The sequence below is a fragment of the Acinetobacter tjernbergiae DSM 14971 = CIP 107465 genome (assembly GCF_000374425.1).
Classification (GTDB): Bacteria; Pseudomonadota; Gammaproteobacteria; order Pseudomonadales; family Moraxellaceae; genus Acinetobacter; species Acinetobacter tjernbergiae.
In genome coordinates this window covers 1-57,671 of sequence record NZ_KB894379.1, presented here as the reverse complement: position 1 = coordinate 57,671, position 57,671 = coordinate 1, and the positions used below count along the sequence as shown (strand labels likewise).

Sequence of the window (57,671 nt, the reverse complement as noted above, 5' to 3'; positions counted from 1 at the left end):
AATCATCACAATAATGTCAAAATTCTTTGATAATTTTTCCATTACCATTGAAGTCTTACCAATTCCTGTCCCTGCCTTAATGAGAGCGTATTTATTTTTCTCAATCGGCAGAGATACATCAGATAAATATTGATTTTGCTTTAGGGTAATCTTGTGTAATTCGGACATAAAATCTCCTTGGGTGTAACTATTAATTACACCCAGAAAATAAGTGAATATGTTTAAGTATTAAGCTGCGTCAGTATGATGTCTAATCACAGCAGCAACATCTTCAGAAGCCTGTTTCAGCGTACTTGCCTGTAGATGTGCATAACGTTGGGTGGTCTGCGGAGAAGCATGACCTAATAGATGCTGTACAACATAAAGGCTCTGACCACTGTTGACAGCCAAACTTGCGAAGTTGTGGCGTAAATCATGAATACGCACATTGCCAATGTTGGCAGATCGCATAATCTTCTCGAACGTTTTTCGTATATCGTTATACGGCTTCCCTGTTTCAGGATTGGCAAAGATATAATCGAATTGCTTTGGTAGTTTCTGAATAATCATCAGTGCATCATTATTCAAATTAATACGACGAGCTTTGCCTGATTTATTCTCACCAAGTAGCCATACGCCAGTATTAAGATCAATATGAGACCATTGAAGATCCATAGCCTCACGCTTGCGTACGCCTGTCAGCAGTAGAAATCTGACAATTGACACAATAACCAAGTTATCAATGCCAAATTGATGCGGTGCATATAGCACTGTCACCAAAGCTTTTAATTCTTCGTCATTGAAATAACGCTCTTTCTGATTATTTTCTTTATACTTTTTGACTCTACTGACAAGATTAGTGTCAATCAGTTCATAATCAATTGCCATTTTATAAACGGCTGAAAGTAATGCACGGATTCGATTGAGTGTCGCATGACTTAGTTTCTTCAGACTGATTTCGGTGAATAATTGATTTAATATCCCTGCATTTATCTCTGAAAATGTGAGTTTTGCCAATGCAGGCATTAAATAATGACGCAACCGTGATTCATCATCTTTATAGGACTTTTTACGAGTCTTAGCCGTTGGTAAATAAGTCGATAAAACAAAATCACCAAAGGTTATTTCTTTAGATAGAGTTTCTTGATCATCAAAAGGATGCTCTCCTTTTGCAATTCTTTGCTGATAAAGTTGTACCCGTTCAATAAGATTGGGAATTTCTCTATCAAATTCTAAATGGGAATATGTTCCCAAGCTTTTAGAAATTTTCTTACTTTCAAAAGTTAATCGAGCTAAAGCACGAACCTTATCTTCTGTCGGTACAAAGCGAATCCCCGACACAGGACAATCAGGCAGCAGTTTACGCAGATCAAATTCTTTACCACATTCAAAACCACGAATCGAATGTGTTATAGCAGTTTCTTGAAGTGATGTTGGTAGTTTAGCCATATTCTTTACCCTTCTTGATGAATAATCAAAAAAAGAATATGTCCGCAAAAAATGATCAAACACGCCAAACTACAAAGTAAAATGGATTGTTTAGAACATTTCTGATTAGGCAAAGAAGAATTGTAAAAAAAGAAACAACTCTTATTGAGAATGAACACAACATCTCTCCTATGAAAAAACTCAGCATCTGACTATCCCTATCCTCAATCGGGAGGATAATCATCCGAAAATAAATCAAAAATCCGAACCATTTCGGACATTGATTGTCATTTCTCGTTTCACATTTCATTAAAGAAATATGTCTGTTTGAGCAGAGCTGTATGTTTCCATAGAGTGAGGCTTTGGGTCTTGTGAACTTTAAAACACAGTGAGATTCTTATACAATCCCACCAACGCACAGAAGCCTATAGTGACTGAGCATCAACTATTCAAGAATAATATCTATAAGTCTCACCAATTTTCAAGTTTTTATTGTACCCTCAAATGTCTCTACCAACGGACTACTAGAACGTAAGCCACCCTATTTTGAAAATCCATCACGTCATGCCTGACTTCGCTATCAAAAAAGAAACCGTAAAGCCAAAAAAGCTTTACGGTCTATTTTGAGGTAAGACAGTGGTCTGATAGGATAATTCAGTAATCAATCGGCAATAAGATGGTTGTTAGACTTCGATCAGCTTCAGTAATGATCCAAATTTTATCCGTTTCATATTGATAGCTAGAAAAGATACGTCCGCCACTAATGAGAGCCTCTTCATTACTGTCTTTATCCTCAGAACATAGATTTCCCCAATCACCTATATGATGAAGTTGCAACAAGCCAAGTAGGTCGATTTGATGCTGATTGGCAAAGGTTAAGGCATTTACAGTCGCTACCACTTGACCAAGCTTAAATAAAGGTTTCTTTGACATTTTTCCGTCCTTGATGCTGTGTGCTAAAACTCTAGGCTGTAACTCACTCAGCGTTCAGTTCGAGATCATGGGTAAAGAATGTTGAGGCAATAATGTTCGTGGAATGAACACCAAAACGCCCTCATTGTCATTGAGTAAAATATAGATTTCATACCAATCCGATAATTCCTCTATATATTCAGCCTCGCCATTTTTGATCTTTTCATAAAGACTAAAAGACAGTTCTGGTAAAGGCTGAAATAACTCTTTGCCTTGCTCACATACAATAAACCACCCATGTTGGGTGGCTTGATAGGCTTCTTCATATTGCGTTTCCAGTCGAGATATCGTACTGGATATTGCCAAAGCAATTTCACGGTTGATTACATATTTGATGTCATCCTTATGCTTGATGTACTTCATTTTCGATCTCCTTTTCAGGGCGTTTTTTACTGGTTTTGGTTGGCGTGATCTCTTTGTCGGTTGATACAAGGTCTTCCAATTGGTTTACCCACAATTCAAAATGAACATCAACTTCCAATAATCTTTCGGTCATAGGATGTGGTTGGACAAGTTTCTGATCTACAAACACCGCAGCAAGGAAGCAATGGTTATTTGCCGATTTCCCTGAGAACAGAGATTTGAATGCCGTTGCATGAAATGGCTTTTCAGTGGCTTTGAGATTTGCCAAACATTGTAAAATGTCGGTGACTTGAATGAGTTCGGCGCTAAAGCCACCGCTTGATTCATTCTTGCAAAGTGAGATCCCAAAAGACTTATCTTCTTGATGCTGCCATATTTGATAATGCAGTTTCCCTTCGGCACGTTCAGAAAGCTTATTACAGATCAAAGTCTCGACAAGACAATAGCCCACTTTGTCATGGATACGAGGTTGTGGTTGCATGATGATGCTCCATAAATACAAAACCCCCAATGCACGTTACTGCATTGGGGGCTATTAATAAGGTCAATATTTAAATAAATTGTAAGGCTGCAATCAGTACAGCAGCAGCTTTTTCCTGATGACTGGCATCAATGCTATTACAGATACGGATACTATTTGCCAAGTTTTGACATTTAGGGTGAGGAATGTTGTCTATAACCTCACATACTTTTTCAAGTTCTGGATAATGTTTTTTCATGGTGTTTGCTCCTTGATTGAATCACCATGAAAATAATATCTATGCCAATCTAATAGTATTACACCTGCAAAGTTATTTAATTAAATACAACTATGATTATTTACCTAAATTTTCATGGTAGAGGTGTATGAAAAACATATTCACCTATTAACAAATTTGAAATTTTAGTATGTATAACCCCATTATCAAATGCAGTGTAAACTTTATATAGCCCATCACACTGACTAAATTCTGCATTATAAGTTTCTTTTCCAAATGATACAGGACTGAATTGGTTTGTATCTTTACAGTTCATTACGAATGTTAAAAGACTATTCGCCTTATAACCATAGTTATAAGTACCATCCTTATTACGAATTGCTGAAAGCCCTTCCCCTCTATCTCTCCATTCTTTAGGCTTTATGAAATGGCTTTGCTTATACGTAGGTTGCGAGTATGTAAGACGTTCTTGCTCTGATCGTTGTTTTTCAGCTTCGGCTTTTTGACGAGCCTCTTCTGCCTGTTGCTCCTCAAAGCGTTTAGCTTCTTCTGCGGCTGCAATCTGCTGTTTTTCATTATCCGTATAGCCAATAGTGGCAACACGTAAATTATTTAATGATTCTGCTGATTGCTGTATTTCAGGATCACTTGAATTAGCTGCAATTGAAAGCACACTTGCAGCTAGGTTGTTCATAAACCCCATGACATTTCTCCTACATAGCGGTTGGTTAGAATTGTTTAGGAATAGTACCCAATTTAGGTACTATATGTATCTATTTTGGGTACATTATTTAATGTATTCAAAATAGGTACATGACAAATAGTATTTATACTGACGAGATGCGAACTCTGATCCATTGGCTCAAGAGTGAACGCAAATTACACCATCTTTCTATGCGTAGCTTGGCTGAACGCATGGACAAGCCTCATTCGTACATACAAAAAGTCGAACAAGGTGAAAGACGTTTGGATATTGTGGAATATGTTTGGTATTGCAATACGCTTGGAATTAATCCTCAGACAGGCTTGGATTTAATTCAAGAAGAAATCAAGAAAGCAAAGGGCTAAGATTGTTTTTGCAATTCATCTTGAATAATCTCAATTGCGAGATTGTGATCAACATTCAAAGCACGGCAATATCGTAAAAATTCAGTGATCTCTAAAATATGTTGTCCCTGCTCAATGTCTTGTATATATGAAACAGGTTTATTCAAATTTTGTGCGAGCTGCTGAATCGTTAATTTTCTTTTTTCACGCTGCTCTATCAGCCATTGCTGTAAAACTTCCATATATTTACTACTCCTTACTTGATGACTAAAGAGCTTGAAAAATATGGAATATTTTCTACAAACCTGTCTACGATTTTATAAATGATCTTCGCACTGGATTTATAGAATGGATTTAATTGCACGCTAGAAAAACCCGAAACAATACGAAATACTAAGCAGAATTTTTTCATGGTCACTCCCTTGGTTATAGACCATGAAAATAATATGTGAGCAAAACTTCCTTAATTACACAAGTGATTGTCAGAATGAGAAGAAATCATATCTCGACCCATTCTGGCTATCTGATGCAATATTACTCATTATTATTCTGATGAGATTTATCACTTTTATCTGATGGTCCAAAAATACCACCTATTAGTCCCCCAACAACTCCACCTATTGCTGTGCCAACAACAGGAATCATTGAACCTACGGCCATACCTGCTATTGCACCTTTAATAGCTCCACCTTTACTTGGTTCTACTTCAGTTGTTGTCGTTGTACTTCCATCTGAATTCTTCTGTGTCGTTCTTGTGACTAATCCTGATGTCAGATCTGCTGATGCTTTTACAACTTTTTCCAAGTTACTCATAAAATTACCTTTTCCTAAATAATGTTTGACGGATTGGTTTTTAAACTATCGAATTACTTAAAATTTTTACCAGAATGTGCTTTGGCTTCATTCTCTTTTTGACTTTGATAATGGGCTTGAGCTTGAGCCATCAACTGGTTGTATTGGTCTTTATTACTTGCTTGCTTTGCTTGAGCATAAAAGCGATCTCCGTTCTTTTTGCAGCTTTCAGCTCTTTTCATAAACATGTCAGATTGGTTTTCATAATGTGCCATTGTTTTCTCCTTGTATAATGATGGATTGACTCTCCAACCAAACTAGGTAATTGTATTTTTAGTCATAAAAATCATAACAACTTGTACCTAATAAAGGTACAGTTATTTTCTACTTTATGAATGAAATTTGGTATTCATAAAGTCATCTTGTTACTGATATTTAAAGACTAACAGGAAGGATAGACAGGTGATGTCGTTGCAAATAGGACAATGGGAAAAAGAATCAATTAATAGCTTTCAGAGGGATATGGCATGATTTTTATGGATAGCGACATCACCTGTCTATCTATGTAGATACCATAGATATAGGAAAATTCATTTTTGGACAAATCAAATGACAGATAATGAAAATGAGCATGTAAAACTAGCAATACGTATTACTGATATGCTATGCCAACTAAATGAGGGTAAAGCGTTGGATACCAAACGGCTTGCAGATAAATATGAAGTCTGTAGACGTACCATCCAACGTGATATTAATGAACGCTTGATGATCGCATTACCGATGCTAGGACTGAATGAGAAAGGACTTTATGCCCTCCCAGATGATTATTTCGGGCAGTTAGATGATAATGATATTCGTCATTTTTCAATGCTTTCAGGTGTTTCTGACCTATTTCCCAACATGGATAGACAATTTTTGCGTCGAATACTCAATGAAAATGCAAAATCTGTATACGAAAGCAAAGGGCAATTCAATGAAGATGGCACAAAGTTCAAAGCTCTATTTGAGCAACTTGAACCTGCAATTCTAAATCGACACAAAGTCACACTGTATTATAAGGGTCGCTATCATCTACTTGAACCCTATAAGCTCATCAATCATCGTAGCTGTTGGTATTTGGCAGCAGTCAAAGATGAGAAGTTGAAAGCCTACCGTCTCAGCTTTGTCAAAGACGTTGTTGTTCACAGCGATCAACATATTTTCCAACATAGCAAAGAAATATTGACTCAATTAGAAGCAGAAGAAAGTATCTGGTTTGGACAGGACAAACAGGAAGCCATTTTAACCATCAGTGCCGAAGTTGCAGATCATTTTAGGCAGCGAAGCCTATTACCTCATCAACAAATTGTCAAAGAAATGGATAATGGGGCTTTGCTCATTAGTAGTCAGTATGTCAGTTCACTACAGCTTCTTTCACTAATTCGTTACTGGATGCCACATATTCATGTGGTCAGTCCTGATAGCTTGCAAAGTGAATTGATGGATGGACTAAAGGCATATATCAACTAATACAAGACTGAATGGCAAAGCTGACAGATATGTTCTCTACAAGCAAAACTCCCCCACGCCATTCAGTAATTTCCCCTAGAACTCCTGCCCCAACTGAGAAATCTAAGCAATCTCACAATTCCCCCATACACATCATGTTTTCCCATGCATTTTACGATGCGATGACATTAAGAGCATGGATTCATCGACATGCCTAAATCGCATGGCAAGACACAATGCTTGGAAAACGATCTGGGGGTAAATCATAGAATATATGTAGGCACTGTGTAGGCGGTCAACAAGATAGACCATCGGATTATCGAACCGATAGACCACAGTACGGTCTATCAAAGGTAGTGAGAAACACAATCAACAGGCACTAAAAAACCTCATAACTCAAGTAGTTACGAGGTTTGATAAATGGTGGGCCCAGACAGACTTGAACTGTCGACCAACGGATTATGAGTCCGCTGCTCTAACCAACTGAGCTATAGGCCCTATACTTTATAACTGCTTGTATTCTATACAATTCAGCTTGAATCCAATATTAGCGAAAATCATTTTTAATTACAAGTTTTTTCTTGAGTAGACCTATAGTAGACCGCAAAGAATATGTAATATGATGCTAAATGTTGTGAAACAAGCGGATTCTAGCTCATGTCTGCAAACAGAGTAAAGCTTACTAAGTCATTTATTGATCAACTCGAATTAATTCCTGCGATTTATCGTGATAGTGAGTTAATTGGCTTTGCTGTGCGTGTAAATACATCATATAAAACTTATATCGTTGAGAAAAAGGTTAATGGCAGGTCTACTCGGTCTACTCTGGGCATTCATGGTCAAATAACCTTGACTCAAGCAAGAGTACTTGCTCAAGAAGCTCTTTTAGATATGACGATGGGTATAAAACCTATAGATAAGAAAAAGAAGAAGATTGCAGACGCCAAATCAGTTTTTGATATTGAAAAGTCTCAACCAACTTTAAATGATGCATATCTGGTATATATCGGAGAACGTACATTAAAACCGCGTACATTGGAAGATTACCGTGATGTGGTTAATGGCTATTTAAAAGACTGGAAGGATACTAAGCTTAAAGACATTACTAGAACAATGGTTCAAGAAAAACACAAAGACCTATCAGTTAATAGTAAAGCTCAGGCCAATATGTGTATGCGTGTCTTTCGAGCTATTTATAATTTTTCGATCGAACACTATTTGGATAATGATGAACAACCCATCATTCCCCCACTTAACCCTGTTAAAACTTTAACAGCGAAAAAATCATGGAATAAGATCCGTAGACGCAGTTCATATATCAATGAAGATAAGCTGCCTGACTGGATCAATGCTGTATTAAATTTTGAGGATCGTGGACAGCTGCTTGAGACTAACAAAGACTTTCTCATCACTTTAATCCTAACCGGCTTTAGACGTGAAGAATGTGAGTCGCTTGCTTGGTCTGCTGTAGATTTGAAATATGGGTACATAACTTCAATAGATCCAAAGAATAATGAACCTCATACCCTTCCTATGGGTGCTTATCTTTGGGAGTTGATGAAGAAGCGTAGAAAGCAAATTGCTGATGACTGGGTTTTCCCTTCAGCAAAATCTGAATCTGGTCACATAACAAACATTTCAAAAGTTAGGGCTAAGATCAATAAAAGCTGCGGCATCCAGTTTACATTTCATGATCTACGCCATACTTATGGATCTATTGCCGAAAGTCTGGACTATGGGAAATATACGATTAAAAAACTACTAAATCACAAGAACGAAGATCAAAACGATGTCACCGCTGGTTATGTGCAGATCAGTGATAAAAAACTTCGTGCAGCTATGAATAAGATTGAGGAAATAGTTTTAGGTGAACATAAGCAGAACCATTCCGATAAATGATGGAATGGCGGTTTGATTTGAAAGGCAAATATTTAAATCTAAAAAGTAAAAAGCCGCTTGAACAAGCAGCTTTTGCGAACGCGGGTTCGACTCCCGCCATCCCAAGACTAAGAATGATTATTTAATAAATGATAACGATCCATTGGCGCTAAGGATGTGTATCAATGCTCTTTCTTAACTCCACCTGTTTTTCTTTTTCAATAAACGTCCATGCGACAAATCCGCCATCATTGAAATGATCATGGATTGCAGAGCCCATGTGTGGATTAATGCCTCTTACAGCCGCACCAAACTGCCTCCACCACCCAGTTAGCCACCAGATGCATCGGCCATTGCTCTGGCATTCATTGTGCTTGGTTGTTTGTCTGAGCTAAACAAAGCAATCAAATGATGGACGTATTCAACTGCTAAAGGAATTTGATCAACTGAGATCTCATCTATACCTTTTACGTTAAAACATTGGTGAACGAGTTTGTAGGCATCTGAAAAATTAAGATGTTGAGACTTTGCCACCAGCATATTCACAGCATCGTTTAAAACCACACGTTCTGTTTTATGATTCTTGGTCGTAGGTTGGACTTCCCTATCCAAAATATCTAAAACCCATTTTCGGAATTCTTTTGCGACAGGTGTACGGGCAAACATAGCAATCAAATGACATCCACGGAGTGAAAAAATCCGCATACCCAAATTGGGTAGCTGCGGGTTTTCTATCACTTGCGTCATTTTGCTAGTAAATTCATCTGCTTTACGGTTGAAAATTTTACTGACCGCATTTTCCTGTTTATAACCTAAAGTACGAGCCAATTCTGTAGATGTAATCCAAACTTGCTCATCATTTTGTTGTATAGGATGCAATGTGACTGTATTGAATGTTAGACTGTTCATATCAGTTTTCTCGCTGAAAATTGGTAACTCGCCCCGTGATCCGCCAAGATTGTTCGGGGCGTTTTTACACCCCAGTGGGGTGTATTATTATTAAAACATTTCCGAAAACTGATTATCGATATGAGCAAGCATCTAGGGGTCGAATATAAAGTTCGAATGCCACAAGAACTAAAAGATAAAATTGCAGAGTCAGCCAAAGAACTGAATCGCTCTATGAATGCGGATATTGTTACTAGGCTGGAAGAAAGTTTTTTAAGAAATGAAAGTTCAACTCCTCCACATTCAGAAGTTAAGATATTTCATTTAAAAAATGGTAAAAAACGTGTTGTTTATGGCAAGCTTTTAAATAACCTTAGCCTAGATTACACACAAGACCTTAGCCAACTTCGAGATGATATTCATCTTTCTCTTGAAGTATTAAGTGGTTCTTCTTTTTGGAATTCATTAAAGTTTTTTAATAAGGAAGTTCTTGTCTATAAAGGCGACAATCATATTGATGTTGTCGACAATGGTGAAGGTAGTCTTGGATGGTTAACTGTAGAAGATCATATCACTGATGAATATATGGAAAATTTGCATAAAAAAAGTGATCAATAGTAAATCATTACTTACTTTTTATGGATACTGTTTAACATTTTATTATTAGAAATTAAAATTTTAGGGATTAAAAATTCTTACTTTTGAAAATATTGATTTGAAGAAAAAAGTGTTAAGGAAATATCTCAGCTATTAAAGCGAAGTTCTGGTGCTATCAGAGCTCGCCTTAAAAAACTGAGATGACTTTTTATAAAATATTACTTTTATTCACACTGATATAAGATTAATGTAAATTAGATTATTTGGGGCTTATATGACTAATAAATTATATTATTGGGCAGAGAATTTAGAAAACTATAGTTCTGATATTGATCAAGAACATCCATTTTCAATTGAAATTAAAAAACTAAATTTTTTTATCGGAAAAAACAACTCAGGTAAAAGTCGATTTGTTAGAAATTTATTTTCAGCCTCAAAATACACAATACAGGACTTTTCTTTTCCAAATTTAACTGAACATTTTAATGAGTTAAAATCTTTAGTTTAAAATAATTCAGGGAGTAATTTTTGGATTGGAAACATGAATTCTAGAGACAATTATGATTCGGTATTAAGGCTTATAAATAGTGTTATTTTGTCTCCTCTTTTCCCTAAAAACAAATATAAAGAAAACTATATAAATGTAATAGGTCAACTCGCAACTGTAAAAATTGATTACTCAGAAGAACTCTCTAGTAAAGTTATTGAAATTCAAAATTTTGTTAATGATTATGAAACTAATATAGAATTTGAAAATATTAAATTTTATATACCAATACTCCGCGGTATGCGTCCAGTAACTGAGCAAGAAAACAAACAACCTTATATCGAACGTGCTCAAAAAGATTATTTCCCTGAAAAGAGCAAATTTGGTACACATAACATCATTACAGGTGAATGCCTCTACTATGAGTTAAAAACTCATTTATTAGGTGAACCAGAGCAACGTGATTTAATAAAAAGTTATGAAGAAAAACTTAGTCAATACTTCTTTGATAATGAACCAGTTTCACTCATCCCGAAGCATGATCAAGATGTTGTAAATATTAAAATTGGTTCTGAAAGGCAGTTTCCAATTTCTCAGTTAGGTGATGGTTTACAACAAGCTATTATTTTAACTTATGAAGCTTACATAAAAAATGTAGATAAAAATGGAAATAAGCAAACCCATGCTTTTTTTATCGAAGAGCCTGAATTAAATATGCATGCCGGTATGGTTCGGCAATTGATGAATTTCTATCTAAATGAAACCAATCATTACTATTTTTTTACGACGCACTCAAATTATCTCTTGGATATGGTCGATGAATCTGATGAGGTCATAATTCAAAAGTTCGTAAAGCAACCTAAAGATGGCAATCCTAAAGAATTTGATTTTAAAATTTATCGCTGCGATAAAGACCATGAATTATTAAGCTCATTAGGTGTTCGGCCATCATCGCTGTATTTAGCCAATTGTACAATTTGGGTTGAAGGTGTAACAGATCGAATGTATTTATCGAAACTAATGCAAAAATACATTCAATTCCTTGATAATAGTTCTGATCCAAACAATAAAGAAAATGCCAAGAAATATAAAAGCTTTATGCCCAATTTTCATTATGCATTTATTGAATATGCTGGTGGAAACATCACACACTGGAGTTTTCTTGATGACTATTCAACAAAAGAGGAAGCTTTAGAGTTTTTAGAGAATAGTAAAGGTTTGACAGCTAAAGCAATTACAAAGAATATTTTACTTTTAGCTGATGGCGATAATGAAGGTAAAGCGGAAAGACTTCAAGAGTGGCAAGATGAGTTAAAAGATGAGAATGTCCACGTCTTACCTTGTAAAGAAATAGAGAATACTTTATCAGCTTCAATAATTTACAAAGCATGTCTAATAAAATTTCTGGGAGTAAAAAGAGCTGCTGCTAAAATTACATTAAGTCCCGATACACAAAACAGATTAACACAGAAGGGTTTTACGAGAGATATAAGTAAATTTGATATTGAAAAACTAAGTTCTTCAATTAACTTTATTGGTCATGAGGGTATTGGAAAAATTATTGATGATACTATCCGTCTAGATAACTCTGTTACACCTCCACCTCGTTTATTTTCAGATGCTTCAGGAACAATTGATGATAAAGTTAGTTTTTGTGAAATATGTAAAGTATTAATGACATATGAAGATTGGGAGCTTACTGAACCAGCAAAATCTGTTTGTGAAAAAATATTTACTCACATAACGACATGTAATAATTAAAATTGCCATCAAAGATAATACTTACAAAACTAACATATTATTCGTAAAAAAAGTAAAAGCCCTCTATTGAGGGCTTTTATAAATGCAATTAAGCTGATTGTTTACGAGTGGAAACGGCAATAATTGCCCGAACAAGAAATAATAAATTTTGAATAAGGTTTCGCTCTGTCCTGACTTACAACTCCAAACGTTGAAGAACATCTTATTATTCACATTTTCTATACCAGTTGGATGTTATTTATAAGTAGTTAAACAGCACTATCAGTTGACTTAAGGGTATATTTGAAACCGAAAAATTGGGGAAATTTCCCATTAAGTTTTGAAGACAGGAATCATCATGATTACATTGCATCACTTAGACCAATCACGCTCTTTCCGCATTTTGTGGTTACTAGAAGAAATCAAACAACCGTATCAATTGCAACGCTATTACCGTGACAAAAAAACTCATTTGGCACCTGAGTCACTAAAAAACATTCACCCTCTAGGAAAATCTCCTGTGATTGAATGGCAAGGTAAAGTCATTGCAGAATCAGGAGCTATAGTAGAGTTGCTAATTCAAAGACTTGCACCACATCTAGCACCAGATACAAATGATGCTACTTATGCAGATTACCTACAATGGATTCACTTCGCAGAAAGCTCAGCGATGGTGCCATTTTTATTAAAAACGTTTAATCAAATAGAAACTAAACACGGCACAAAATTAGTATTTCTAGAAAACTACACTCAAATTGAGTTTGATAAAGTTTTTGGTTATTTAAATGATTATTTAAAAGATAAATTATTTCTGGTGGACGATCGTTTAACTGGCGCTGACTTTATGATGGGATTTGCACTTCACGGGTTAATTCATCATATGAAACAAGGTGAAAAATATCCCCATATCAAAAACTATGTCGAACATTTGAGCTCACTACCAAGTTGGAAAGCTGCAGAAAAAATTGAACAAGATGGTGTAATGATCTAAAAAAGATAAGAATAGTTAAAGTATGTTTCGAAAACTAACCTATGAACAAAGCCCTCTTATGAGGGCTTTTACAAATACAATTAAGATAATTGTTTACCGGGTGGAAATGGCAAGAATTGCCCGAACAAGAAATAATAAGGAAAGAACATGAAGTTTAATTTTTCGTTGGATACTGCAATTATCGTTTCTTTATTTACAGTATTTTTTTACGCCTGCGGAAAAAATTACTTGGCAGCTTATATGGCTGTATTCCTGATTGATCCTGTAGTACTTAATTTTTCTGCCGCAGATAAAATTAATTGGGGATTTTTGAATTGTGCTGAACCAATTGGCTTACTGCTAATTTTTTTGCTTATTATTTTTTATATCCAGTATTTGTTTTCTTACTTTGATATAAAAATTCCATTTAAATTATCCTTACTGAAAAAGAAAGCTGAACATATCCCTCCTATACATAACTCCTCTATTAAACAAGAATTGATTGAATCTAGAGTCCATACCAGCTTTTGCATGATGACAGTAACTCTTATAATTATTGTTAGCTTCCTTTCATTTGCAGCAATTGATATTAGGGCATCAAAAGCTGCTAATCTAGTATTAGAAAATCCAACGTCTCTACCCAAAGTAACACTGAAATCTGATAAAACTTTGCAAGATCTTCACGTCATTCGGTGTGGTATCAATCTTTGTGCAGTAATAGATGTAAAGAAAAATGTTTCTTTAGTTGAACCAAAAAATGTAGTGTATTTGAGTTCTAATTTTGATAAAAAACAAGTACATTAGTTTTTTAGTATTCATTTTTCTAATTATTAACAAGGAAATTAAATCTCATTTAATCCATCTGCGATAGAAATTGCAGCAATTGAGCTACTTGCTAAAAAACGAATGGTTTCACATACAAAAGAATATAATTGGGTAGAACCTATTTTCTATTCAATTAGTTATGAAAGAGTAAAACCTAGCTCTGATATTGCTGAAATTACGTATACTTACAATGGTCAAGATGGAAATATATATAGCAGTAAAGAAACATATGAGTTAGTTAATTCTACTTGGAAACCACATTCACTTTTTGGTGACTGAAATCTAAGTCTATGCTCACAATCCATATAGAGAAAGTGAGCATTTCATCTTCACTCTTATTGTAGTTTACAAGCACTAAAATGAGTTTTCCTTAAAATTTCCAAAGGCTCATTGTATTCAGCTTTATTAATACGAGCATCTAACTCAGCAGCCCACATTAAATCACGGAATAAAATATATCTAAAATGCCCTTGAATTGGGTTAGTTTTATATAATTCGACTTTATTGACAAACTGGTCTTTAGGTGCAGGAATCCAGTCGAAACCAAAAATATAATGCGCTGTTAAACTTCTTGTATATCTTACAGCCTCTGAATAATTTGCTACTAACCAAAATCGTGGATCTCTTTCTTTAGAATTCGCCATCGCACGCTTTTCAGCTTTTGTACGTAAGTCATGAATACGACCACTTGGATTAAATGTCCACACTTCAGATACATATTTAGAAGTATCTGGATGTAAGGCAACATGTGCAGCAAGTGCCCCACCTAAGGAAAAGCCAGTTACAACTATTTTATGAACATGCGGATATTGAGTTGAAAGAGTCTTAAGCAATTCACGGGCTTGATTATATTGAGACATATCACCTTTAAAATCTGCTAAATACCAATCATTCTTAAAATCATCCATTTGAGAACCAGTATAAGCAATAACTAAAGCTTCAATTTGATCAGGCTGTTTTTTATCGTGTAATAAAAATGCCCGTGCTTCAAAACCTTTCGGACCTTTAATTTTGTATGGCTGATTTTTATCTATTGATTGCAATTGAATAGGCTCTAATCTTTTCGGAATTTCGATCCAATGATTTTTATCTTCTTCATTATTTCCTTGTAGTGCCAAAGCCGCAGCTGTCACATACATATAACCTTTACGGGCTGCTACTAGTTCATCTGGCCCAAATTGTTTAGAGTTTTCTTTCAAATATGGTTCATTACACCAGTACTTATCTAATCTTTCAGGAGCAATGAGTGAGCAACCACTTACCGCAATAGAAATAGTGATTAAAATTATTTTTTTTAACATTATTTTCCCCTTATAAAATATTATTTATTTAGATAATACTTCAATTATTAAATAAACCAAGAAAATAGAGTGAATTTTAATCACATAAATAGTAGAAAATGCTTAAGCTTAATAATGAAATTAAGCTTTCATTTAAATTATTTCTTTAAAAATAATGCTCTCTCTGCTTCACGGCGGCGAACCAAACCATTCAACACACTACCGCCCGCTTTATTCCATACCAGAAATTGATCCGCTGCGGCTTTATAATCTAAAGCATTCAGATACTTCACTAAGATCGACGTTTTAAAAGCATTCGTCCCGATGTTATAAGCTAAAGAAACCAGTGCATCGAATTGATTTTGTGAGAGTGGAATATTCACAGCATCATTTACAGCTGTTTGAAAGCGCCTCAAATCATGTTGAAAAAAGGACTTTGCTTGTTCTAAGGTACAACTATTGCCTTTCTTTACAGCAACACCATTTGGGTAAATCGTTGTCCCATAACCAATCGTCCAAACGCCTACACCATCGTCATAAGCTTCCAATTTTAGATCTTCAAAACTGGTGATAAGTTGAATACCGACTGAACTTACACTCATGTCAGAATCAATTGCTATTCCAAGCATATCGGCAACATCATAGGCTGTAGCAACATTTATTAATTTATCAGTGGCATCGACTTGTTTTTGAGTCAGTTTTCCACCACTGATTTTACGTAAATAATCAATGATCGCCTTCATGATTCCTCACCTACTTTTTTACTAATCATTCGATCTACCAAAAGTGTGCCTTTAAAGCCCACAATACCACCCACAAAAATTGAAAGCTGTATAGGTAATGATCTTACCATCGCTAAAATAACGGATAGAATTACAGCGACCACTGTCAGATTATGTGCATCTAACCAATCTATTACATATTTAAAATAATTTTGCATTCACTTTCCTCTAGACGTAAAAAACGACCAATAGGTCGGTTCGTAGATATAAAAAAACCCGCACTTGGCGGGCTTCATAAGAATTGAATATTCTCAATCACAAGTGATATTTAGTTTTTCACTATAGTAGTCAGTTGTAATTTTAAGATCATTCATCAATTTATCTTTTGGTTCAGCATTTGAAAGTTTCAATAATGCTGGCAAATATTCATGCTCGTATAATTTCGGATAATCTGTACAAAGCACTTTGCGTTGAAGTCCTTTATTGGCGTTTGAATCGTCAAGAATATCTAAGAACTCGCCAATTTTCTTATCAGATTCTGCAACAGATTTCTCAACAGACTCACTTACTTTTTCGGGTTGCTTTTGACAGCCTACAAAGATTGTTATTACAAGACAAATTAGTAATATTTTTTTCATGTACTTAGCTTTTTATAGTGTTGAAAATAAGTTTCCTTATTCAGGCATTTTTATTGAACTTCTAATGTTGAAACATCAACTATTTGTTGTTGATACTTGGTGAATTTAAGCCCCTTTCCTTTTGTCTTACATGCAACTTTCCACAATTCTTCTGCAATAGTCTCAGGAAATATTACTCGAATATTTTCTTCTGGAACAGATGCCGAATATGTTACTTTGTTGTCCTCTGTATATTCACTATACGCAATATTTCTATATTCTTTATTGATACATGAATATCTATTAAGCAATTTTGATTTCGTATAAAACTTCATCTCATTAGATTTTTTTGATACTGATTTCACCCAAATATCTACTTTATTATTTTTAAAATCATATTTATAAAATTCCTTATCTATCCAGTAACTTGTGTCGTCAGTTGATACAACATATCCCCAGTCAGCTCCAAAAGATATTGATGGAATAATCAACCCACAAGCCAAAATGAATTTTTTCATATAAAAAAATTCTCTCAATATTAAATATATGTATTTCATTTATAAATCCCCCATTCATATGAAGGATTTATAGCATAAATAATCCAGTTTTAACCGAATCTATTAAAAATTGTCTTTGAAGTCTTTAAACTCTTTGGCCACATCTAAAATGGTTGAGCCCTCACGGGCATTAACATAGTTAAATGTCCATCTGATGATGGCCCAAAACGGCAAACCAGTTGCAAAGAAAATACCCCGATTGCACACATCCCCGCCCATGTTGTTGCGTAATCGTGCATAGAGAAATGCTGGATAATAAATCCTCCTGCCTCGATACTACCAATTACTGTTGAAACAAGACTAACTACCCATTCACTACGTGAGCACGATATTCTCGTCATAATTACGACCAAGTAACCCAATGCAACTACAACGGTAATTATTGCCCCCATAACCACTTTTGCCATGCTAGGTAAATCAAATCTGCTGATTTCTCACCATCAATACCTGCAATTTTCAACTGTTCAATAAAAGCCTTAATTTTTCCAGAACTATCACTAAAGCCCGTTGAAATCTTATTTGTAACTTGCTCAACATCGACACCTAGAGCTTGCCCAGTTTCGATTGCATTCTTAAAAGATTGCTCTTGCTTTTTAGTCTCAAGCGTAGCAGATGCTGCAGCCTGTTGAGCTTCAGTTACTCGACCAAACTCTTCAAAATTCTTGGCAGTTTGACCCGCATTAGTACCTGCATTTTGAATTGTGGTTGTAGCATTATTTAAGTTTTGAGTCAGGGCACTTGCCATTTTAGTTGTGCTTTCAGGCACAATTTCACCGATCTGCTTAGCGGTTTCCGCTGAAGCTTGACGTAGTTTTTCAGCTTCTTGTTTGATCGCTTTGAATATTGCTTTAGTGGTATCTTCTGACTGCTGAATATTAGATATATAGTCTTTTGTATCAGCTTCAGGAACAACTTTAAATACTAATTCTTTAGACATAAGAAGCCTCATCGCCGAATAAAAAAAGCCACGTAAACATGCGGTAATGGACATATTTACGTGGCTAAACTGTAAATTTAGATAATAAAAAACCCGATTCATTTTCGGGCTTAATTACAATTAGAACGTTTGGAGAGTATTCTACTTTTCTAGCATACTTCCGCAGTACTTACATTTGATAGCTGAAATTCGGATGGATTCAGCTCAAAAATGGCATGATTTTAATTCAACATTACTCTCGATATTAGATAAATGGTTAGAGTTATTTTGAAATGCATCACGCACAATTATTGGAGCATGCTGTTTTTGCATAGGCACTTTTTTGTATTGGTATAAAAAGTTTTACATTATTACTTCCACATACAATACATTCAATAACTTGACCAGCCATATTTTTACTCTCACTTATTCTTCACATCAATTTTGAATATTTTACCTCTAAACAAATATACTTTGTACTCTTGCATATCAATATCCTACTTATAATATGTAGTTTCACAAAAAAATTTCTATCTTTATAAACAAAATATCTTAGCTTTTTTTTCCCATTTTTCTGATTAATATTTCCTATGTATCACCAATGAAAATAGCTTCGGTTATAGTTCTCATTGAATTAGTATCACGTGCAAAAACACTCATAGATAATAAAAATGAAATAGCCCCTAATAATAAAAACTTTTTCATTATATAAACCAATAGTTATTAATGACACACAATTTAAAAAACGACTAAAATTATAGCAATAAAAATGCTAACATTATTGAATTTGGAAACTATTTTTCTTTAGATATCAATTTTATATTGCCTGATATTTCAGGAATGTGAATTAATCCCGCTTGATTAGATAAAATCAACAATCCACGCTCTAAATAACCCCATTCCTCTTTAGGATATGATTTTGAGTATTTAGAGTCTTCAACAATAATAACAATAATTCCTGTCATATCTCCACTTAGTTCAACATAATCATCAAGGTCAATCATTTCCCCTGTTTGGTAATTCATAGCTAAAATGCTCTCTATATAAATGGTTAAATTTTTCTAAGCCACCTGCTTACTATCAAGCTATGTTGTAAAAACCCCCATCAAATTATGGGGATATTCATTAATACAAGCTTTAATTACTAAACTATCCAGCTAATAGTTTTTCAGTTGCTGCCTTCAAAATCTGCTGCACAATTTCATCAATGGTTTCAAAGTCTTTGAGATTTTCATAAAAAAACACTCCATAACCCTCAACATCAATTTCTTGTCCATCTGGTGTGTAAATTTTGAAATTATCATTTTCCTCTATACACATATAACGTGGATTGTTATTCGAGTCATACCAGATATCTTTCCGTCTGATTGGATCATTCGGACTATAAATCTCGATTACACACCTATTAATTAGCTGAAATTCATCATCTACTAGTTTGTAATCTTCACTTCCTAAAGGTTTATTTTGTGAATTCCATAAATGCGTTCTATATGCCACTAATTTATAATCAGCACCTACCAATATAGAAGTTGATTGAATTCTCGATTTATCTAAATGAACTTCATCCCATCTCTCTAAAACAGGCACCCCATTTTTATCAAAATAAGCAATACGAAAACATCCTCCTAAAGAATCTGTAAAGCATATTGTCTTTAATAACGGTCTTGATGGCTCCATAATAGTAGCTTTAATCATTATTATGATCCTTATCCTGAGTGAACAACAGCTTTTGGGGAAGGTTCCTTGTCTTTTCATTACTTAGTTTCAGTAGTGGTAGAACAATTATTATCATTTTCATAATTTACTTATTTCTACGTGTGAATAATTTAGTGAAGGACTTGAATCAAATCATTATAAAAGCCCCTAGGAGCTTTTTCTGGATTTAGGTGTTTTCTTTAACGATTTGGTTTAAATAATCATTTCTAATTTCACCAAATTCGACAGGTTTATAAACTTTCAGGAACTCATGAAGATTATCATAATCAACTATTTCACCATTTGGCTTCACAAACCTAAGCTCGAACTTATCACTTGATTCAGTTGAATAAATAAATTCTCCATGAGCATTGTGCCATTTCTGTTGAATGTGATTCTCATCCTCATCGATTACTTCAAATAGAATAGAGTTCAGCTTTTGTAGCTGACCATTAACCATTTTATAATCTTCAGTGCCAATTATCTTTCCTGCAAAATCCTTGAGATAGTTTTTATAAGCAAGTACCTCATAATTTGAGTTAAATAAAGTTTCACTAACAAGTCGTTTCGTGCTTGAGAACTCTTTTAATTCATCTAGAATGAGTTTCTCTCCAAGAAAGTTTGTTACTCTAAAACACCAACCCTGTTCATCGGAGAAGTAAATTGTCTTAATTGGCTGTCCTTTTTATGGCTCAAAAACATCTAATTTAATCATTATTATGATCCTTATCCTGAGCGAACAACAGTTTTTGGGGACGGCGCCTTATCTTTCCAATAGTCAGCTTCAGTAGTGGTAGAACAATTATTGTCATTTTCATAATTTACATATTTCTAAGTGTGAATAATTTAGTGAAGGACTTGAATCAAATCATTCTAAAAGCCCCTTGAGACTTTTTTATTTAATTACTCGAATAATTCTAGTTTAATAGATTCAGCCAATCAGTAGGTAGGAACTGCTCTTCTTTTTCTTCAACCAGTCCAGATGTTATCAATTTAATATTTTCAGCCGTTATAACTAGGTCTATTGATGAATCATTGAAAGCGAAAGTGAACTTAAACTTTTCATTTCCTAAATTCTCCACTACATAGTCAATTATATAAAACTGCCCACTACCCAAGTCGTTAGTAATGCTAAATTTATCAATTGATGCATTTTCAAAAACAACCAATCCTTTCTCAAGACAATATTTATTAGATTTAAAATCAGAAAAAAGATGAATATAGAGAAGCACGTTTAAATTGAATGTCTTCGGATCAAGATCTAATAAAAATCCATAAAGCCTGGCATCATGTAGCTTGCCAGGTGAACTACCAAACCTATTGATCATAGCGCTACTCCACATCCACCAAATGCATGCTTTTCTAACATGCAACGATCACCAGACAATTGAACGAACAGTATATTGTTTTTATTAAGTTATTAATATAAATAAATTAAAAAATTAATAATTCAAATCAGTGATCTAACTGCTTTAAATATTTTTCCCAAGCTTGCTGCTTCGCATGATTGGCCACTCTGGTTGCAATGGCATAGGATTTGATTTGCTGTCTTTCGATCGCTTGGGCTTCTTTTATATATTGTAAAAATGTACCATAAGACATATTTAAAACTTCTTGTTCGCTATGGCCATGTTTGACTAGATAAGAAATCGCATTAAACCAACTAGAATCTTTACTATTTTCGTTCTTGGGCTCTTTCTTAACGAAATCCACATTCACCTGAATGATATTTAAAACTAGATCATCAATTGCAATTGTATTCTCTAATTGCTCTGCAAAATCATGAGCATCAAGTGTAGTTGCTATCGAAAATACACCCATGATTTGAATAATATTGGTTTCAATTAACAGCGTGATCGTTTCTATTGAATAGGCAGCACTTTAAATTGCGGCGGTGGTGTTTGGCTCGGCAGATTCTCGGCTATTCAAGCCATTATAGAACGGAACAAACAAGCACATCAGGCAAATGAACAACAGTTACAGACTGAATCAGATTCGCGCTTAGAGAATGACTACAAACTTGCCCTGCAAGATATTCAGAAAGCGACAAACATCAATGCGCTCAATAGACCTGCTGAATATTTCAGAGGGTCGAAATACGAACAAAATATTTTAAATGCCTGCCAAGCAAAGTCAGACATGGAGGGATGGTCAGCATGAAATTTAAGTATTCCACCCTTACCCGAACAGTGACTGTGTTCGGGGCAACATGACTCATATTTATGATAACGTGAATAAGTCGGAAGTTACAGATCTGGTGGCCAATACCAAGTTTAAAGAATCAATTTGGAGAACTTAAATGTCACGTTTAACTAAATTAGAGCGTATGTCTCCTGAAGACAAAACAGCCGAATCAAACAGCTTATGGGCAGCTACTGACTCAGCTGCATTTACACCTGAGACTATGCTGGTGGTATCCCCTTTTTTAAACCCAATCGACGAAAGATCATCTATTACTTGAAAGCAGATGTGATTGATTACATTAATAAGAATAAGCTTAAACATACGGCGTAAAGGGGTTTTATACCCCTTTAAATTTATATCATAAATAGGCTTTTCGAGTAGACCGTGAGTAGACCCGAAAAGTAGACTCTGAGTAGACTTTAGAAAGATTGCGATAGATTGTTAAATGTTGCGCAAAGTAGTAGATAAGTATAATAATGCAATTAAAACAGTTATTTAAGAGTGGGTTTCGTTGCAAAAAGTGGTGAGGTGTTGCTATAAGTTTTATTAGATTTTTTAATTATGAGTCCGCTGCTCTAACCAACTGAGCTATAGGCCCTAAAATTTTAACCATACTTTATATGATTAATATTGCTCGATTTTAGTTAAATTTAACTTTAATTACAAGCAGATGATTTTATCAAATTATTAAAATAATGTTTAAAATCATAAACTGCGCTGACTCTATCTGATCTTTACATAACGAGTAAAGAAAATCTTGCAATCTTTTGATCATTTAAAAGACATCTAAATTTCTTTTCATCTAGTGTTTTAGGATATGTATTTTCCTAAAAACTCGTATTAAACTGCTGTCATTCATTTGTAATGATTATTGCCATGAGAAAAATTTTAGGAAAATCTATTTTTAAAGCAACAGGTTGGGAATACAAAGTTGATCCCCAAATTTTAGAAAATAAACAAGTGATTATTGGATTCGAGCATACCTCTAATTTAGACACAATCCTGTCTCTCGCTTTATTCGAAATTTTAGAACTCAAAATTCACACCCTTATCAAAAAAGAGCTATTCAAAGGCCCTCTAAAACCCCTTTTAGAACGTTTAGGTGGTATTCCTGTCGATCGTAAAGCAAATAAAGATATCGTCACTCAAATGGTTGAGCTTTTTAATCAAAATGACCATTTTAATCTGGTGATTGCACCCGAAGCCACACGCGCTAAAGATGGTGAAGCACGCAAACCGATTCGTACAGGCTTCTGGCATATAGCAAAAGCAGCGAATGTTCCCATCATTTTGATGTATGCCAATGCCCGTACGAAGAAAGGTGGTATTTTAGGAAAAATTTACCCAACGGATTTGCAACAAGACTTAGAAAAAATCAAAACGCTTTATGCTGAATATGGGATTGATGTAAAAATTCAGTAATCCCCCTTCTAATTGATCAATATTTGATAATTGATCAAGATTTTAAATTTTGAATATAGGCTATGAGAGTTTTCAAGAAAACCATCGCTATGCTAATATTCATGCACTTTTTGAGTTTAATTTTTTTTGGAGTTATTCCGTGGCAGGTCATTCTAAATGGGCGAACACAAAGCATCGTAAAGCAAAACAAGATGCCAGCCGTGCCAAAGTCTTTACTAAATATATCCGTGAAATTGTTACTGCTGCTAAGTTAGGTGGTGGCGATGCAGCCAGTAACCCTCGTTTGCGTGCAGTTGTTGAAAAAGCACTGTCTGTAAATATGACCCGTGACGCAATTAACCGTGCGGTGCAACGTGGTGCTGGTGGTGAAGACAATGAAGATTTGAACGAAGTAACCTACGAAGGTTATGGTGTGGGTGGTGTTGCTGTTCTCATTGAAACCATGACCGATAACTTAAACCGTACTGTACCAGACGTTCGCCATTGTTTCTCAAAAACCAATGGTAATTTGGGGACTTCTGGCTCTGTAGCGTATTTATTTACGAAACGCGGTGAGATTACTTTTGAAGATGTTTCTTTAGAAGACAAGATCATGGACATTGCTTTAGAAGCAGGCGCAGAAGATATTGAGGTTTCTGAAGATGAAATCTTAGTCATCACCACCCCTGAAAGCTTTGGTGATGTACAAGATGCTTTGAATGCCGCAGGTTTAAAATCTGACAATGCTGAAGTTGTGATGAGCCCATCGACTAAAGCAGAGATTAATGACATCGATCAAGCCAAACAAATCATGAAAATGATTGAAATGTTTGAAGATCTAGATGATGTTCAAAACGTTTATACCAACGTTGAATTTTCTGAAGAAGTTTTAGCTCAACTTGATGCTTAACTGATTTAACTCAGTAAAAAATGCATCTTTTAAGATGCATTTTTTATAGCTTATTTAAAAGTTTATAGCAGTTAAAGACATTGTATTCTTTAATGACGAAGCTGGAATGTAGTGCAACGACGCTATCAATTTTACCGATACGTCGTAATAGAATTTCACTATAGTCATCCATATTGCGTGCCACGAGTTCCAAAATAAAATCAGCACTCTGCCCCGTCACTAAAAAGGCATTGGTCACCTCTGGAATGTCTTCAATTTCTTCTAAAAACTTATCAAAGGTTTCACTGTCGTGTTTGCTCAAAGAAACCTGCAAAAGAATATGTAGACTAAACCCGAGTTTACTAAAATTAATTTCTCGTTTCAGTTGCCCCATCACTTGGGATTCAATCAAGTTTTTGATACGACGATGCACCGAACTCACCGAAAGATTAATACGCTCAGATAATTCATTCAAGTTCACATCTTCATCGGTCAAAATCTCGAGAATTTGTTTATCGAAACGATCTAATTCCATTTTACAGTCCTCACTTTCAATCTATGTTTTTATCGGAACTGCTCACTCAGTAATTTTTAAGGGTCAAGGGAAAACATTCGTTTAACTTTTGACGATGTTGCGTGGATAACACAAACATGATTCCGATAAACTTGTGATTTATCTTAGTCCCAAAGCAGAAACAAGACCTTTTGAGCAACTGTTCAACTGATCTCCCAATAGTTGAACAACTGGTTTCGATCCCTTGCGGAACTTTAATCGTTCCTCACCTGAAACATAAGATAACAAAGCCTTTTTACAATTATTTCCCTATTTTCAGTTTTTTTAAAGTAAATTTGGCAATAATTTCTAATATTTTCTACTTAAAACGAATTTTCTTTTAAAAATTAATTTTAATTCCCCATATTTTTTTACTTTATTGACTATTCTTCTCTTTTCTTTCCCATAAAAAAACCCCTGATTATGAATCAGGGGTTTTTAATTCAGAAACTAATTTATAAACCACGCCAATCAATACGTGCATTTCGTTCAGTCGCATAAATACGCTGTACATATTGTCCAAGCGGTAAATCTAATAGATAGTCATGATATTCCTTCAATTCACCCGTGAATTGTTCAATATCATCATTTTCCAATTCCCACGGCGTACCTTTAATCACGAGTAAAGGCGCAAGAATTGAACAAACTGCTATATCAGCTAAACCTAAACGATCGCCAACCAAATAACGCCCTTGATTATCAATTAAACGTTGATTCAAATCCGTAATCAATTCAGTCATTCGTAATTTGGATTTAGCGACTTTCTCTGGGTTGAGCTTATAATTTGTAGAGACTAGGCTCTTTAAAATAGGCTTAGAAATTTTTTCAAACTGGCGTAAATAGCCTTGTTCACCCATCATAATTTCAAGTGGATGATCGCCAACAGATAACGCTTGCGCCAATGACCAACGGCGGACATGAACCCCAAGCTCACCTGATAACTTATCAATTTCCAAAGCTTGTTCACGTAATTGCTCATCACGTCTCAACAATGCATGTTCGGGATATGTGGCATCTAGATATAAAGCGATTTGTGTTGAATCAGCAATCCATCGTTTATCATCTTTCAGCATTGGCAATAAATACTGCCCTGATTTTAAATAAGTAAACGCACGATGAAAGCCAGGAATCAAATTATGTGCAACATAGTCCAATTCCTTATGATCTAACAACCAGCGAGCTTTTTCACAATAGTGAGACAAAGGAAATTGGTATAAAACCCGCATAAATTCTCCAGTTTTATTTTTCTATTGGTTCAAACATAAGATTTTCTTACTTTAGAAGTAAAACTTAATCAATACAATGTCATTTTTTCTCTATCTTTCCTTATTTGTGCAAGATGTCTTTATCTAGCTATATAAATATTCTTGGTGAGATTATTCATTTCTTTCATACCAAATTGATTCTTTATAGCACTGATCACATAATCAATATATCCAAGCTCCTGTTTTAGTTATAAATTTTATAGCTATTTTTTTGTTATTTTTCTTATAAAAAATGCTTAGTAATTATTGTGATATACAAGCCATAACTGATGGTTTAGTTGAAAAGTAAAACTTTTGTAAAGTGTCCCTTAGCTATTAGAGGTGCTCACATGTCCAGTAATCAATCAGTGATTCAAGTTAAAACACAACTGATTTCAAATGATCAGCAGGCCATCAACGCTGCCTATCAAGTTGCTGACTTTGCATTAGAAGATCGAAATAATCGAGATCAAAATCGTATTTTACCCACCGAACAAATCATTCAGTTTAGCCAAAAAGACCTTGGTGGCATCCGTGTACCGCAACAATATGGGGGTGCTTTTGTCTCCAATAAAACCTTAGCCCATGTGTTTCGTATTTTAAGTAAAGCCGATGCCAATGTTGGACAAATTCCACAAAACCAATTCGGCCTTTTAAATTTTATGAATATCACTGGTTCAGATGCACAAAAGCAGTTTATCTACACTGAAATTCTTGCAGGTAAACGCATTGCCAATGGTGGACCTGAAAAAAACTCCAAAGATACCAAAGCCATTCAAACCACTTTGAGTTTGGAAAATGGTCAATACTTTTTAAATGGAGAAAAGTTTTACTCGACTGGAACCAGCTTTGCAGACTGGTTAGCGATTCGTGCCTTGCATCCAGATGGCTATACCGTATTGGCAATTGTTGATCGACATACTGTTGGTGTTGAAGTGATTAATGACTGGAACGGCTTCGGTCAACGTACTACAGCCAGTGGAACGGTAAAACTACACAACGTTGTCATTGATCCTGCACTATTTTTCGATGAGCGCATTATTGCCGACATCCCTAATGTTCGCGGTGCCTATTCTCAGCTTTTACAGGTTGCCATTGATGTTGGCATTGCCGAAGCAGCTTTCGATGACACCTTATCCAGCGTGCGTAAAGCGCGTCCGGTTATTGATGCAGGCGTAGAAAAAGCCAGTGAGGAACATTACACCCTGCAAGAGGTCGGCAAGCTCAATATCCTGCTCGATGCAGCCATTTTATTACTGGATGATGCTGCCGAATATCTAGATGAACTTGATCAACTCATTGAGATTTCTGCTGAGCAAGCCGCACGCGCCTCTATTTTAGTGGCAGAAGCAAAGATCTATGCCAATGATGCAGCCCTGCATATCTCTGAGAAACTGCTCGAACTTGGTGGAAGCCGTGCCAGCCTAAGCCAACATAATCTTGATCAACACTGGCGCAATGCCCGTGTACATACCTTACATGATCCTGTGCGTTGGAAATTCCATGCCATCGGTGACTATTACCTCAATGGTACACCCCCTGCTCGCCATGCTTGGATTTAAGGAGCAAATCATCATGACTTCATATCAAGAATTACAAGGTTTTGCCAAAACCAATTTTAAAGCAGCACATATTATCCAAAATGATGCTGAAGCATTGGAAATTGCCACACAACTCAGTCAGCAATTTAAACAAGCGGCAGTTGAACGTGATGCCAATCGAAACTTGCCATTTACCGAAATCGAAGCCTATAGCCAGTCAGGTTTATGGGCAATTACGGTACCTAAGCAGTATGGCGGTGCAGAGGTTTCCAGCCTAACAGTAGCCAAAGTCATTGCGCTGTTTAGCGGTGCGGATGGTTCAATCGGTCAGATTCCACAAAACCATTTTTATGCATTAGAAGTGTTGCGCAATACGGGTACAGACGCGCAAAAGAAATGCCTCTATCAAGAAGTATTACAAGGTGCGCGTTTTGGTAATGCACTGGCTGAATTTAAAACACGTACCTCTGCACATAAGCAAACCACCTTAATTCCAAGCGAAAACGGTTATCTGATTCAAGGGGAAAAATTCTATTGCACCGGTAGCCTGTTTGCACATCGTATTCCAACTTTAGTGCTTGATGAAACAGGTAATGAGTTTTTAGCCTTTGTACAAAGAGATAGCCAAGGTTTAGAACTAATTGATGACTGGTCTGGTTTTGGGCAACGGACTACGGGCAGCGGTACAGTCAAATTTAATCAGGTCTTTGTTACCAAAGAGGATGTGATTCCGTTTGATACCGCCTTTAAGCAGCTCTCTTTGGTTGGCCCATTTGCCCAAATTATGCATGCTGCGATTGAAGTCGGGATTGCTCGTGCTGCTTTTGAAGAAACACTAGAACGTGTACGTGTGGCCCGCCCTTGGATTGATGCCAATATTGAATCCGCCACCCAAGACCCTTTAACCTTGTCTGAGCTGGGTCGTGTGGCAACCGATGTCAAAGCCAGCGAATTACTCCTCAAACAGGCCGCCAAGTCTGTAGATGCCGCTAAACAGGATCTCAATGCTGAAAGCTTAGCCAAGGCTTCAATCGATGTCGCCAAAGTTCGTGCGCATAGTACTGAAACAGCATTAAAGGCATCATCGAAATTGATTGAATTGGCAGGTAGTCGTGGCAGTCAACGTACTGATGGTCTTGATCGTCACTGGCGCAATGCGCGTGTACACACCTTGCATGATGCTGCACGCTGGAAATATTACTTCATCGGTAATTATGTGTTGAATGGTGTCCTGCCGCCACGTCGGGGGACTTTGTAATGAGTCAAACAACTGCTAAAAAAATCTTGTTAAATGCCTTTGATATGAACTGTGTTGGTCATATCAATCATGGTTTATGGACGCATCCCCGTGATCAATCACATCGCTTTAATGAGCTGAGTTATTGGACCGAATTGGCACAAACTTTAGAACAAGGTTTGTTTGATGGCTTATTCCTCGCGGATATTACGGGGGTCTATGATGTCTATCAAAATGGCATCGATCTCACCCTGAAAGAATCGATTCAGTTACCTAGCCATGATCCTTCCACCCTGATTTCTGCAATGGCTTTGGTCACGCAGAATTTGAGTTTTGGCGTGACCGTCAATCTAAGCTATGAGCAGCCCTATCAATTTGCACGGCGATTTGCCAGTCTTGATCATTTAACTCAAGGGCGTTTGGGCTGGAATATCGTCACAGGCTATTTGGATAGTGCCGAACGTTTGATTGGGCAAAAAGGCTTAAAAGATCACGATGCCCGTTATGATCAAGCCGAGGAGTTTCTACAGCTTTGCTATAAATATTGGGAAGGCTCTTGGGAAAATGATGCCTTAAAGAAAGATAAACAACAGCGCGTTTTTACTGACCCGAACAAAGTCCACTCAATCAATCATCAAGGACAATATTACCAGAGCCAAGGCGTATTTCAGGTTGCACCTTCGGTGCAGCGTACGCCAACACTCTTCCAAGCAGGTGCATCACCGAAAGGTTTGCAATTTGCAACACGTCATGCGGAATGTATTTTTATTGGCGGTGATCAGCCTGAAAAAATTCGTCAGCAAGTTAATAAGATACGACTACAAGCACAGCAGCAAGGTCGAGATGAAGATGCGATTAAAATCTTTGTCGGCATTACCGTGATTGTGGCTGAAACACATGAACTTGCTCAACAGAAACTGGCTGAATATCGCCAATATGCCAGCCCAGAAGCAGGTTTAGCACATTATGCCAGTTCCGTCGGCATTGATCTTGCCAAGTTTGCAGATGATGAAGCGATTCCTTATCAAAAGAGCAACAGCATTGCTTCCGTCAATGAGAAATTTAAAGAACAGCGCATCAGCAAAAATGACCTGAAAGCACAGCATGTTTTAGGCGGACGTTATCCCCTGATTGTAGGGAGTGGTGTTGAAGTTGCGGAATATCTCATTGAGCTGCTCGATCAAACGGGCATTGATGGTTTTAACCTGACTCGTACGGTTGCACCTGAATCACATCATGATTTTATTCGACTGGTGATCCCTGAGTTACAGCAACATGGACGTTATAAAACTGAATATGCCACAGGTTCACTGCGAAACAAATTGTTTGCCCAAGGCAATCATTTAGCTGCAAGCCATCCTGCTGATCAGTTCCGATGTAGACCGCATAACAACGCAGATGACCTAAAAATAATTGAAGAAATTAGTGCTTAACATTTAAGAAAAGAATTGGAGAAATATATGGCTCAAACAGCCTCTAAAAAATGGCTTGGTATTGGCCTTGTCGTTGTTGTCGCAATTATTGCCTTATTGATTTGGAATAAACAAAGACAGAACCATAGCAGTGAACTGGTGATTGGGATTAGCCCATCTTTTGCCCATCCACTGCAAGTTGCAGCGGATGAAGCCAAACTGCAAGGTTTGAATGTCAAATTGGTCGAGTTTTCCGACTGGAATACCCCAAACATCAGTTTGAATCATGGCGATATTGATGCGAACTTTTTCCAGCATCAACCTTTTTTGGATAATGCCATTAAAGAAACTGGCTTTAAATTAAAGTCATTTGCTGCGGGTGCGGCCTCACATGTTGGACTGTATTCAAAAAAATATAAAAGTTTTGATGAACTCCCGAATGGTGCAACAGTTGCCATTCCGAATGATCCTGTGAATCAAGGACGTGCTTTATTGCTATTGCAAGAAGCCAAACTGATTGAACTGAAAGACAGCAATAATCACCTTTCTGCACTGAAAGACATCACCGCGAATCCGAAGAACCTGAAATTTACCGAAGTTGAAGGCCCTCAAACTGCACGCGCCATTGATGATGTTGATCTCGCTTTTGGCTATCCACATTACTTACGTTTAGCCAAAACGGCGGATCCTGAGAGCGCCTTATTGTTTGATGACAACACCAATAAACGTTATGCGATTTTATTTGTGGTGCGTGATGACTATCAGGACAAAGACAACAAACTACAGAAGTTTGTTGAGATTTATCAAAATTCACCGAAAGTCAAAGCAGCCTTGGATAGTGATTTTGGTCCAACGTTATGGTTCCCAGGCTGGAAATAAGGAGAACAATCATGGTGAGTTTTGGTTCACAGGTCGATTTTTCAGTCCCGCATCTGAAAATACGCGGTTTAAATAAGTTTTATGATGTACAGGGCCAACGCTTACATGCCTTAAAAGAGATTAATATCGATATTCCCAAAGCACAGATTGTTGGGATCATCGGAAAAAGCGGTGCAGGTAAATCCTCCCTACTACGTACCTTAAATGGCTTAGAGTCGATTGATACAGGCAGTATTCTAATTCATCAGCAAAATATTGCTGAACTCAGCCATGCCGAGTTGATCAAAACTCGGCAAAAAATCGGCATGATTTTTCAGCATTTTAATTTAATGTCTGCGAAAACAGTGTGGGAAAACGTGGCTTTGCCACTCCGTATTGCGGGTTATGACAAAGCTGAGATCGAACAACGGGTCAGTGAGGTACTGACGCTGGTTGGCTTAGAGGCAAAGCGACATGATTACCCTGCTCAACTGTCTGGGGGACAAAAACAACGTGTCGGTATCGCGCGGGCCTTGGTTTCTCAGCCTGAAATCCTGCTTTGTGATGAAGCCACCTCAGCTCTCGACCCAGAAAGCACGGCCAATATTTTGGCCTTATTAAAACAGATCAACCGAGACCTCGGTTTAACCATTGTCTTGATCACCCATGAAATGCAAGTCATTCAAGAGATTTGTGATCAGGTGATCGTGATTGATCAGGGTGAGATTATCGAGTCTGGGCAAGTCTGGTCAGTATTTTCCAATCCGCAACAACAGATCACGCAGGAATTACTCAACTTTGAACAGGTGAATTTACCCTTTGAGTTGTGCCAAACCATTCTGCCTGAGAGTACGCATCAGATTTTAAAATTGAAATATGTCAGTGAATCGAAATCGGTGCCTGATTTATATGAACTATTGGATGGTTTTAATAGCCCCGTTCAGGTCTATCATAGTCAAATTGATAGCATCCAACGACGAACCATCGGCTCACTGATCATCGGGATTCGCAATCTCGAATTTAATCTAAACCACTCACAATCTGAAAAACATCCTGCAATAACACAACTTGAGGTGATCGGTTATGTACAATCAACTCATTGATCTGTTACTGACAGGCACGACCGATACTTTAATCATGGTCGGTGTTTCTGCCATCATTGCTTTTTTGATTGGTCTACCGATTGCCCTGATTCTGGTCAGTACCGCAGATTTTGGTATTTATCCATCCAAGAAAATTAATCAATCCTTAGGCTGGGTCATCAACATTACCCGTTCTGTGCCCTTTTTGATTTTAATGGTGGCATTGATTCCGTTTACTCGATGGATTGTCGGCACCAGTTATGGCGTCTTGGCGGCAATTGTGCCCTTAACCATTGCTGCAATTCCGTTCTTTGCCCGTATTGCCGAAGTCAGCCTACGTGAAGTTGATCAAGGTTTGATTGAAGCTGCACAAGCGATGGGCTGTAACTGCAAGCAGATTCTTTGGCATGTATTGCTTCCTGAAGCTTTGCCGGGGATTGTTGCAGGTTTTACCGTGACTATTGTCACCATGATCAGTTCTTCTGCCATTGCAGGTGCGATCGGTGCTGGTGGTTTGGGCGATATTGCCTATCGTTACGGCTATCAACGTTTTGATATGCAAGTGATGCTGGCGGTGATTTTAGTCCTGATCGTTTTGGTCATGTTGGTACAAACGACAGGCGATAATATTGCCAAACAGCTCGATAAACGCAAAGTTTAAGCTCGAAATAAAAATCCGCACTCGCCATGACCTGACTTTGTCATGGCTTTCATGTAAAATCAGCAGCAATTTTTAAATAACACATTTGTGAGTGGTTTCATGGGTTTTAATTGCGGTATTGTTGGTCTGCCAAACGTAGGTAAATCTACATTGTTTAATGCATTAACAAAGGCAGCGATTGCAGCTGAAAACTTTCCGTTCTGTACCATTGAACCGAATACAGGTATTGTCCCTGTTCCAGACCCACGCCTAGACAAACTTACAGCAATTGTTAAACCGCAACGTGTTATCCCAACCACGATGGAATTCGTTGATATCGCAGGTTTGGTTGCTGGTGCATCAAAAGGTGAAGGTTTGGGTAACCAATTCCTTGCCAACATCCGTGAAACAGATGCCATTGCCCACGTAGTTCGTTGCTTCGAAGATGAAAACGTCATTCACGTAAATGGTAAAATTGATCCATTAGATGACATCGCAACCATTAACACTGAACTTGCACTTGCTGACCTTGATACCGTTGCAAAAGCATTATTACGCTTAACTAAAGCAGCAAAAGGTGGCGACAAAGACGCGATTGCAACCAAAGCAGCTTTAGAAAAAATTCAACCATTATTAGATGAAGGTAAACCAGCTCGCGCCGCTGACCTTTCTGACGACGAACGCAAAGCTGTTCGTGGTTTTGGTTTAATGACACTTAAACCAACCATGTATATCGCCAACGTGGCAGAAGATGGTTTTGAAAACAACCCACATCTTGATGCAGTAAAAAAACTTGCTGCTGAAGAAAATGCCATTGTTGTTCCCCTTTGCAACCAGATCGAAGCTGAGATTTCATTATTAGAAGATGAAGATCGCGCTGAATTCTTGGAAGCGATGGGCATGGAAGAACCAGGCTTAAACGTCGTAATTCGTGCAGGTTATAGCTTACTTGGCTTACAAACGTACTTCACTGCGGGCGTACAAGAAGTTCGCGCTTGGACAGTTAAAGTCGGTGCAACTGCACCTCAAGCGGCGGGTGTGATTCACACTGACTTCGAGAAAGGCTTTATCCGTGCAGAATGTATTGCTTATGATGACTTCATTCAATACAACGGTGAAAATGGCGCGAAAGAAGCAGGTAAATGGCGTTTAGAAGGTAAAACCTATGTCGTTCAAGACGGCGATGTATTACACTTCCGTTTTAACGTGTAATTATTTCAATATAAAGGCACTATGGAAAAAACACTAGGACGATTATTCGCGCATAATCCAATGATACGGTGGTTGTTGATTCTGCTCATCACTGCTGTACTTGGTATGATTGACTTGGCGACAGGTTATGAATATTCGTTCTCGGTGTTCTATTTACTGCCTGTTTCAATTGCAGCATGGTACGACCAATATAAGATCACTGTGTTGACCATTCTGCTTTCAGGTATGACTTGGTTGGTTGCAGACATTCATGCAGGTCATCCTTATTCCAATACATTTATCCCTTTTTGGAATGCTTTCGTTCGTTTAGGCTTCTTTTCAATTGTTGCATTTTTGCTGATCCATGTTCGAAAAAACTGGCAGGAAATGAAAAATTTAGCGATGAAAGACCAGCTTACATCACTCGATAATAGCCGTGCCTTCGATATTGAATATCGTATTTTACGTAAATTGAATTTTCGCAAACAGTCACTTTTCGCTGTTGGCATTATTGATCTTGATGGTTTTAAAGCCGTCAATGACAGACATGGACATCATCGTGGAAATGAAGTTCTGTTACAATTTTCGCAAGTTCTAAAAAAAGCCTGCCGTTCATCAGACATTATTGCACGTTTAGGCGGTGATGAATTTGCAATTATTTTATTGGATGCTGATGAAACTCAAGCACATTTGTGTGACCAACGCCTCAGAACCTTATTTGCAGAAAGTGGCTTAAATCAAAAATATGGCGTTGATTTTAGTATGGGTTTAGCCATTTTATCCGAATTGCCAGAAAACCTAGAAGATGCAACCAAGACCGCAGATCAGCTCATGTATCAATCAAAATCTTTAGGTAAATCACAAACAACGATTCAATCATTTATTTGACCCATTGCGTCGGTGTACAAGCTGTGACCTTTTTAAATATTCGAATAAAAAAACTCACATTTTCATAACCCACTTCATAAGCAATTTGCTGAATAGTCATATCTGTGGTTAATAATAACTTTTTGGCTTTATCAACTCTCACCTGTTGCAAATATTGATTGGGTGAAATCTGCGTCGCCAATTGAAAACGCCGTTTTAAATTTCGCTCACTAAAGTTAAATTGCTGAGCCAAATCGGCAATGCGGTTTTCCGCAGCACAATGTTCATCTAGCCAATCTTGTACTTGTAATACGGCTTCATCACAATGGTTACGATACATCGGTAATACGGGATTCAGTGATTGCGGCGAGGTCATTAATAAATGGCTTGCACACAATTGCGCAAAATAGTCCCCTTTGTGCTGTGCAACAATGCCCAATAAAGCGTCAAACGTGCCCAATAATGTCCCTGTACTATAGATCGATCCTGCGTGTAGATAATTTCGATTTTTAGTAAATGAACAACTAGGAAATAAACCATTTAGCTCACGAATAAAAGCCCAATGGGTTGCTAACAGTATGTGATCAGCAAGTTTAGTTGCTGCAATAAAATAAACACCCGTTGTAACAGCTAAAATAGCAATCTGCTGTTGTATTAAACGTCTAATCCACAGCACTAAATCATGGCTTTGTAATGTTAATGTTGCTAACTGCTTCCCCTCAAAACCAGGAATAATCACCAAATCATAAATGCGATCTAGCATGATATGCCCATCGACATCGATCTGTGTTCCACTTGCACTCTGCTTCGCTAATCCATCAATACTCAGAATTTCAACTTGGTATGTTGCAACCTGACCCTGTCGCGCTTCCAATAAAGCCACGACATGAAAAAAATCCTTAGCCATCATCAGGCTCATTGCCCAACATCCGTCATAAGCAAGAATTGCAACTCTTTTCATTTCGATATGGCACGATCAGACTATTGATCGTCATGATTATATCTATATCACACAATGGTTTTCACTATTCTGATATTAATTTATACATTTGGATCATCTTGCCATGCAACACTGTGAAATAGTTGAAAAAATCATATCTACCCGACAAGGCAATCTCTTTGTAAAGAGATGGCAGCCACAACAGACTGAGCCAAGTAAACAAATTCCGATTCTATTATTCCATGACTCTTTAGGCTGTGTGCAACTATGGCGCGATTTTCCTGAACAACTTTGCATCGAAACTAATCGTATGATTATTGCCTATGACCGTCACGGCTTTGGACAATCTGATGCAAGCGACACACAACTCTCTACCAATTTTATCCAACAAGAAGCTCTTGTTGCTGCTGAACTTTTAGATCAGCTTGAAATCTCACAAGTGATTGCGCTGGGTCATAGTGTTGGTGGTGGTATGGCGGTCAGCTTTGCAGCTCAATATCCATTCAAATGCGTTGCAGTGATTACGGAAGCAGCTCAGGGATATATTGAACAAAAGACCTTAGATGCCGTTTCTGATGCAAAACAGATGTTCCAACAGCCTGAACAATTGCAGAGACTCAAAAAATATCATGCAGAAAAAGCACAATGGGTTTTAGATGCTTGGACTGAAACATGGCTTTCACCTGCATTTCGCAATTGGACTCTAGACAATGACCTCAAAGCATTACAAAAAAAATTGCTCGCCATTCATGGCCACAATGATGAATACGGCAGCTTAGCGCAACCTGAACGATTAGCCCACTATGCGGATGCTGAATTACATTTGATTGAAGCGTGTGGGCATGTTCCCCATCGAGAAAAACCGCAACTGATTGTTCAAATCATCAAAGAATTTGTTGCAGTTTACGCCTAAAATGACACTAAAAATCAGTCATCTCGTCTTACTGATTTTTTAATAATTTCTGTAATTGTTTGGTCACCTGCACCCTTGCCTTCTTCTGTTTAAAAATCGTCGGGATATGCAATAAAAAGAAGGAGTGGCGATATTTTTTATGATCGCGTAAATCTTCTTTTAAATAGTCATAGAGATCAATCGCCGCTTCACGATGAAATGCCCATAGCACTTGTTGTCTATACATCACCACATAATAAGCATCATTCGGCCAATTCAGTTCATGTTTTTGACGACAACCACAAGATTCACACACCACTCCTCCTCTATTCATTGAAGAATAAGGCACAGACCATTTTTGTACATCATAAGTCTCAGGTAAATCGTGAATCTGCTGAAGATCAACCGATAAATTAGGATAGTAAAAAGCAGCATTCCAATAACCACCACAGCTATCCTGAAAACGCTGATATTCAAAATCTGAATGTTGCTGAAAATACTCGATATCTTTTTTGAGTTGAATCTTGGCTAATCGAGCAAATTCAAAACTCGCTTTGCGCTGACATGATGGACATTTAATACTTAACTTGTGCGGTAATGACCAATATTCGTAAAGTCCTGTCATTTGCTTTTAAATATAAATCTTGGGTTAAAGACCATTCAGCATAACAAGCTGATCGCATATTTTAAATGATCTATTTATTGCAATAAAAAAACCGAAATCTAAATGATCTCGGCTCTTTTAAAATCATCTAGGGCTTAAGATGCTGTTTGGACTTTCATATCCATCGCTGCACGTTTGCTTTCAGCTTCTTTCAAAATACGCTGATGTAATGGTTTACGGAAACCTAGTAAGAATACAAACTCAGCTAAAACGAACAATGGGCCAATTGCCAAACCAATCAGATCATCAACGAATGCTGGTTTTTTCTTTTCAAAATAATGTCCCACAAACTGAAAGACCCAGCCTACAACAAAAATACCAATGCTAGCACCTAACCAACTCCACATGGATAAAGCCGCAATTTTTACCGCAAAAGGATAAGCCAATACCAACAAAAGCAGCATTAAAGCGCCAAATAGCTTATCGAGTGTAAGATAATAAATACTACTTAAAACCATGAGCAGCATTGCCAATGTCATAGGAAAACCTGATATTTCGACGCCTGCTCGTGCAGTTAAACATAAGATTGAGAAAACAATTAAAGGAATCCCCACAAAATGGGTCATAATATTATTTCGATCTAAATGATAAGCAGCATATTGGCTGAGTTGACGTTCCAAATTTGTCATTGCTCATTCCTCATATAATTAGTTTATGCTGTTAATCTATAAGAAATGATTGGATGAAGTTGTCATATAGCTGACAAATAGATTTTTTTTACAAAGGAAATGTTGTGTTAGATGCAATTTATATTAAAAATTTGCAGCAAAATTCTTGGTTTAGCCACCTCGCTGAACCATTCCAAAACTTTATTATTGAACATGGTAAAAAACATAGCATAGAAAAAAACACTGCCGTGTTTCATGCCCAAGACATTTTTGATGGTGTTTATGGTGTGCTTGAAGGATCGATTAGTTTGGGCTATATCGACGTCAATGGGAATGAAGCAATTGCTGCAATTGCCGAACCTATCATGTGGTTTGGTGAGATTTCTCTAATCGACCAAAAACCGCGCTCTCATGATGCAATTGCACTTAAAAAAAGTATCGTTTTACAGATTCCAGCACAACCACTTAATGCATTTCTACTCCAAAATCCTTATTACTGGTACTACTTTGCATTGCTCACCAGTCAAAAACTTCGTTATGTCTTTTTAGAACAAATTGCAATTCAGACTCAAAGTATCAGCCAGCGTCTTGCACAACGCTTGTTATTTATACTTGAAGGCTATGGCAACCGTTCTTCTATTCAAGATTTCAATATTCAAATTTCACAAGATCAACTTGCCAATATGCTGACGATTTCCAGACAAACAGTGAATCAAGAATTGAACGTGTTTGAAAAACAAGGGATCATTCAACTTGGCTTTAAAAAAATAGAGGTGCTTGATCTTGAAAAGTTAAAAAAATTAGCCATCGTTGGTTATTTAAAAGAATAAAAAATATCGCTATGATTTTATCTTATTTTAAAGTTTAGCTATCGCCTTCTTCATTGCAATATCTTGTTAATCTTAAACATAAATTAAAAGATAAACTCTCACGATAAAACACTACACATCAATTAAAATTATTCACAAAATAATTCTGCTTTGTTGTTATAAACTCGTCTAGATTAATACTAAGCACTATCGCTTAGCTCATTCAGATGACAATCATGAAAAAAGTCGCAACAATTCTAACAGCAGGCTTATTCACCATATTAAGTGCAAGTGCATTTGCTTGCCCGAAAGGAACTCAATTACAAGGTGGTACAGGGCCAAACCATAAAGGTGGCAAGTGTGTAGCAGCAAATGTCGTAAAAACCCAAAAAGAAACAACGAAAGCAAAAGACACGATGAAACATGACAGCATGAAAATGTCATCGGATACTAAAAAAGTAGCAAGCACACCAACGACACAAACTAAACAGGAAGCAGCAAAAACAGGTAAAACCTCATAGACTATCCCCTATGATAGCTTTAACCAGCAAAAGCGAGATTCATCATCTCGCTTTCTTATCGAAATGACATCATGTTTAAGCTTAAAGCTAGAATAAATTCCAAATTAGATGATTTCAATGTGAAGCTTTGACCAATTTTATTTTTTTCACAATTTTATTAGCCTGACGAAATTGTTCGTTAGGGGGTAAACGATCATCAACCAAAAAACACCATAATTTTTGATCTGAAATAGGTCTATAAATCCCTTGTATAACCTTCGCTGGCTGTCCATCAATCATGATGCCTAAACCAATTAATTGATTAAATAGACCTTGATCTTGGCTTTCTATATTCCTGTTGACCAATTGATTATACTTTTTCTGAGCAGAAGCTGAAATTTCGATTTCAACAACAGCCCTGCCTTCAACAAGAATAGCTTTTGCATTCACTAACTCATGAGCAGTAAAAAATGGTGACGGGCTAACAAATCTAAATGAACTATCATTAGAAAAATGTACAAGCTTCGTATTCGGCATTTTCACCTGATATGCAAGATGAAAATCTACTTGGGCATAACCAGTGTTTATTCCCAATAAGCCAAATAAAATCAAGAAAACCGATAAGATACGAAGATACATTTTTCACTCCTATTTAGGCGATGTATTTCCTAAAGCTGGATTATCAATTGCATCTTTACACTGTAGCTTGTCTCGTTCGTAGTCAGCTTGCTTTTGAGCCGATGAACTCGAATTATCTTTTACATCCCTTGCCCAAGTATCAAGACTAGTCAAAACTTTACGACACAGCGCATATTTCCCTTCAGTCACAGAATCAGTCATCTTCACATTAATTCGCCAATCAGTACTGAGCTGACGCAAAGGTTTTCTAACTTTTTCTTCAATCTCAGCAGTTTGTCTATTATAAACAATTGAATCAATTTGATTAATTAACTTCCAAGCAGCGCGTGCATACGTCGTTGCATCATTATTAAGTTTTGGCGCTGGTTTAATCTCCACTTTTTTCTCTGGCTCATTGCTTGAATGATCACATGCAGTCAATAAAAGGCTGCTGAACAACATGATTGTTGCTACATGAGTTTTTGTATTAAACATATCAAATCGCCAATGAAACATTTGGGCATTATGCTAGTCAATTCAGCGACAATACTCAATCATTGTTACTTATTTATCGCATAGAACAATCTACGTTCTAAAGAATTGATTTAATGCCAATATCATTTAAAGTGGTGAAATAAAAATATAATGTGAATCAAAATTTCTAATCTTAATTTTGGAATAACTTATTTATGTCTCAAATCAAAATTTATGCACTACATCAAACGATTCAACAATTTAGAAGTCAATTGTCAGATGCTATTCATCAAGCACTGGTCACAAGCTTGAACTATCCTAAAGAGAAGAAGTTTCAGCGCTTTATTGCGTTGGCAACAGAAGATTTTATTTATCCAAATGACCGAAGTGAACATTATTTGATTATTGAAATTTCAATGTTCGAGGGCAGAACTATCGCTGCGAAAAAACATTTCATTCAAACCATCTTTTCTAATATCCAACAACAATGCGGTATTTCCCCTCAAGATATTGAAATTACAATTTTTGAAACACCAAAATCAAATTGGGGAATCCGTGGTCAAAATGCAGATGAATTGCAACTTAACTATCAAGTCAATGTTTAAACAGAGCAGCATTGTTGTTATTCAATTTTTTTGTCTAACAAAACCATGTTTTTTTTGTATCAGACAAGCTTAATTCAGTAAAAAGTTCTGCTATGCTTAACTACAAATTACTTAGGATAGGATTACACGCATGAGCGTCACTCTTGGAACTCCACTTCAATCTTCTGCATTTAAGGTTTTACTGTTAGGTTCTGGGGAGCTTGGTAAAGAAGTTGTGATTTCTTTACAACGCTTAGGTGTCGAAGTTCATGCTGCGGATCGTTACGATCATGCGCCAGCGATGCAAGTTGCGCATTTCTCTTATACCTTGAATATGGCTGATCCAACTGAGTTGAAACAACTCATAGAAACAATTAAACCCAATTTAATCGTTCCTGAAATTGAAGCAATTGCAACTGAAGTGCTCGTGGAAATTGAGCAAAGTCAAACGGCGACGGTCATTCCATCAGCTAAGGCAGTGAATCTGACAATGAACCGCGAAGGGATTCGTCGTTTAGCTGCTGAGGAACTCGGTTTACCCACCTCTGCTTATCGCTTTGCCAATACTTTAGAAAGCTTCCGTGCTGCATGTGATGACATTGGTTATCCAAACTTTGTAAAACCTGTGATGTCTTCATCAGGTAAAGGTCAATCACGTGTCAAAAGCTTTGATGAAGTTGATGCCGCTTGGGAATATGCAATGCAAGGCGGTCGTGTCAATCAAGGCACGGTGATTATTGAATCACAAATTGATTTTGATTTTGAGATCACCCTACTAACAGTCCGTGCAAAAAACCCACAGACAGGCGAAATCGAAACTCATTTCTGTGATCCAATTGGACACCGTCAAGATGCGGGCGACTATGTTGAAAGCTGGCAGCCTCAACCAATGACAGCGGCAGCATTGCAAGAATCAAAACGTATTGCACACAAAGCAACAACAGCATTAGGTGGCTGTGGTATCTTTGGGGTAGAACTATTTATCAAAGGTGATAAAGTTTGGTTTAGCGAAGTCTCTCCTCGCCCACATGATACAGGTCTCGTGACTTTAGCTTCACAATTCCAAAGTGAATTTGAATTGCATGCACGTGCTATTTTAGGTTTGCCTGTCAATACAGCTCGCCATAGTACTGCGGCAAGTGCCGTGATTTATGCAGGTGTAGATGCAAATAACCTCAGCTTTACTGGCGTGAATCTTGCTTTAACCAATCCAAATACTGACTTACGTTTATTTGGTAAGCCTGAAGGCTTTAAACGCCGTCGTATGGGGGTTGCAACTGCCCGTGCTGAAACGACAGACCTCGCCCGTGAGCTAGCAAAACAAGCTGCTGACCAAGTGATTGTACAAACGAACTCTTAACCTAAATTGAGTAGACCCATTTTCATGATCAATACATCTCCTTTGTTGAACTATGTCACGAGTCATCATGATATTAAAGCCATTAACCAATGGCGAACAGATGTAGAAAAGCAATTACAAGAGAGCTATGAAAATGGGCAAACCATTCGTGAAGTGATTAAGGCCCGATCTAATTCGATTGATGAAGCTTTAGTTTTTCTATGGAATCATGCTGAATTAAATCAGACCGAATTAGGTTTATTTGCAGTTGGAGGATATGGTCGCCGTGAAATGCTGCCCTATTCCGATACCGACATTATGATTTTATCTGAAGATGAAATTAGTGAAGAACAAGAAAAACTGATCTCTACTTTTATCTCTTCTTTATGGGATGTCGGTAATTTCAAACCAGGAATTAGTGTTCGTACGATTCAAAACTGTGTTGAACAAGCAAGCAATGATTTAACCGTTGCATCAACCCTGATTGAAGCACGTTTAATCACAGGCAATGAACAACTGGCGAAATGGCCACGCCGTATCGTTGCGCAAACATGGACGGATAAAACCTTCTATGATGCCAAAATGGCAGAACAAACCAAGCGTTATGCTCAGCACAACAATACCGAAAGTAATTTAGAACCTGATATTAAAAATGCACCTGGTGGTATCCGTGATATTAATCAAATTGGTTGGATTGCCAAACGTCATTTCCGTGTCAATCGCATTTATGATTTGGTACATCTAGGTTTTATTACCGAATTCGAATTGGGTGTGCTTGAGGAAGCGGAAAGTTTCTTATGGGAAATCAGAACCCATTTACACCGTATTGCTAAACGAGATGAAAACCGTTTATTGTTTGAATATCAACGTGATATTGCAGCTAAATTTGGTTATGTTCGTGAAGAAGGTCAACATGCTAACTTTGCAGTTGAACAGTTCATGAAACGTTATTATCGAACAGCCCAACAAGTTTCAACCCTCAATGAAATGCTACTTGCCTATTTCAATGAGTCGGTCATTACGCCTCGCCTACCCGATTATGAACGTCAAATTATCGACATCAATGATCATTTTAAAATTGTAGATGGCAAACTTGCGGTACAGCATCATAAAGTATTTTCAGAAGAACCAATTGCCATTTTAGAATTATTCTATCTTTTGGCAAATCGACCTGAAATTGCAGGCATCCGTGCCCGTACTTTACGTCTACTTGTTCTTGCTGCAAAACGGATTGACCAAAGATTCCGAGACAATCCAGAACATCAAGCCCTATTTATGTCAATTATCCGCTCACCCCATCTATACGACACGATGGTGGCGATGAAGCGTTACGGCGTTCTAGGCAATTACATTCCTGCTTTCGGACAAATTACGGGACTGATGCAATATGATCTGTTCCATATCTACACCGTTGACGCACACACCTTATTATTACTACGCAATTTGAGTCGTTTTAAAGAACCTGAATTTGCCAAAGAATTCCCTGTGGTCAGTTCAGTATTCCAACGTATTGCTCGCCATGACATTGTCTATATGGCAGCGATTTTCCATGACATTGCCAAAGGTCGTGGCGGTGATCACAGTGAGTTAGGCGCACTGGATGCAATCGAGTTCTGTCGCACGCATGGTTTTACAGAACGTGAGTGCAAACTGGTGGCATGGCTGATTAACAATCATTTGCTCATGTCGCTCACTGCACAGAAAAAAGATATTTCTGATCCAGATGAAGTCAAAGAATTTGCCGAAAAAGTCGGTGATATGGAGCATCTGGACTACCTATACACTTTGACGGTCGCTGATATTAATGCCACCAATCCAAAACTGTGGAATACATGGCGTGCTTCTTTAATGCGCCAATTGTATACCTATGCACGTGATGTGATTCGTTCAGGCTTGGGTCGTCCTGTTGACTATCAAATGTTGATTGAAGACACCAAGTTTGCTGCAAGTGAATTATTGGTTAATAACTTCTCTCTCGCTGAAGTCGAAAAAGTTTGGCAAGAGCTTGGTGATGAATACTTTGTTAAAGAATCAGCCAATGAAATTGCATGGCATACCCAAGCAATTTTGCAACACGGCGACAACCCTGAGCCTTTGGTTTTATTACGTGCACACCGTAATGCGGCTGAGGACGCGGTTCAGATCTTTATTTATACCCGTGACCAACCAAACTTATTTGCAACCACGGTTGCCGTATTAGACCGCATGAATCTTGATGTTCAAGATGCAAGAATTATTACTGCAACCACCTCATTTAGTTTAGATACCTACTTAGTCCTTGATCGTTTTGGCACATTACTCACTGACCCTGATCGTGAACGTAAAGTGAAAGCTGCTCTTGTAGATGCACTCAGCCATTCAGATCAATATCCGGGTATTATGCAACGCCGCATTCCACGTCATTTACGTCATTTCGATGTACAAAATACCGTGGATATCGTACTGAATCCGACGTTACAACAACATATGGTTGAGATCTCAACACTTGACCAACCGGGTTTGTTAGCTCGGATTGGGGCTTTGTTTATGTTGCAGGGTCTAGATATTCACTCAGCAAGAATTGCGACACTAGGTGAAAGAGCTGAAGATATTTTCTTTGTCACCAAGAAAAACGGTATATTACTTAGCCGTGAAGAAGTGAAAGCTTTTGCGGAAACGTTGAAAGCAGCTTTAGATGAGGCATCGAATCAAATTTGTAATCCATCTTAAAACATCCCTGAATCCCCCCTGAGTTGCGATGCTTTAGTCGTCTCTCAGGGGATTTGTTATTCTTATTTTCGGTAATTGTTTAAATGAACTCTAGTTTGTCTTTATTGCATCCCTATCCTTTTGAAAAGTTAAATCAACTTTTTAAAGATGTGCAGCCTGCCGATTTGCCATTGATTCCATTATCAATTGGTGAACCGAAACATCCTGCACCAGAGTTCGTTAAACAAGCAATCATTGATAATTTTGCGCATCTATCGACTTATCCAAATAGTAAGGGTTTACCTGAGCTGCGCCAAAGTATTGCACAGTGGCTCACCAATCGTTTCAAGCTGAATCATATTAGTGCGGAAAATCATATCCTGCCCGTTTCTGGTACACGTGAAGGCATTTTCTCCTTTGTACAAGCTTTGATTAAACGTGAAGATGCACCTTATATCGTGATGCCGAATCCATTCTATCAGATTTATGAAGGTGCAGCATTGCTTGCAGGTGCAAAGCCTTATTTTATCAATTGCACAGAAGAAAATGGTTATTTAGGCGACTTTGATGCTGTTCCTGCGGAAGTCTGGGAAAAAACAGCATTATTATTCGTTTGTACACCGGGTAATCCGACAGGGACAGTACTTTCAAAAGAACAGTTTAAAAAATTGATTGCGCTGTCTGATCAATATGGTTTTGTGATTGCTTCTGATGAATGTTATTCAGAGCTTTGGTTTGATCAAGCACCGATTGGTCTTTTAGAAGTCTGTGCTGAAATAGGACGTGATGATTATAAAAACTGCATCGTGTTCCATTCGCTTTCAAAACGATCCAACTTACCAGGCTTGCGCTCTGGTTTTGTTGCAGGTGATGCGGCACTATTAAAACCTTATTTGCAATATCGTACTTATCACGGTGCTGCAATGCCTGTACAGCATCAATTGGCTTCGATTGCAGCTTGGAATGATGAAGCACATGTGGAAGAAAACCGTCAGCAATACCGTGCCAAATTTGATTTATTCCAATCTGAGTTAGGGCATTTATTACCCCTACAAAAACCAGATGCAGGTTTTTATTATTGGTTGAAAGTTGATAATGACGAAACTTTTGCCAAAATGTTGATAGAAAAAGCCCATATCAAAGTTTTACCGGGTCGTTATCTTTCTCGTGATACCGAACAAGGTAATCCAGGTGAAGGTCATGTCAGAATGGCATTGGTCGCTGATTTAGCACAATGTGAAGAAGTGGTGAAACGACTCAAAGCAGTTTTATAAAATAATGTTAAGCAGATCAGATGACTTAATGATCTGCTTCAATATTACTATATTCAAACCGTGGATAGGTCTTCTGTTACTTCCATTGTATCGATTTCATCAAAAGTTATACCATGTAACTTAGATTTTAAATCTGCTAAAATATTATTCACTCGGCTTTCTATAAATTGATCAATCGCATTGGATGGTAAACTTCCACTTCTTACCCAATCTAAAATTTCATTTGAAAGTAAATGTGTAGACATAATTTCCAAAAATTCTGGTTTATCATAGTCCTTTATATACTCAAGCGGGTTTCTATTAGTAATATCAAGATTTGTAATTTGCGTTAAATACGCAATATTCATCAAACTATCACTCGTAATTTTATTTTTACACTGATTCTGTAAAACATATTCAGAGTTGGTCGGGAAAATATGATGCAGATTCGGTTTATCTGTTGAAAAAAATAAATTTCTGGCTAAGACCTCTCTGTCACAATATTCCCAATCTTTTGGTCGAGCATTGGAATATAAAGCCAAAATGGCTCGGCTCATTCTACCTTTGGAGCTGTACGTAGCAGAGCGAAGCTTTTTCTTATCTAATAAAAATCGTTCAAATACAACTGTTTCACCATTTTTCCATTTCTTTAAAAAGTCAATATGTTGAAATAACTGTGTTGTATTACCTAACAAATCATCATTATGAAAACTACTGTACCAAAAATATTTTTTCAATAAACTATAATCAGGGGCATCATTTTTAAAAAAATAAGCCGTCAGTGTAAAGTAAAAATAACGGAATGGGATTAAATATGGTGTTTTAATATGCAAATGATTTTCAAAAAAATCGAATGTTTTCAAAATTGCTTTTTTTGCTTCATCCCAAACTGCTAAAATTTGTTCTGCTTTTATCTCATTCAGATATCTATCTGTAATATTTCTAATACCACTGTTAGCAATATCTTGGTTAATAATTACCGCTAGAATTTGCAAATAATCTAAATCACTAATTTTCAAAAAATCACTATTATTAAGTTCCCTAAAATTATCAATTAATTCACGAAGATAAAACCCTTTATCTGCAATTGTATTATTTTCCTGAAAAACTAGTGGTTTGAATGTTTTTGCAACCACAATATCAAAAATGTTTAGGGGCTTTCCTGCCTGATTAATTCTTTCAAAAATCTGGCAAACTTCAGAAACCTGAATACCCTTAACCTCAACAAATGAAATTCTATAGTTATCAAGGACACCTTTGATCTTTGCTAATTCATTTAAAATTGGGTGATTGAAATCCTGCTTCACTACAGAACTACCAAACACTCTCGTCTGAACTGTCGTAAAATTATTTTTTATGTCAATTAACTTTACAATTAACCCTTCTTCAAATCGTTTTTTCTTACCAATATTTGATTTAATTTCCCCATATCTATCATCAATATCTGTCCAAAACAAAAAACGATTGCGATAACTTTCATCATCTGTATCACCGTCCATTTTGATGGTTAAATCAATATAAAGTGTTGGATCAAAATTAGAACGACTCTCTATGCTTCCACCATATAAAGAAGTTAACAGCGAGGTAGTTCGCTGCTGCCCATCTAAAATATATTGGTATTCTGTTCTGCTAAAATTTGTGTCTGTAATTTGATGCCCACCAATTTGTCTATGATTTTGCAACTTTAAATCAGTTTTCCAAATTAAAATGCTGCCTAACGGGTAAAACTTATAAATACTATCCCAAAGTTTCTTAACATTTTCTTGCTCCCAAACCACATCACGTTGAAAGGTCGGAATTTGATAGTTTTTAGCAATTAATTCATCAAGATAAGTCGTCAAGCCTTTATTGGTTGGAAATATTCTATCGGTATAGTTCATGCATCATCTCAGCTTACACATAAAGTTTTTAATTACAAAATCCAGAATCCATTATTTTTATATATCAAAATTTAAACAACACAATTATAAGAGATTCAAAGCCATAAAGACTTGCATATCAAATAGATAAAGTCAATCAAACCTGCCCCATAACCAACAGCATGGCAATCAGAATCATTAAGCTACCAGAAATACGACTGACTATTTTTACAGCTTGAGGTCGTGTACTTAATAATTTCTTCGCTGCGATTCCAACCAAAATATAAACTACAGCACAACTTAGCAAATGAATCATTCCTAACACAATAATTTGTGCTGTTGGAGAAAGTGCGACTTTGGGATGGATAAATGGGGGTAATAAAGCAAAGAACAACAACAGCACTTTAGGGTTTAATCCACTAATCCCCACCCCCTTAATCAACCACGATTGAGCAGATTCAAGTTTCTGAGTTGGTTTAATCTCAGTTGAAATGGTGGCAGGATGAATGAACAGATTTACGCCCATCCAAAACAAATAACAAGCACCTGCAATCGTCATGGTACTTAAAAGAATAGGATAATGGTTAAGTAAAGTGCCAACACCAGCTGCAACACATAAAATAGCGATTAAGTGACCCAACACCAATCCCATCACCGCCGTAATGACAAACTGCCCTTTTATTCCTGCTAAAATTGCATAAGCCCAATCTGCACCTGGTGTCAAAACAAATAAAATTGAAACACACCAAAAAGCAAAAATGACACTCAAATCCATATCCAACACCCATTCACAACTATGTCCATGTTTTTCACCATTTGGTGAAAATAGATTTGAGAGAATAGGCTTTAATGCTTAAAATGTTATTCCAAATGTTTGCTTATTTTTAAAACCAAAAGGTAGATTATTCCAAATGGATCGCATTGATAAGAAAATTATTGCCGAACTACAAGCAAATGGGCGATTATCTATCACCGAATTAGCCGAAAGAATCGGTTTAAGTCTGTCCCCTTGTCATCGTCGAGTCAAAGCATTAGAAGAATCTGGCGTAATTAAGGGCTATCATGCTGATCTTGAAGCTTCGCAAATCGGCTTTAATTTTGCGGCAATTATCTTTGTAACGCTAAAAGATGGCGATAAACGTGCTTTATCTAGCTTCGAAGAAAAAGTCAGTGAGATCGCGAATGTGATTCAAGCACAACGCCTATTTGGCAATCCTGATTATTTATTGCATGTCGTGACGAAAGACCTCGCTAGTTTTCAAAAACTTTATGATGATAGCCTCTCTGCTTTACCGAATGTACAGCGTCTTACGTCAACGATTGTCATGAAGAATGTAGTATCGAATCGCTTGCTTCCTTTATGACGAACTGTGATGAAAAATATCATCACTTCATAGACCTAAATTTATTTTGGTGTGCCCAAGAATCCTCTCTATTAATTTTTTCATCTATCCATTCGGTATTGACCATCTGTTGAAATCTTCGTCTATACTTAGGCCATCAATATTTGGCGACTATGGAAAGATGGCTTCTCAAACTCCCCAGAAAACAAAGAAGAAAATTTGGTTTATTTTAGCGATCATTATTGTTTTTCTAATAATTGCAATCATGTTTTGGCAAATGAACAAAACCAAAAATTCACAAAATGTGGAAAAGCAAAAACGTGCGAATCCAACTGAACAGAAAGCAGCGTTGACTGTGACGGTTGTTCAACCCGAACAACAAAATTGGAGGCAAAGCTTTACTGCTAATGGCAATATTGCAGCTTGGCAAGAAGTGGTGATTGGCAGTGAACTATCAGGACAACGACTGACTCGAGTCAATGTCAACGTTGGTGATGGAGTTAAACGGGGTCAAGTTTTAGCTGAAATCAATAGTGAAACTATTCGTGCTGACCTCGCAGCAGCCCAAGCAAGCTATGCCGAAGCACAAGCCGTGCTAGCTGATGCGATCACCAATAACAAACGCATTCAACAACTTAAAAATACAGGGGCGATTTCTGCGCAGGAATCTACGCAATATCAAACCTCTCAAGCCACTGCACAAGCCCGTCTTGATGCAGCCAAAGCTCAAATTGAAAGTCATCAATTACGCCTAGCTCAAACCCAAGTGGTTTCACCTGATAATGGCGTTATTTCAGCACGTACCGCAACCGTTGGTTCTTTGGCACAGACAGGACAAGAACTCTTCCGTTTAATTCGAGATCATCGCTTAGAATGGCGCGCTGAAGTCACCTCATCCGATTTATATAAACTCAAACAAGGTATGACAGCCCGTATCATTTCACCAGACCCAGCCCAAGCAACAGTCACAGGCAAAGTTCGGATGATAGCGCCTGTTATTGATCCACAAACTCGTTACGGTTTGGTTTATGTCGATATTCCAACGACTCAAGCAGTTCGTATGGGTATGTTTGTGAAAGGTGAATTTGATCTCGGTGAAAAACCTGCACTCACTATTCCGCAAACTGCGTTATTACTACGAGATGGTTTTTCTTATGTGTTTATTGTTGATCACAATAATCGTGTGACACAGCAAAAAGTCACTGTAGGTCGCCGTTTGGGTGATCGCGTTGAGATTATGGATTTACCAACTCATGTAAAATTGGTTTCTTCAGGAACAGGTTTCTTAACGGACGGAGATTTGGTCACTGTTGCCAAAGATATTCCTGACACACCACTCAGTAAACAACTTGTGACCACACAGGAGAAATAAGATGAATTTCTCCGCTTGGTCAATCCGCAATCCAATTCCGGGCATTTTATTGTTTATCATGCTTGGTTTGGCAGGATTGTTATGTTTTCACTGGATGAAAATACAACAATTCCCAGATATTGAACTTCCGATGGTCACCGTAAGCGCAGCGCTACCGGGTGCTGCCCCACCACAACTAGAAACAGAAGTTGCACGTAAAATTGAAAACTCGATTGCCTCTTTACAAGGTTTGAGAAATCAATACACCAATATTCAAGATGGTGTTGTTACGGTCACAGCAGAATTTCAACTCGAAAAACCACTCCAAGAAGCGGTTGATGATGTTCGCAATGCAGTGTCTCAAGTCCGCTCTGATTTACCTGCCGATTTACGCGATCCGATTGTCAGTAAAATCAATTTGTCAGGCTCGCCAATTCTCACCTACACCATTCAATCACCCAAGATGGATGAAGAAGCACTGTCATGGTTTGTAGACTATGATATTGCGCGTGCCATGTTACAGGTGAAAGGTGTCGGTGCTGTCGCACGTGTAGGTGGTGTTACACGCCAAGTTGAAGTTGAACTTGACCCTGAAAAATTGTTGGCATTGAATGCAACTGCGACCGATATTACCCGCCAATTACGCTTAATTCAGCAAGATGCCTCAGGCGGTCAAACCAAAATTGGGGGCAGCGAACAATCAATCCGCACCATTGCAACCGTAAAAACAGCCGCAGAAATTGGTGCAATGGACCTCGCTCTCAGCGATGGTCGGCATATTCGCCTTGATCAAGTTGCATCTATTCGTGATGGAATTGCAGAACGACGCTCTGCTGCACTATTGAATGGTAAACCTGTGATTGGTTTTGAAATTACCCGTAGTAAAGGTGCGAGTGAAGTCGATGTTGAAAAAGGTGTAGCTCAAGCATTAGAGAAACTGAAAGCCTCACATCCTGATATTCAAATTACAGAAGCTTTTAACTTTGTTAAACCAGTTGCAGATAACTATAAAGGTTCGATGTCACTGCTTTATGAAGGGGCAATTTTAGCAATCTTGGTGGTTTGGCTATTTTTACGTGATTGGCGTGCAACCATCATTGCTGCAACTGCCCTGCCACTATCTATTTTACCTGCCTTGATTGGGATGTATTACTTTGGTTTTACATTAAATACCGTGACTTTACTCGCCATGTCATTGGTTGTTGGTATCTTAGTCGATGATGCAATTGTTGAAATTGAAAATATTATTCGGCATCTGCGAATGGGAAAAACACCTTATGAAGCCGCAATGGAAGCTGCCGATGAAATTGGTCTAGCGGTTATTGCCACGACGTTTACGTTAATTGCAGTATTTCTGCCAACAGCGTTCATGAGTGGAATCGCAGGTAAATTTTTCGTTCAATTCGGTTGGACGGCTGCATTGGCAATTTTTGCTTCTTTATTAGTTGCACGTCTGCTTACACCAATGATGTCGGCTTACATTTTAAAACCGTGGATTGGTCAAGTTGACAAGCAAGATGAAACTGTAGACAACCAAGCAAAATTAGATCATGGCACAACAAAATTAGCCAGAGACCGCGCCAACGATGGACGTGTCATGCGTGGCTATATGCGTTTAGTCACATGGTGTTTAAATCACCGTTGGGTCACTTTATTTGGAGCGATTGCTTTTTTTGTTGGCTCAGTGATGCTGATTCCTCTACTACCTACTGGTTTCGTTCCACCACCAGATACAGGGCAAACCCAAGTTCGTCTAGAACTCGCACCCGGTTCACAATTTGTTGATACCTTAAAAACAGCAGAGTACGCACGTAACCTGATTAAAGACCATCCTGAAATCAAGAGTATTTATACAACCATTGGTGGTGGTGCAGCAGGAACAGATCCTTTTTCAGGGGGAGCTTCGAGCGAACCAAGAAAAGCCACATTAACCATTCAAATTACTGAGCGCTCTGATCGAAGTGCAAGTTTACAAGAGATTGAGAATCAGATTCGTCAACGTTTAGCTCCATTGCCGGGTGCACGTATTCAAGTCGGTTTAGCAGGAAATAACACCCAGTATCAACTTGCACTTTCAGGCGATGATCCAGAAGCTTTGATGTCGACTGCACGCCAACTTGAACGAGAATTACGCACCATTCCAAATATTGGGAGTATTACTTCAAGCGCGGCTTTAATTCGTCCTGAACTGGTAATTCGTCCTGATTTTGCTAAAGCCGCAGATTTAGGTGTCACCACCTATGATATTGCTGAAACTTTGCGTATCGCCACCGCAGGTGATTTTGATCAGAATCTAGCAAAATTAAACTTATCTCAACGTCAAGTTCCCGTTGTGATTAAACTTCCTTTGGCTGCTCGCCAAGATCAGGAGTTAATGAAACGCTTGATGATCAAAGGCAGTCACGGCCCTGTGATGTTAGGGACGATTGCAGATGTCAATATTGAAAGTGGGCCATCGCAAATTGATCGCTTCAATCGTTTGCGTAATATCAATTTTAATATCGAGCTGAATAATCAACCGTTGGGTGATATTGCTGCTAAAGTTGACCAACTCCCAACCATGAAAAATCTACCGCCAACAGTTAAACGTACCAATATTGGTGATGCTGAAGTCATGCAAGAGTTATTCTCAAGCTTTGGTTTGGCGATGCTGACAGGTGTATTGTGTATCTACGTTGTTCTGGTTCTTTTATTCAAAGACTTCCTACAACCGATCACTATTCTGGTTGCTTTACCTTTATCTCTTGGCGGTGCATTCGTATTATTGCTTTTAGCAAAAAGTAGCTTCTCGATGCCAAGTCTCATTGGTTTGATTATGCTGATGGGGATCGCCAGTAAGAACTCGATTCTACTGGTTGATTACGCCATTATCGCAAGAAACGAAAAGCATTATTCTAGATTTAATGCGTTGTTAGATGCCTGTCATAAGCGAGCACGCCCAATTATCATGACAACTCTAGCAATGGGAGCAGGTATGTTACCGATTGCGCTTGGGATTGGAACAGATCCAAGTTTCCGTGCGCCAATGGCAATTTCTGTGATTGGCGGTTTGATTACCAGTACCTTCTTATCGTTATTGGTTATTCCTGTGGTCTATACCTTCATTGATGATATCAACCGCAAACTGCACAGCTTTAGAAAAACCAAGCCTGTATCAGTTGAACACACTCAATAAATTTTCAAGAAAAAAGACGGTCAAATGACCGTCTTTTTTACTACTCAATTTAATTTTTATTTTTTCGCTAAGGCTTTTTCAATATCCGCTTCCAAAGCATCGGGCTTGGTTGTCGGAGCATAGCGACCTAACACCTCACCATGACGCCCAACAAGGAACTTGGTAAAGTTCCATTTGATGTTACGACTACCTAAAATGCCTTTGGCTTCACGCGTCAAAAAGCGAAAAATAACATGCGCTTCTGGCCCTTTCACATCGACCTTGGCAAACATCGGAAAATTCACCCCATAATTGCGTTGGCAAAATGCACCAATTTCTTTGTTTGTTCCTGGATCTTGTCCCCCAAATTGGTTGCAAGGAAACCCGAGCACCTCTAAACCTTGAGCTTTATATTTTTCATGTAGCTTTTCTAGTCCTGCAAACTGTGGTGTAAAACCACACTTACTGGCAGTATTTACAATCAGCATGACCTTGCCTTTATAATCAGCGAGCGCCTTTGTTTCTCCCTCTAACAATTCAGCTTCAAACTGATAAATGTTACTCATGGATAAGTTTCCTCGTCATTCTTTTCTTCTGTTTTAAGTTGTAATGATGCCGAATTCACGCAATAACGCAGTCCTGTCGGCTGTGGGCCATCCTCAAACACATGACCCAAATGTGCATCGCAATCATGGCAGACAATTTCTGTTCTGACCATACCATGCGATAAATCTTCATGTTCTTCTATCGCAACACTATCAATTGCTCTATAAAAGCTCGGCCACCCACAACCGCTATCGTATTTTGTTTCTGAAGAAAATAATTCAGCACCACAGCATCGACACACATAGGTTCCATGTTGCTTGTTATTCCAATATTGTCCTGTGAATGCTGGTTCTGTGCCTTTCTGACGAGTGATGCGATATTCTTCTGGTGATAGTTCTCTTTGCCATTCTCGGTCTGTTTTATTGACTTTTCCCATAACCTGCACCTTTTATTTTGATGTTAAAAATATCTCGATGATCAGATTTTATATTTACGCCATTCACACCAAAAACTCTAGTCTCAGATCGTACAATTTAGTGAAATTTAAGCATTAAATTTAAAATAGCAAAAAGAAAGCAAACAAAAATCCTTGGTAAGCAAATTTTAACAAAACTATCTTTCTCGTAAGCAAAGATAGTGTTATTCTTGTTGGGCACGGTTGTATAGGACAAAAAATGTCTCAGAAAAAAAGTGTGGTTTTCCAAAAACTCTTACCAACCATCAGACAATATCAACAATCAGGTTTTACCCATGAAAAAATTGTTGAGTTACTCAAAGATCAACATGATCTAGATTTGGTAAGCGTTGAAACCTTTAAAAGTTATTTATATCGATATGCAAAAGTGAATCCTGCTATGTCTAAAAATACTGTTACATCCCACTCTGCTCAATCAAGTCGTGAAATCAAGAAATCATCGAAGCTTGAGCATGTTTGCTATGACATTCGTGGACCAGTATTACGCGCCGCCAATGAAATGGAGGAGCAAGGACACAAGATCATCAAGCTCAATATCGGCAACCCTGCACCTTTTGGTTTTGAAGCTCCACAAGAAATTATCAATGATGTTGCATTAAACCTACCGAATGCGGTTGGTTACACAGACTCAAAAGGGATCTTCCCTGCGCGTAAAGCCATTTGCCAGTATTATCAGCAAAAAGGCGTTTTTGATATGCACGTTAATGATGTGTATGTCGGAAATGGTGTGTCTGAACTGATTGTGATGGCGATGCAAGGTTTATTGAACGATGGCGATGAAATGCTCGTTCCTATGCCTGATTATCCATTATGGACAGCAGCAGTCAATCTCTCTGGTGGTAAAGCTGTTCATTATAAATGTGATGAAGAAAACTTTTGGTATCCTGATCTTGCGGATATGGAAAGCAAAATCACAGCGAATACACGTGGTATTGTCATCATTAATCCAAACAACCCAACAGGTTCTGTTTACCCACGTCATGTATTGGAGCAAATCGTTGCTTTAGCAAAAAAACATGATTTGATTTTATTTGCTGATGAAATCTACGACAAAATCATTTATGACGGCATTGAGCATGTTGCAGTTGCTGCTTTGGCTGGTGATCAACTTTGTATCTCATTCAATGGTTTATCAAAAGCCTATCGTATTGCCGGTTACCGTGCAGGTTGGATGGCGATCACAGGTGATAAATCACGTGCAGCAGATTATATTGAAGGTTTAGACATGCTCGCTTCAATGCGTTTGTGCGCGAATCATCAAGCACAATATGCTATCCAAACCGCTCTCGGCGGTTATCAGTCTATTAATGACTTAATTCGTCCAGGTGGTCGTCTGTATGAACAGCGTAATATTGCGTGGGAAATGTTGAATGAGATTCCTGGCGTAAGTTGTGTTAAGCCTGAGGGTGCAATGTACTGTTTCCCAAAACTAGACCCTGAGATCTATCCGATTGAAGACGATGAGAAATTGATGTTGGATTTATTAAAGGCTGAGAAAGTTTTGTTGGTTCAAGGTACAGGTTTTAATTGGCCAACCCCAGATCATTTCCGTGTAGTGTTCTTACCTGCTGAAAATGAGCTACGTGAAGCAATTAATCGTTTAAGCCGTTTCTTGGCGAAGATGCGTTAAGTGAAATAAATATCTTAAAAAAGGAAGAAAATCGCTTCCTTTTTTAAGATACATACTCAAGTTAATGGCTTAGAGTAATTTAATTGGAATTTGCTATATTAACCACTATTTAGCTAGTTTACTTAAAATTTAACAAGGATAAAAATATAAACTATTTTCATCCTTACAGATAGTTTGACCAACTTTGATATTAAGACTTGAACTTAGATAAATAGTTAACATTTTCATATTATCACCTTTATCATAATATACAAAAAAATATGTTGGATTGATCTTCAACATATTATCAACATCACCTATAACCATAATATCATATGCATATATTTTTCTATCTTCTATAAAATTTATTTCTTTTACCTCTCCTTTTATCTTAGCCTTGGAGAAATATTTAACTCCTAGTAAATTCCGTTGCTCAGACTCTTTTTTGACTGCTTCAGAAAATTTATTCAAATAACATGATACCATAATGCCTATTATAATAAATAGCACCACTCCCATTTTGATAAATTTAACTTTCACTTAAACCATCCTTGCAAAATTCTATTTAATTAATTCACAGTCATAATTTCATATATAATTTTCAATCTATTTTAAATATTAATTTTATTCATCTTTGATATTTAATTAACCCGAATCCTGTTTAAGCCACTGATTCCATAATTTGAATTTTTGGCTTATTTCGTTGGGTTAATTGATATGCACATAACGATGCATAAATCCCACTTAGAAATCCATGAATACTACGTGCCTTACTCGTCACTAAATTGTATTGTCCTTTCAATAAGCTAAATAACGTTTCTATCTTATTACGTTGTTTTAAGTGATATTCATCTTGTGCACAGAGTTGAACAGTCCGCATGTTCTTTCGATGATACGTAATTAAATCAATACCTTGATTCTTTAACT

General features: G+C 37.3%; 64 protein-coding genes, 1 tRNA gene and 2 pseudogenes (1 of these 67 running past the window's edge). 30 read left to right on the top strand and 37 right to left on the bottom strand.

The genetic code is table 11. The features are described from left to right. The 7 genes from C502_RS0116790 to C502_RS0116760 all read right to left on the bottom strand — a co-directional run. Positions 1-168, bottom strand: the beginning of a protein-coding gene (locus C502_RS0116790; protein ID WP_018679949.1) for a DEAD/DEAH box helicase. It extends 2,199 nt beyond the left edge of the window; 168 of the gene's 2,367 nt are visible here — the first part of the coding sequence; the start codon lies at positions 166-168; the stop codon falls past the left edge of the window. Positions 169-228: 60 nt separating this feature from the next. Then, positions 229-1,428, bottom strand: a complete 1,200-nt coding sequence (locus tag C502_RS0116785; protein WP_018679948.1) for a tyrosine-type recombinase/integrase — start codon at positions 1,426-1,428, stop codon at positions 229-231. 633 nt (positions 1,429-2,061) lie between these two features. After that, positions 2,062-2,340 carry a hypothetical protein gene (locus tag C502_RS0116780; RefSeq protein ID WP_018679947.1) on the bottom strand — a complete coding sequence of 93 codons (279 nt, stop codon included), beginning with the start codon at positions 2,338-2,340 and terminating at the stop codon, positions 2,062-2,064. 54 nt (positions 2,341-2,394) lie between these two features. Beyond that, the gene (locus C502_RS0116775; RefSeq protein WP_018679946.1) at positions 2,395-2,742 is read right to left on the bottom strand and encodes a hypothetical protein; all 348 of its coding nucleotides are present in this window, start codon (positions 2,740-2,742) and stop codon (positions 2,395-2,397) included. Then, positions 2,723-3,223: a hypothetical protein gene (locus tag C502_RS0116770; protein ID WP_018679945.1), complete on the bottom strand. Its 501-nt coding sequence runs from the start codon at positions 3,221-3,223 to the stop codon at positions 2,723-2,725. The genes C502_RS0116775 and C502_RS0116770 overlap by 20 nt, the downstream gene beginning before the upstream one ends. A 70-nt stretch (positions 3,224-3,293) precedes the next feature. Further along, on the bottom strand, positions 3,294-3,461 hold the full coding sequence (locus C502_RS19300) for a hypothetical protein (protein ID WP_004661789.1): 168 nt from the start codon (positions 3,459-3,461) through the stop codon (positions 3,294-3,296). A 112-nt stretch (positions 3,462-3,573) separates the two neighbouring features. Further along, a complete protein-coding gene (locus C502_RS0116760) occupies positions 3,574-4,143 on the bottom strand; it encodes a cell envelope integrity protein TolA (RefSeq protein WP_018679944.1) in 570 nt (189 codons plus the stop codon). Between the two features lie 110 nt (positions 4,144-4,253). On the opposite strand from C502_RS0116760, the gene C502_RS0116755 reads away from it, so the two are divergent. Next, the gene (locus C502_RS0116755; protein WP_018679943.1) at positions 4,254-4,508 is read left to right on the top strand and encodes a helix-turn-helix domain-containing protein; all 255 of its coding nucleotides are present in this window, start codon (positions 4,254-4,256) and stop codon (positions 4,506-4,508) included. On the opposite strand, the gene C502_RS0116750 is transcribed toward C502_RS0116755, so the two are convergent. From C502_RS0116750 to C502_RS0116740, 3 genes are all read right to left on the bottom strand, one after another. After that, on the bottom strand, positions 4,505-4,729 hold the full coding sequence (locus C502_RS0116750) for a helix-turn-helix domain-containing protein (RefSeq protein WP_018679942.1): 225 nt from the start codon (positions 4,727-4,729) through the stop codon (positions 4,505-4,507). The genes C502_RS0116755 and C502_RS0116750 overlap by 4 nt on opposite strands. A 292-nt stretch (positions 4,730-5,021) precedes the next feature. Further along, positions 5,022-5,300, bottom strand: a complete 279-nt coding sequence (locus tag C502_RS0116745) for a glycine zipper domain-containing protein (RefSeq protein WP_018679941.1) — start codon at positions 5,298-5,300, stop codon at positions 5,022-5,024. 53 nt (positions 5,301-5,353) lie between these two features. Beyond that, positions 5,354-5,554: a hypothetical protein gene (locus tag C502_RS0116740; RefSeq protein WP_018679940.1), complete on the bottom strand. Its 201-nt coding sequence runs from the start codon at positions 5,552-5,554 to the stop codon at positions 5,354-5,356. 334 nt (positions 5,555-5,888) lie between these two features. On the opposite strand from C502_RS0116740, the gene C502_RS0116735 reads away from it, so the two are divergent. Continuing rightward, entirely contained in the window at positions 5,889-6,788 is a 900-nt protein-coding gene (locus tag C502_RS0116735; RefSeq protein WP_018679939.1) for a helix-turn-helix transcriptional regulator, read from the top strand. 400 nt (positions 6,789-7,188) lie between these two features. Here the strand turns inward: C502_RS0116735 and C502_RS0116730 are convergent. Next, positions 7,189-7,265 (bottom strand) — tRNA-Ile (locus tag C502_RS0116730). 159 nt (positions 7,266-7,424) lie between these two features. On the opposite strand from C502_RS0116730, the gene C502_RS0116725 reads away from it, so the two are divergent. Continuing rightward, positions 7,425-8,666, top strand: a complete 1,242-nt coding sequence (locus C502_RS0116725; RefSeq protein ID WP_018679938.1) for a site-specific integrase — start codon at positions 7,425-7,427, stop codon at positions 8,664-8,666. Positions 8,667-9,032: 366 nt separating this feature from the next. Here the strand turns inward: C502_RS0116725 and C502_RS18480 are convergent. Beyond that, positions 9,033-9,554, bottom strand: a pseudogene (locus C502_RS18480) (BRO-N domain-containing protein); the annotation flags it as partial. A gap of 156 nt (positions 9,555-9,710) precedes the next feature. Between C502_RS18480 and C502_RS0116705 the strand changes: the two are divergent. From C502_RS0116705 to C502_RS0116690, 5 genes are all read left to right on the top strand, one after another. Beyond that, positions 9,711-10,151, top strand: a complete 441-nt coding sequence (locus tag C502_RS0116705) for an Arc family DNA-binding protein (RefSeq protein WP_018679934.1) — start codon at positions 9,711-9,713, stop codon at positions 10,149-10,151. A gap of 253 nt (positions 10,152-10,404) precedes the next feature. After that, entirely contained in the window at positions 10,405-10,638 is a 234-nt protein-coding gene (locus C502_RS19775) for a hypothetical protein (RefSeq protein ID WP_018679933.1), read from the top strand. Positions 10,639-10,671: 33 nt separating this feature from the next. Further along, positions 10,672-12,378, top strand: a complete 1,707-nt coding sequence (locus C502_RS18475) for an AAA family ATPase (RefSeq protein WP_018679932.1) — start codon at positions 10,672-10,674, stop codon at positions 12,376-12,378. A gap of 337 nt (positions 12,379-12,715) precedes the next feature. After that, on the top strand, positions 12,716-13,348 hold the full coding sequence (locus C502_RS0116695; RefSeq protein WP_018679931.1) for a glutathione S-transferase family protein: 633 nt from the start codon (positions 12,716-12,718) through the stop codon (positions 13,346-13,348). Positions 13,349-13,495: 147 nt separating this feature from the next. Continuing rightward, entirely contained in the window at positions 13,496-14,131 is a 636-nt protein-coding gene (locus C502_RS0116690; protein ID WP_018679930.1) for a hypothetical protein, read from the top strand. A gap of 356 nt (positions 14,132-14,487) precedes the next feature. Here the strand turns inward: C502_RS0116690 and C502_RS0116680 are convergent, their stop codons facing one another. The 12 genes and pseudogenes from C502_RS0116680 to C502_RS18455 form a co-directional block, all read right to left on the bottom strand. Further along, positions 14,488-15,453 (bottom strand): lipase family protein, encoded by a 966-nt coding sequence (locus C502_RS0116680; protein WP_018679928.1) that lies wholly within the window; start codon positions 15,451-15,453, stop codon positions 14,488-14,490. 137 nt (positions 15,454-15,590) lie between these two features. After that, positions 15,591-16,175, bottom strand: a complete 585-nt coding sequence (locus tag C502_RS0116675) for a lysozyme (RefSeq protein ID WP_018679927.1) — start codon at positions 16,173-16,175, stop codon at positions 15,591-15,593. Then, positions 16,172-16,372 (bottom strand): hypothetical protein, encoded by a 201-nt coding sequence (locus tag C502_RS0116670; RefSeq protein ID WP_018679926.1) that lies wholly within the window; start codon positions 16,370-16,372, stop codon positions 16,172-16,174. Before C502_RS0116670 ends, C502_RS0116675 begins: the two co-directional genes overlap by 4 nt. A 93-nt stretch (positions 16,373-16,465) precedes the next feature. Beyond that, positions 16,466-16,792, bottom strand: a complete 327-nt coding sequence (locus C502_RS0116665) for a hypothetical protein (RefSeq protein ID WP_018679925.1) — start codon at positions 16,790-16,792, stop codon at positions 16,466-16,468. Between the two features lie 50 nt (positions 16,793-16,842). Next, a complete protein-coding gene (locus C502_RS0116660; protein WP_154650429.1) occupies positions 16,843-17,289 on the bottom strand; it encodes a surface-adhesin E family protein in 447 nt (148 codons plus the stop codon). 102 nt (positions 17,290-17,391) lie between these two features. Beyond that, positions 17,392-17,735, bottom strand: a pseudogene (locus C502_RS18470) (hypothetical protein). Then, positions 17,708-18,265, bottom strand: coding sequence for a hypothetical protein (locus C502_RS19380; protein WP_018679923.1), 558 nt, complete (start codon positions 18,263-18,265; stop codon positions 17,708-17,710). Before C502_RS19380 ends, C502_RS18470 begins: the two are co-directional and overlap by 28 nt. A 773-nt stretch (positions 18,266-19,038) precedes the next feature. Then, complete coding sequence (locus tag C502_RS0116645; protein WP_018679922.1) at positions 19,039-19,269, bottom strand: hypothetical protein; 231 nt, start codon at positions 19,267-19,269, stop codon at positions 19,039-19,041. 124 nt (positions 19,270-19,393) lie between these two features. Continuing rightward, the gene (locus tag C502_RS18655) at positions 19,394-19,939 is read right to left on the bottom strand and encodes a hypothetical protein (protein ID WP_018679921.1); all 546 of its coding nucleotides are present in this window, start codon (positions 19,937-19,939) and stop codon (positions 19,394-19,396) included. Positions 19,940-20,126: 187 nt separating this feature from the next. Beyond that, positions 20,127-20,399 (bottom strand): hypothetical protein, encoded by a 273-nt coding sequence (locus C502_RS0116635; protein WP_018679920.1) that lies wholly within the window; start codon positions 20,397-20,399, stop codon positions 20,127-20,129. Positions 20,400-20,856: 457 nt separating this feature from the next. Continuing rightward, the gene (locus tag C502_RS18460; protein WP_018679919.1) at positions 20,857-21,267 is read right to left on the bottom strand and encodes a hypothetical protein; all 411 of its coding nucleotides are present in this window, start codon (positions 21,265-21,267) and stop codon (positions 20,857-20,859) included. 127 nt (positions 21,268-21,394) lie between these two features. Next, positions 21,395-21,760, bottom strand: coding sequence for a hypothetical protein (locus tag C502_RS18455; protein ID WP_018679918.1), 366 nt, complete (start codon positions 21,758-21,760; stop codon positions 21,395-21,397). A 478-nt stretch (positions 21,761-22,238) separates the two neighbouring features. On the opposite strand from C502_RS18455, the gene C502_RS18450 reads away from it, so the two are divergent. The 3 genes from C502_RS18450 (at position 22,239) to C502_RS0116610 (ending at position 24,434) form a co-directional block, all read left to right on the top strand. Continuing rightward, entirely contained in the window at positions 22,239-22,400 is a 162-nt protein-coding gene (locus C502_RS18450; protein WP_018679917.1) for a hypothetical protein, read from the top strand. 599 nt (positions 22,401-22,999) lie between these two features. Then, a complete protein-coding gene (locus C502_RS0116615; protein ID WP_018679916.1) occupies positions 23,000-23,545 on the top strand; it encodes a 1-acyl-sn-glycerol-3-phosphate acyltransferase in 546 nt (181 codons plus the stop codon). Between the two features lie 139 nt (positions 23,546-23,684). Beyond that, positions 23,685-24,434 (top strand): YebC/PmpR family DNA-binding transcriptional regulator, encoded by a 750-nt coding sequence (locus tag C502_RS0116610; protein ID WP_018679915.1) that lies wholly within the window; start codon positions 23,685-23,687, stop codon positions 24,432-24,434. 43 nt (positions 24,435-24,477) lie between these two features. Here the strand turns inward: C502_RS0116610 and C502_RS0116605 are convergent, their stop codons facing one another. Together C502_RS0116605 and C502_RS0116600 are read right to left on the bottom strand one after the other, a co-directional pair. Next, positions 24,478-24,948 carry an Lrp/AsnC family transcriptional regulator gene (locus tag C502_RS0116605; RefSeq protein ID WP_018679914.1) on the bottom strand — a complete coding sequence of 157 codons (471 nt, stop codon included), beginning with the start codon at positions 24,946-24,948 and terminating at the stop codon, positions 24,478-24,480. Between the two features lie 473 nt (positions 24,949-25,421). Next, positions 25,422-26,192: a glutathione S-transferase family protein gene (locus C502_RS0116600; RefSeq protein WP_018679913.1), complete on the bottom strand. Its 771-nt coding sequence runs from the start codon at positions 26,190-26,192 to the stop codon at positions 25,422-25,424. Positions 26,193-26,560: 368 nt separating this feature from the next. Between C502_RS0116600 and C502_RS0116595 the strand changes: the two genes are divergently transcribed. The 8 genes from C502_RS0116595 to C502_RS0116560 all read left to right on the top strand — a co-directional run bounded on the left by C502_RS0116595 (position 26,561) and on the right by C502_RS0116560 (position 35,059). Further along, positions 26,561-27,772 (top strand): SfnB family sulfur acquisition oxidoreductase, encoded by a 1,212-nt coding sequence (locus C502_RS0116595; protein WP_018679912.1) that lies wholly within the window; start codon positions 26,561-26,563, stop codon positions 27,770-27,772. Between the two features lie 13 nt (positions 27,773-27,785). Next, positions 27,786-29,009, top strand: coding sequence for an SfnB family sulfur acquisition oxidoreductase (locus tag C502_RS0116590; protein WP_018679911.1), 1,224 nt, complete (start codon positions 27,786-27,788; stop codon positions 29,007-29,009). Continuing rightward, complete coding sequence (locus C502_RS0116585; protein WP_018679910.1) at positions 29,009-30,421, top strand: LLM class flavin-dependent oxidoreductase; 1,413 nt, start codon at positions 29,009-29,011, stop codon at positions 30,419-30,421. Before C502_RS0116590 ends, C502_RS0116585 begins: the two co-directional genes overlap by 1 nt. Positions 30,422-30,448: 27 nt before the next feature. Beyond that, a complete protein-coding gene (locus tag C502_RS0116580) occupies positions 30,449-31,279 on the top strand; it encodes a MetQ/NlpA family ABC transporter substrate-binding protein (protein WP_018679909.1) in 831 nt (276 codons plus the stop codon). An 11-nt stretch (positions 31,280-31,290) separates the two neighbouring features. Continuing rightward, the gene (locus tag C502_RS0116575) at positions 31,291-32,361 is read left to right on the top strand and encodes a methionine ABC transporter ATP-binding protein (RefSeq protein ID WP_018679908.1); all 1,071 of its coding nucleotides are present in this window, start codon (positions 31,291-31,293) and stop codon (positions 32,359-32,361) included. Beyond that, positions 32,342-33,001 carry a methionine ABC transporter permease gene (locus C502_RS0116570; RefSeq protein ID WP_018679907.1) on the top strand — a complete coding sequence of 220 codons (660 nt, stop codon included), beginning with the start codon at positions 32,342-32,344 and terminating at the stop codon, positions 32,999-33,001. Before C502_RS0116575 ends, C502_RS0116570 begins: the two co-directional genes overlap by 20 nt. 99 nt (positions 33,002-33,100) lie before the next feature. Further along, a complete protein-coding gene (gene ychF, locus C502_RS0116565) occupies positions 33,101-34,192 on the top strand; it encodes a redox-regulated ATPase YchF (RefSeq protein WP_018679906.1) in 1,092 nt (363 codons plus the stop codon). 21 nt (positions 34,193-34,213) lie between these two features. Then, the gene (locus C502_RS0116560) at positions 34,214-35,059 is read left to right on the top strand and encodes a GGDEF domain-containing protein (RefSeq protein ID WP_018679905.1); all 846 of its coding nucleotides are present in this window, start codon (positions 34,214-34,216) and stop codon (positions 35,057-35,059) included. On the opposite strand, the gene C502_RS0116555 is transcribed toward C502_RS0116560, so the two are convergent. Further along, positions 35,052-35,999: a GlxA family transcriptional regulator gene (locus C502_RS0116555; protein ID WP_081401109.1), complete on the bottom strand. Its 948-nt coding sequence runs from the start codon at positions 35,997-35,999 to the stop codon at positions 35,052-35,054. The two genes, C502_RS0116560 and C502_RS0116555, sit on opposite strands and share 8 nt — an antisense overlap. Before the next feature lie 103 nt (positions 36,000-36,102). Between C502_RS0116555 and C502_RS0116550 the strand changes: the two genes are divergently transcribed. After that, positions 36,103-36,891 carry an alpha/beta fold hydrolase gene (locus tag C502_RS0116550; protein WP_018679903.1) on the top strand — a complete coding sequence of 263 codons (789 nt, stop codon included), beginning with the start codon at positions 36,103-36,105 and terminating at the stop codon, positions 36,889-36,891. 28 nt (positions 36,892-36,919) lie between these two features. Here C502_RS0116550 and C502_RS0116545 read toward each other — a convergent pair whose 3' ends face one another. Both C502_RS0116545 and C502_RS0116540 read right to left on the bottom strand, forming a co-directional pair. Continuing rightward, positions 36,920-37,495: a hypothetical protein gene (locus C502_RS0116545; protein ID WP_018679902.1), complete on the bottom strand. Its 576-nt coding sequence runs from the start codon at positions 37,493-37,495 to the stop codon at positions 36,920-36,922. 134 nt (positions 37,496-37,629) lie between these two features. Beyond that, positions 37,630-38,163 (bottom strand): Mpo1 family 2-hydroxy fatty acid dioxygenase, encoded by a 534-nt coding sequence (locus tag C502_RS0116540; protein WP_018679901.1) that lies wholly within the window; start codon positions 38,161-38,163, stop codon positions 37,630-37,632. Positions 38,164-38,267: 104 nt separating this feature from the next. Here C502_RS0116540 and C502_RS0116535 point away from each other — a divergent pair, with 104 nt between their 5' ends. After that, entirely contained in the window at positions 38,268-38,972 is a 705-nt protein-coding gene (locus C502_RS0116535) for a Crp/Fnr family transcriptional regulator (protein ID WP_018679900.1), read from the top strand. A 215-nt stretch (positions 38,973-39,187) separates the two neighbouring features. Further along, positions 39,188-39,472 carry a hypothetical protein gene (locus C502_RS0116530; RefSeq protein WP_018679899.1) on the top strand — a complete coding sequence of 95 codons (285 nt, stop codon included), beginning with the start codon at positions 39,188-39,190 and terminating at the stop codon, positions 39,470-39,472. Between the two features lie 114 nt (positions 39,473-39,586). On the opposite strand, the gene C502_RS0116525 is transcribed toward C502_RS0116530, so the two are convergent. Then, positions 39,587-40,090, bottom strand: a complete 504-nt coding sequence (locus C502_RS0116525; RefSeq protein WP_018679898.1) for a hypothetical protein — start codon at positions 40,088-40,090, stop codon at positions 39,587-39,589. A gap of 9 nt (positions 40,091-40,099) precedes the next feature. After that, positions 40,100-40,564, bottom strand: a complete 465-nt coding sequence (locus C502_RS0116520; protein ID WP_018679897.1) for a hypothetical protein — start codon at positions 40,562-40,564, stop codon at positions 40,100-40,102. A 194-nt stretch (positions 40,565-40,758) separates the two neighbouring features. Here C502_RS0116520 and C502_RS0116515 point away from each other — a divergent pair, with 194 nt between their 5' ends. The 4 genes from C502_RS0116515 to dapC all read left to right on the top strand — a co-directional run bounded on the left by C502_RS0116515 (position 40,759) and on the right by dapC (position 46,428). Further along, positions 40,759-41,148 carry a tautomerase family protein gene (locus C502_RS0116515; RefSeq protein WP_018679896.1) on the top strand — a complete coding sequence of 130 codons (390 nt, stop codon included), beginning with the start codon at positions 40,759-40,761 and terminating at the stop codon, positions 41,146-41,148. 121 nt (positions 41,149-41,269) lie between these two features. Then, positions 41,270-42,487: a formate-dependent phosphoribosylglycinamide formyltransferase gene (purT, locus tag C502_RS0116510; protein ID WP_171067649.1), complete on the top strand. Its 1,218-nt coding sequence runs from the start codon at positions 41,270-41,272 to the stop codon at positions 42,485-42,487. Between the two features lie 24 nt (positions 42,488-42,511). Next, a complete protein-coding gene (gene glnD, locus C502_RS0116505) occupies positions 42,512-45,175 on the top strand; it encodes a [protein-PII] uridylyltransferase (RefSeq protein ID WP_018679894.1) in 2,664 nt (887 codons plus the stop codon). Positions 45,176-45,258: 83 nt separating this feature from the next. Then, positions 45,259-46,428 carry a succinyldiaminopimelate transaminase gene (gene dapC, locus C502_RS0116500; protein ID WP_018679893.1) on the top strand — a complete coding sequence of 390 codons (1,170 nt, stop codon included), beginning with the start codon at positions 45,259-45,261 and terminating at the stop codon, positions 46,426-46,428. Between the two features lie 53 nt (positions 46,429-46,481). Here the strand turns inward: dapC and C502_RS0116495 are convergent, their stop codons facing one another. Both C502_RS0116495 and C502_RS0116490 read right to left on the bottom strand, forming a co-directional pair. Continuing rightward, positions 46,482-48,287, bottom strand: coding sequence for a DUF262 domain-containing protein (locus tag C502_RS0116495; protein ID WP_018679892.1), 1,806 nt, complete (start codon positions 48,285-48,287; stop codon positions 46,482-46,484). A 136-nt stretch (positions 48,288-48,423) separates the two neighbouring features. Next, positions 48,424-49,041, bottom strand: a complete 618-nt coding sequence (locus C502_RS0116490) for a LysE family translocator (protein WP_018679891.1) — start codon at positions 49,039-49,041, stop codon at positions 48,424-48,426. Between the two features lie 136 nt (positions 49,042-49,177). Between C502_RS0116490 and C502_RS0116485 the strand changes: the two genes are divergently transcribed. The 3 genes from C502_RS0116485 (at position 49,178) to C502_RS0116475 (ending at position 54,135) form a co-directional block, all read left to right on the top strand. After that, the gene (locus C502_RS0116485) at positions 49,178-49,630 is read left to right on the top strand and encodes an Lrp/AsnC family transcriptional regulator (RefSeq protein ID WP_018679890.1); all 453 of its coding nucleotides are present in this window, start codon (positions 49,178-49,180) and stop codon (positions 49,628-49,630) included. 160 nt (positions 49,631-49,790) lie between these two features. Continuing rightward, complete coding sequence (locus C502_RS0116480; protein WP_018679889.1) at positions 49,791-50,981, top strand: efflux RND transporter periplasmic adaptor subunit; 1,191 nt, start codon at positions 49,791-49,793, stop codon at positions 50,979-50,981. Position 50,982: 1 nt separating this feature from the next. Further along, positions 50,983-54,135: an efflux RND transporter permease subunit gene (locus C502_RS0116475; protein ID WP_018679888.1), complete on the top strand. Its 3,153-nt coding sequence runs from the start codon at positions 50,983-50,985 to the stop codon at positions 54,133-54,135. A 56-nt stretch (positions 54,136-54,191) separates the two neighbouring features. On the opposite strand, the gene C502_RS0116470 is transcribed toward C502_RS0116475, so the two are convergent. Together C502_RS0116470 and msrB are read right to left on the bottom strand one after the other, a co-directional pair. Next, positions 54,192-54,680, bottom strand: coding sequence for a glutathione peroxidase (locus C502_RS0116470; protein WP_018679887.1), 489 nt, complete (start codon positions 54,678-54,680; stop codon positions 54,192-54,194). Then, the gene (gene msrB, locus C502_RS0116465) at positions 54,677-55,096 is read right to left on the bottom strand and encodes a peptide-methionine (R)-S-oxide reductase MsrB (RefSeq protein ID WP_018679886.1); all 420 of its coding nucleotides are present in this window, start codon (positions 55,094-55,096) and stop codon (positions 54,677-54,679) included. Before msrB ends, C502_RS0116470 begins: the two co-directional genes overlap by 4 nt. Before the next feature lie 238 nt (positions 55,097-55,334). On the opposite strand from msrB, the gene C502_RS0116460 reads away from it, so the two are divergent. Continuing rightward, entirely contained in the window at positions 55,335-56,765 is a 1,431-nt protein-coding gene (locus C502_RS0116460; protein ID WP_018679885.1) for a pyridoxal phosphate-dependent aminotransferase, read from the top strand. 129 nt (positions 56,766-56,894) lie between these two features. On the opposite strand, the gene C502_RS0116455 is transcribed toward C502_RS0116460, so the two are convergent. Then, complete coding sequence (locus C502_RS0116455) at positions 56,895-57,284, bottom strand: hypothetical protein (RefSeq protein WP_018679884.1); 390 nt, start codon at positions 57,282-57,284, stop codon at positions 56,895-56,897. A gap of 121 nt (positions 57,285-57,405) precedes the next feature. After that, the coding region (locus C502_RS18445) for a transposase (protein WP_018677050.1) at positions 57,406-57,671 on the bottom strand (266 nt) is incomplete at its 5' end.

Coding starts and splice junctions, on each gene's coding strand:
- ychF (WP_018679906.1), top strand. CDS start 33,101: ATGGGTTTTAATTGCGGTATTGTTGGTCTGCCAAACGTAGGTAAATCT.
- C502_RS0116605 (WP_018679914.1), bottom strand. CDS start 24,948: ATGGAATTAGATCGTTTCGATAAACAAATTCTCGAGATTTTGACCGAT.
- C502_RS0116515 (WP_018679896.1), top strand. CDS start 40,759: ATGTCTCAAATCAAAATTTATGCACTACATCAAACGATTCAACAATTT.
- C502_RS0116590 (WP_018679911.1), top strand. CDS start 27,786: ATGACTTCATATCAAGAATTACAAGGTTTTGCCAAAACCAATTTTAAA.
- C502_RS0116615 (WP_018679916.1), top strand. CDS start 23,000: ATGAGAAAAATTTTAGGAAAATCTATTTTTAAAGCAACAGGTTGGGAA.
- C502_RS0116745 (WP_018679941.1), bottom strand. CDS start 5,300: ATGAGTAACTTGGAAAAAGTTGTAAAAGCATCAGCAGATCTGACATCA.
- C502_RS18475 (WP_018679932.1), top strand. CDS start 10,672: ATGAATTCTAGAGACAATTATGATTCGGTATTAAGGCTTATAAATAGT.
- C502_RS0116690 (WP_018679930.1), top strand. CDS start 13,496: ATGAAGTTTAATTTTTCGTTGGATACTGCAATTATCGTTTCTTTATTT.
- C502_RS0116575 (WP_018679908.1), top strand. CDS start 31,291: ATGGTGAGTTTTGGTTCACAGGTCGATTTTTCAGTCCCGCATCTGAAA.
- C502_RS0116725 (WP_018679938.1), top strand. CDS start 7,425: ATGTCTGCAAACAGAGTAAAGCTTACTAAGTCATTTATTGATCAACTC.
- C502_RS19775 (WP_018679933.1), top strand. CDS start 10,405: ATGACTAATAAATTATATTATTGGGCAGAGAATTTAGAAAACTATAGT.
- C502_RS0116495 (WP_018679892.1), bottom strand. CDS start 48,287: ATGAACTATACCGATAGAATATTTCCAACCAATAAAGGCTTGACGACT.
- C502_RS0116645 (WP_018679922.1), bottom strand. CDS start 19,269: ATGAATTACCAAACAGGGGAAATGATTGACCTTGATGATTATGTTGAA.
- C502_RS0116680 (WP_018679928.1), bottom strand. CDS start 15,453: ATGTTAAAAAAAATAATTTTAATCACTATTTCTATTGCGGTAAGTGGT.
- C502_RS0116525 (WP_018679898.1), bottom strand. CDS start 40,090: ATGTATCTTCGTATCTTATCGGTTTTCTTGATTTTATTTGGCTTATTG.
- C502_RS0116665 (WP_018679925.1), bottom strand. CDS start 16,792: ATGAAAAAAATATTACTAATTTGTCTTGTAATAACAATCTTTGTAGGC.
- C502_RS0116785 (WP_018679948.1), bottom strand. CDS start 1,428: ATGGCTAAACTACCAACATCACTTCAAGAAACTGCTATAACACATTCG.
- C502_RS0116595 (WP_018679912.1), top strand. CDS start 26,561: ATGTCCAGTAATCAATCAGTGATTCAAGTTAAAACACAACTGATTTCA.
- C502_RS0116480 (WP_018679889.1), top strand. CDS start 49,791: ATGGCTTCTCAAACTCCCCAGAAAACAAAGAAGAAAATTTGGTTTATT.
- C502_RS0116540 (WP_018679901.1), bottom strand. CDS start 38,163: ATGACAAATTTGGAACGTCAACTCAGCCAATATGCTGCTTATCATTTA.
- C502_RS0116780 (WP_018679947.1), bottom strand. CDS start 2,340: ATGTCAAAGAAACCTTTATTTAAGCTTGGTCAAGTGGTAGCGACTGTA.
- C502_RS19380 (WP_018679923.1), bottom strand. CDS start 18,265: ATGTCTAAAGAATTAGTATTTAAAGTTGTTCCTGAAGCTGATACAAAA.
- C502_RS0116520 (WP_018679897.1), bottom strand. CDS start 40,564: ATGTTTAATACAAAAACTCATGTAGCAACAATCATGTTGTTCAGCAGC.
- glnD (WP_018679894.1), top strand. CDS start 42,512: ATGATCAATACATCTCCTTTGTTGAACTATGTCACGAGTCATCATGAT.
- C502_RS0116585 (WP_018679910.1), top strand. CDS start 29,009: ATGAGTCAAACAACTGCTAAAAAAATCTTGTTAAATGCCTTTGATATG.
- C502_RS0116490 (WP_018679891.1), bottom strand. CDS start 49,041: ATGGATTTGAGTGTCATTTTTGCTTTTTGGTGTGTTTCAATTTTATTT.
- C502_RS0116760 (WP_018679944.1), bottom strand. CDS start 4,143: ATGGGGTTTATGAACAACCTAGCTGCAAGTGTGCTTTCAATTGCAGCT.
- C502_RS0116530 (WP_018679899.1), top strand. CDS start 39,188: ATGAAAAAAGTCGCAACAATTCTAACAGCAGGCTTATTCACCATATTA.
- C502_RS0116560 (WP_018679905.1), top strand. CDS start 34,214: ATGGAAAAAACACTAGGACGATTATTCGCGCATAATCCAATGATACGG.
- C502_RS0116635 (WP_018679920.1), bottom strand. CDS start 20,399: ATGGTTAATGGTCAGCTACAAAAGCTGAACTCTATTCTATTTGAAGTA.
- C502_RS0116545 (WP_018679902.1), bottom strand. CDS start 37,495: ATGACAGGACTTTACGAATATTGGTCATTACCGCACAAGTTAAGTATT.
- C502_RS0116550 (WP_018679903.1), top strand. CDS start 36,103: ATGCAACACTGTGAAATAGTTGAAAAAATCATATCTACCCGACAAGGC.
- C502_RS18460 (WP_018679919.1), bottom strand. CDS start 21,267: ATGATCAATAGGTTTGGTAGTTCACCTGGCAAGCTACATGATGCCAGG.
- C502_RS0116735 (WP_018679939.1), top strand. CDS start 5,889: ATGACAGATAATGAAAATGAGCATGTAAAACTAGCAATACGTATTACT.
- C502_RS0116755 (WP_018679943.1), top strand. CDS start 4,254: ATGACAAATAGTATTTATACTGACGAGATGCGAACTCTGATCCATTGG.
- C502_RS19300 (WP_004661789.1), bottom strand. CDS start 3,461: ATGAAAAAACATTATCCAGAACTTGAAAAAGTATGTGAGGTTATAGAC.
- C502_RS0116485 (WP_018679890.1), top strand. CDS start 49,178: ATGGATCGCATTGATAAGAAAATTATTGCCGAACTACAAGCAAATGGG.
- C502_RS0116470 (WP_018679887.1), bottom strand. CDS start 54,680: ATGAGTAACATTTATCAGTTTGAAGCTGAATTGTTAGAGGGAGAAACA.
- C502_RS0116740 (WP_018679940.1), bottom strand. CDS start 5,554: ATGGCACATTATGAAAACCAATCTGACATGTTTATGAAAAGAGCTGAA.
- C502_RS0116570 (WP_018679907.1), top strand. CDS start 32,342: ATGTACAATCAACTCATTGATCTGTTACTGACAGGCACGACCGATACT.
- C502_RS0116670 (WP_018679926.1), bottom strand. CDS start 16,372: ATGCAAAATTATTTTAAATATGTAATAGATTGGTTAGATGCACATAAT.
- C502_RS18450 (WP_018679917.1), top strand. CDS start 22,239: ATGTCACGTTTAACTAAATTAGAGCGTATGTCTCCTGAAGACAAAACA.
- C502_RS0116675 (WP_018679927.1), bottom strand. CDS start 16,175: ATGAAGGCGATCATTGATTATTTACGTAAAATCAGTGGTGGAAAACTG.
- C502_RS0116770 (WP_018679945.1), bottom strand. CDS start 3,223: ATGCAACCACAACCTCGTATCCATGACAAAGTGGGCTATTGTCTTGTC.
- dapC (WP_018679893.1), top strand. CDS start 45,259: ATGAACTCTAGTTTGTCTTTATTGCATCCCTATCCTTTTGAAAAGTTA.
- C502_RS0116750 (WP_018679942.1), bottom strand. CDS start 4,729: ATGGAAGTTTTACAGCAATGGCTGATAGAGCAGCGTGAAAAAAGAAAA.
- C502_RS0116475 (WP_018679888.1), top strand. CDS start 50,983: ATGAATTTCTCCGCTTGGTCAATCCGCAATCCAATTCCGGGCATTTTA.
- C502_RS0116555 (WP_081401109.1), bottom strand. CDS start 35,999: ATGAAAAGAGTTGCAATTCTTGCTTATGACGGATGTTGGGCAATGAGC.
- C502_RS0116580 (WP_018679909.1), top strand. CDS start 30,449: ATGGCTCAAACAGCCTCTAAAAAATGGCTTGGTATTGGCCTTGTCGTT.
- C502_RS0116660 (WP_154650429.1), bottom strand. CDS start 17,289: ATGAAAAAATTCATTTTGGCTTGTGGGTTGATTATTCCATCAATATCT.
- C502_RS0116705 (WP_018679934.1), top strand. CDS start 9,711: ATGCCACAAGAACTAAAAGATAAAATTGCAGAGTCAGCCAAAGAACTG.
- C502_RS0116460 (WP_018679885.1), top strand. CDS start 55,335: ATGTCTCAGAAAAAAAGTGTGGTTTTCCAAAAACTCTTACCAACCATC.
- C502_RS0116695 (WP_018679931.1), top strand. CDS start 12,716: ATGATTACATTGCATCACTTAGACCAATCACGCTCTTTCCGCATTTTG.
- C502_RS18655 (WP_018679921.1), bottom strand. CDS start 19,939: ATGATTAAAGCTACTATTATGGAGCCATCAAGACCGTTATTAAAGACA.
- C502_RS18455 (WP_018679918.1), bottom strand. CDS start 21,760: ATGGGTGTATTTTCGATAGCAACTACACTTGATGCTCATGATTTTGCA.
- msrB (WP_018679886.1), bottom strand. CDS start 55,096: ATGGGAAAAGTCAATAAAACAGACCGAGAATGGCAAAGAGAACTATCA.
- C502_RS0116600 (WP_018679913.1), bottom strand. CDS start 26,192: ATGCGGGTTTTATACCAATTTCCTTTGTCTCACTATTGTGAAAAAGCT.
- C502_RS0116775 (WP_018679946.1), bottom strand. CDS start 2,742: ATGAAGTACATCAAGCATAAGGATGACATCAAATATGTAATCAACCGT.